General features: G+C 71.2%; 53 protein-coding genes and 1 pseudogene (2 of these 54 cut by a window edge). 29 read left to right on the top strand and 25 right to left on the bottom strand.

All coding sequences use genetic code 11. The annotated features are described in order from the left end of the window. On the bottom strand, window positions 1-926 hold the 5' portion of the coding sequence (locus tag M4V62_RS23840; RefSeq protein WP_425575132.1) for a TolB-like translocation protein. It extends 67 nt beyond the left edge of the window; only the first 926 of its 993 coding nucleotides appear in the window; the start codon lies at window positions 924-926; its stop codon lies beyond the left edge, outside the window. A 117-nt stretch (window positions 927-1043) separates the two neighbouring features. On the opposite strand from M4V62_RS23840, the gene M4V62_RS23835 reads away from it, so the two are divergent. Next, a complete protein-coding gene (locus M4V62_RS23835) occupies window positions 1044-1787 on the top strand; it encodes a GDSL-type esterase/lipase family protein (protein ID WP_249589258.1) in 744 nt (247 codons plus the stop codon). 89 nt (window positions 1788-1876) lie between these two features. Next, on the top strand, window positions 1877-3166 hold the full coding sequence (locus M4V62_RS23830; protein WP_249589257.1) for a DUF418 domain-containing protein: 1290 nt from the start codon (window positions 1877-1879) through the stop codon (window positions 3164-3166). Here M4V62_RS23830 and M4V62_RS23825 read toward each other — a convergent pair. Both M4V62_RS23825 and M4V62_RS23820 read right to left on the bottom strand, forming a co-directional pair. Beyond that, window positions 3150-3647, bottom strand: coding sequence for a triphosphoribosyl-dephospho-CoA synthase (locus M4V62_RS23825; protein WP_344646342.1), 498 nt, complete (start codon window positions 3645-3647; stop codon window positions 3150-3152). The two genes, M4V62_RS23830 and M4V62_RS23825, sit on opposite strands and share 17 nt — an antisense overlap. A gap of 134 nt (window positions 3648-3781) precedes the next feature. Continuing rightward, window positions 3782-4288, bottom strand: coding sequence for a carboxymuconolactone decarboxylase family protein (locus tag M4V62_RS23820; RefSeq protein WP_249589256.1), 507 nt, complete (start codon window positions 4286-4288; stop codon window positions 3782-3784). Window positions 4289-4303: 15 nt separating this feature from the next. Here M4V62_RS23820 and M4V62_RS23815 point away from each other — a divergent pair, with 15 nt between their 5' ends. The 3 genes from M4V62_RS23815 (at window position 4304) to M4V62_RS23805 (ending at window position 6587) form a co-directional block, all read left to right on the top strand. Next, on the top strand, window positions 4304-4858 hold the full coding sequence (locus tag M4V62_RS23815; protein WP_249589255.1) for a MarR family winged helix-turn-helix transcriptional regulator: 555 nt from the start codon (window positions 4304-4306) through the stop codon (window positions 4856-4858). Window positions 4859-4930: 72 nt separating this feature from the next. Beyond that, the gene (locus M4V62_RS23810; protein WP_249589254.1) at window positions 4931-5536 is read left to right on the top strand and encodes a Uma2 family endonuclease; all 606 of its coding nucleotides are present in this window, start codon (window positions 4931-4933) and stop codon (window positions 5534-5536) included. Between the two features lie 58 nt (window positions 5537-5594). After that, a complete protein-coding gene (locus tag M4V62_RS23805) occupies window positions 5595-6587 on the top strand; it encodes an aldo/keto reductase (RefSeq protein WP_249589253.1) in 993 nt (330 codons plus the stop codon). A gap of 132 nt (window positions 6588-6719) precedes the next feature. Here M4V62_RS23805 and thpR read toward each other — a convergent pair whose 3' ends face one another. After that, the gene (gene thpR, locus M4V62_RS23800; protein WP_249589252.1) at window positions 6720-7289 is read right to left on the bottom strand and encodes an RNA 2',3'-cyclic phosphodiesterase; all 570 of its coding nucleotides are present in this window, start codon (window positions 7287-7289) and stop codon (window positions 6720-6722) included. A gap of 111 nt (window positions 7290-7400) precedes the next feature. Here thpR and M4V62_RS23795 point away from each other — a divergent pair, with 111 nt between their 5' ends. Further along, entirely contained in the window at window positions 7401-7907 is a 507-nt protein-coding gene (locus M4V62_RS23795) for a GNAT family N-acetyltransferase (RefSeq protein WP_249589251.1), read from the top strand. Between the two features lie 12 nt (window positions 7908-7919). Here M4V62_RS23795 and M4V62_RS23790 read toward each other — a convergent pair whose 3' ends face one another. Both M4V62_RS23790 and M4V62_RS23785 read right to left on the bottom strand, forming a co-directional pair. Continuing rightward, entirely contained in the window at window positions 7920-9260 is a 1341-nt protein-coding gene (locus tag M4V62_RS23790; RefSeq protein ID WP_249589250.1) for an MFS transporter, read from the bottom strand. 105 nt (window positions 9261-9365) lie between these two features. After that, entirely contained in the window at window positions 9366-9803 is a 438-nt protein-coding gene (locus M4V62_RS23785) for a MarR family winged helix-turn-helix transcriptional regulator (protein WP_249589249.1), read from the bottom strand. Window positions 9804-9946: 143 nt separating this feature from the next. On the opposite strand from M4V62_RS23785, the gene M4V62_RS23780 reads away from it, so the two are divergent. After that, window positions 9947-10129, top strand: coding sequence for a BrnA antitoxin family protein (locus tag M4V62_RS23780; protein WP_249589248.1), 183 nt, complete (start codon window positions 9947-9949; stop codon window positions 10127-10129). A gap of 36 nt (window positions 10130-10165) precedes the next feature. Here M4V62_RS23780 and M4V62_RS23775 read toward each other — a convergent pair whose 3' ends face one another. Beyond that, the gene (locus tag M4V62_RS23775; RefSeq protein WP_249589247.1) at window positions 10166-11608 is read right to left on the bottom strand and encodes an NCS2 family permease; all 1443 of its coding nucleotides are present in this window, start codon (window positions 11606-11608) and stop codon (window positions 10166-10168) included. A gap of 211 nt (window positions 11609-11819) precedes the next feature. Here M4V62_RS23775 and M4V62_RS23770 point away from each other — a divergent pair, with 211 nt between their 5' ends. Together M4V62_RS23770 and M4V62_RS23765 are read left to right on the top strand one after the other, a co-directional pair. Then, window positions 11820-12089, top strand: a complete 270-nt coding sequence (locus tag M4V62_RS23770; protein ID WP_249589246.1) for a DUF2530 domain-containing protein — start codon at window positions 11820-11822, stop codon at window positions 12087-12089. A 114-nt stretch (window positions 12090-12203) separates the two neighbouring features. Beyond that, entirely contained in the window at window positions 12204-14606 is a 2403-nt protein-coding gene (locus M4V62_RS23765; protein WP_249589245.1) for an HAD-IC family P-type ATPase, read from the top strand. Window positions 14607-14612: 6 nt separating this feature from the next. On the opposite strand, the gene M4V62_RS23760 is transcribed toward M4V62_RS23765, so the two are convergent. The 3 genes from M4V62_RS23760 to M4V62_RS23750 form a co-directional block, all read right to left on the bottom strand. Continuing rightward, entirely contained in the window at window positions 14613-15446 is an 834-nt protein-coding gene (locus M4V62_RS23760; RefSeq protein WP_249589244.1) for a DUF5707 domain-containing protein, read from the bottom strand. Between the two features lie 313 nt (window positions 15447-15759). After that, window positions 15760-18915, bottom strand: a complete 3156-nt coding sequence (locus M4V62_RS23755) for a sacsin N-terminal ATP-binding-like domain-containing protein (RefSeq protein WP_249589243.1) — start codon at window positions 18913-18915, stop codon at window positions 15760-15762. A 76-nt stretch (window positions 18916-18991) separates the two neighbouring features. Further along, entirely contained in the window at window positions 18992-19930 is a 939-nt protein-coding gene (locus tag M4V62_RS23750) for a DUF3027 domain-containing protein (RefSeq protein ID WP_249589242.1), read from the bottom strand. Window positions 19931-20389: 459 nt separating this feature from the next. Between M4V62_RS23750 and M4V62_RS23745 the strand changes: the two genes are divergently transcribed. The 4 genes from M4V62_RS23745 (at window position 20390) to M4V62_RS23730 (ending at window position 23917) form a co-directional block, all read left to right on the top strand. Further along, a complete protein-coding gene (locus M4V62_RS23745) occupies window positions 20390-21757 on the top strand; it encodes an MFS transporter (RefSeq protein WP_249592956.1) in 1368 nt (455 codons plus the stop codon). A 78-nt stretch (window positions 21758-21835) separates the two neighbouring features. Next, window positions 21836-22345, top strand: a complete 510-nt coding sequence (locus M4V62_RS23740; protein WP_249589241.1) for a DUF2771 domain-containing protein — start codon at window positions 21836-21838, stop codon at window positions 22343-22345. A gap of 8 nt (window positions 22346-22353) precedes the next feature. Continuing rightward, the gene (locus tag M4V62_RS23735) at window positions 22354-23004 is read left to right on the top strand and encodes a futalosine hydrolase (protein ID WP_425575131.1); all 651 of its coding nucleotides are present in this window, start codon (window positions 22354-22356) and stop codon (window positions 23002-23004) included. Further along, window positions 22997-23917, top strand: a complete 921-nt coding sequence (locus M4V62_RS23730) for a 1,4-dihydroxy-6-naphtoate synthase (protein ID WP_249589239.1) — start codon at window positions 22997-22999, stop codon at window positions 23915-23917. Before M4V62_RS23735 ends, M4V62_RS23730 begins: the two co-directional genes overlap by 8 nt. Window positions 23918-23928: 11 nt before the next feature. On the opposite strand, the gene M4V62_RS43600 is transcribed toward M4V62_RS23730, so the two are convergent. Next, window positions 23929-24312, bottom strand: coding sequence for a cold-shock protein (locus M4V62_RS43600; RefSeq protein ID WP_055701393.1), 384 nt, complete (start codon window positions 24310-24312; stop codon window positions 23929-23931). Window positions 24313-24483: 171 nt separating this feature from the next. Between M4V62_RS43600 and M4V62_RS23720 the strand changes: the two genes are divergently transcribed. After that, window positions 24484-24735 (top strand): hypothetical protein, encoded by a 252-nt coding sequence (locus tag M4V62_RS23720; protein WP_249589238.1) that lies wholly within the window; start codon window positions 24484-24486, stop codon window positions 24733-24735. Window positions 24736-24742: 7 nt separating this feature from the next. Here the strand turns inward: M4V62_RS23720 and M4V62_RS23715 are convergent, their stop codons facing one another. Next, window positions 24743-25369 (bottom strand): HAD family hydrolase, encoded by a 627-nt coding sequence (locus tag M4V62_RS23715; RefSeq protein ID WP_249589237.1) that lies wholly within the window; start codon window positions 25367-25369, stop codon window positions 24743-24745. 133 nt (window positions 25370-25502) lie between these two features. Here M4V62_RS23715 and M4V62_RS23710 point away from each other — a divergent pair, with 133 nt between their 5' ends. From M4V62_RS23710 to M4V62_RS23695, 4 genes are all read left to right on the top strand, one after another. Beyond that, window positions 25503-26501, top strand: coding sequence for a FecCD family ABC transporter permease (locus M4V62_RS23710; RefSeq protein ID WP_249589236.1), 999 nt, complete (start codon window positions 25503-25505; stop codon window positions 26499-26501). Window positions 26502-26590: 89 nt separating this feature from the next. Then, window positions 26591-27613 (top strand): FecCD family ABC transporter permease, encoded by a 1023-nt coding sequence (locus M4V62_RS23705; protein WP_430626881.1) that lies wholly within the window; start codon window positions 26591-26593, stop codon window positions 27611-27613. Continuing rightward, window positions 27610-28470 (top strand): ABC transporter ATP-binding protein, encoded by an 861-nt coding sequence (locus M4V62_RS23700; protein WP_249589235.1) that lies wholly within the window; start codon window positions 27610-27612, stop codon window positions 28468-28470. Before M4V62_RS23705 ends, M4V62_RS23700 begins: the two co-directional genes overlap by 4 nt. 41 nt (window positions 28471-28511) lie before the next feature. Further along, window positions 28512-29522 (top strand): ABC transporter substrate-binding protein, encoded by a 1011-nt coding sequence (locus M4V62_RS23695; protein ID WP_249592954.1) that lies wholly within the window; start codon window positions 28512-28514, stop codon window positions 29520-29522. Window positions 29523-29621: 99 nt separating this feature from the next. On the opposite strand, the gene M4V62_RS23690 is transcribed toward M4V62_RS23695, so the two are convergent. The 3 genes from M4V62_RS23690 to M4V62_RS23680 are packed head-to-tail and all read right to left on the bottom strand — an operon-like array spanning window position 29622 to window position 32125. Next, complete coding sequence (locus tag M4V62_RS23690) at window positions 29622-30407, bottom strand: ABC transporter permease (RefSeq protein WP_249589234.1); 786 nt, start codon at window positions 30405-30407, stop codon at window positions 29622-29624. Further along, window positions 30404-31396, bottom strand: coding sequence for an ATP-binding cassette domain-containing protein (locus M4V62_RS23685; protein ID WP_249589233.1), 993 nt, complete (start codon window positions 31394-31396; stop codon window positions 30404-30406). Before M4V62_RS23685 ends, M4V62_RS23690 begins: the two co-directional genes overlap by 4 nt. 54 nt (window positions 31397-31450) lie before the next feature. Continuing rightward, on the bottom strand, window positions 31451-32125 hold the full coding sequence (locus M4V62_RS23680; protein WP_249589232.1) for a DUF4097 family beta strand repeat-containing protein: 675 nt from the start codon (window positions 32123-32125) through the stop codon (window positions 31451-31453). A gap of 230 nt (window positions 32126-32355) precedes the next feature. Between M4V62_RS23680 and M4V62_RS23675 the strand changes: the two genes are divergently transcribed. Continuing rightward, a complete protein-coding gene (locus M4V62_RS23675) occupies window positions 32356-33096 on the top strand; it encodes a GbsR/MarR family transcriptional regulator (protein WP_249589231.1) in 741 nt (246 codons plus the stop codon). A gap of 1 nt (window position 33097) precedes the next feature. On the opposite strand, the gene M4V62_RS23670 is transcribed toward M4V62_RS23675, so the two are convergent. Then, complete coding sequence (locus M4V62_RS23670) at window positions 33098-34153, bottom strand: hypothetical protein (RefSeq protein ID WP_249589230.1); 1056 nt, start codon at window positions 34151-34153, stop codon at window positions 33098-33100. A 527-nt stretch (window positions 34154-34680) separates the two neighbouring features. Between M4V62_RS23670 and M4V62_RS23665 the strand changes: the two genes are divergently transcribed. Further along, complete coding sequence (locus M4V62_RS23665; RefSeq protein WP_249589229.1) at window positions 34681-37314, top strand: helicase-associated domain-containing protein; 2634 nt, start codon at window positions 34681-34683, stop codon at window positions 37312-37314. Window positions 37315-37391: 77 nt separating this feature from the next. Further along, window positions 37392-39035, top strand: coding sequence for a DNA repair helicase XPB (locus tag M4V62_RS23660; RefSeq protein ID WP_249589228.1), 1644 nt, complete (start codon window positions 37392-37394; stop codon window positions 39033-39035). Here M4V62_RS23660 and M4V62_RS23655 read toward each other — a convergent pair. Beyond that, window positions 38941-40146 (bottom strand): annotated as a pseudogene (locus M4V62_RS23655) (glycosyltransferase 87 family protein); the annotation flags it as partial. The gene M4V62_RS23660 and the pseudogene M4V62_RS23655 sit on opposite strands and share 95 nt — an antisense overlap. A gap of 630 nt (window positions 40147-40776) precedes the next feature. Between M4V62_RS23655 and M4V62_RS23650 the strand changes: the two are divergent. Continuing rightward, on the top strand, window positions 40777-42924 hold the full coding sequence (locus M4V62_RS23650) for a HelD family protein (protein WP_425575280.1): 2148 nt from the start codon (window positions 40777-40779) through the stop codon (window positions 42922-42924). 16 nt (window positions 42925-42940) lie between these two features. On the opposite strand, the gene M4V62_RS23645 is transcribed toward M4V62_RS23650, so the two are convergent. The 4 genes from M4V62_RS23645 to M4V62_RS23630 all read right to left on the bottom strand — a co-directional run bounded on the left by M4V62_RS23645 (window position 42941) and on the right by M4V62_RS23630 (window position 47020). Further along, window positions 42941-43507 carry a DUF2165 domain-containing protein gene (locus M4V62_RS23645; RefSeq protein ID WP_425575279.1) on the bottom strand — a complete coding sequence of 189 codons (567 nt, stop codon included), beginning with the start codon at window positions 43505-43507 and terminating at the stop codon, window positions 42941-42943. 73 nt (window positions 43508-43580) lie between these two features. After that, window positions 43581-44270, bottom strand: a complete 690-nt coding sequence (locus tag M4V62_RS23640) for a copper homeostasis protein CutC (RefSeq protein WP_249589226.1) — start codon at window positions 44268-44270, stop codon at window positions 43581-43583. A 193-nt stretch (window positions 44271-44463) separates the two neighbouring features. Further along, window positions 44464-46746, bottom strand: a complete 2283-nt coding sequence (locus M4V62_RS23635; protein ID WP_249589225.1) for a heavy metal translocating P-type ATPase — start codon at window positions 46744-46746, stop codon at window positions 44464-44466. Between the two features lie 52 nt (window positions 46747-46798). Further along, on the bottom strand, window positions 46799-47020 hold the full coding sequence (locus M4V62_RS23630; RefSeq protein WP_249589224.1) for a heavy-metal-associated domain-containing protein: 222 nt from the start codon (window positions 47018-47020) through the stop codon (window positions 46799-46801). A 213-nt stretch (window positions 47021-47233) separates the two neighbouring features. Here M4V62_RS23630 and M4V62_RS23625 point away from each other — a divergent pair, with 213 nt between their 5' ends. Next, window positions 47234-48220 carry a hypothetical protein gene (locus tag M4V62_RS23625; protein ID WP_249589223.1) on the top strand — a complete coding sequence of 329 codons (987 nt, stop codon included), beginning with the start codon at window positions 47234-47236 and terminating at the stop codon, window positions 48218-48220. A gap of 64 nt (window positions 48221-48284) precedes the next feature. Here M4V62_RS23625 and M4V62_RS23620 read toward each other — a convergent pair whose 3' ends face one another. Then, the gene (locus M4V62_RS23620) at window positions 48285-48959 is read right to left on the bottom strand and encodes a maleylpyruvate isomerase family mycothiol-dependent enzyme (RefSeq protein ID WP_249589222.1); all 675 of its coding nucleotides are present in this window, start codon (window positions 48957-48959) and stop codon (window positions 48285-48287) included. A gap of 90 nt (window positions 48960-49049) precedes the next feature. Here M4V62_RS23620 and M4V62_RS23615 point away from each other — a divergent pair, with 90 nt between their 5' ends. The 3 genes from M4V62_RS23615 (at window position 49050) to M4V62_RS23605 (ending at window position 52409) form a co-directional block, all read left to right on the top strand. After that, on the top strand, window positions 49050-49709 hold the full coding sequence (locus tag M4V62_RS23615) for an HD domain-containing protein (protein WP_249589221.1): 660 nt from the start codon (window positions 49050-49052) through the stop codon (window positions 49707-49709). Between the two features lie 29 nt (window positions 49710-49738). Continuing rightward, window positions 49739-50803 (top strand): GNAT family N-acetyltransferase, encoded by a 1065-nt coding sequence (locus M4V62_RS23610; protein ID WP_425575282.1) that lies wholly within the window; start codon window positions 49739-49741, stop codon window positions 50801-50803. A 391-nt stretch (window positions 50804-51194) separates the two neighbouring features. Next, a complete protein-coding gene (locus M4V62_RS23605) occupies window positions 51195-52409 on the top strand; it encodes a Cmx/CmrA family chloramphenicol efflux MFS transporter (RefSeq protein WP_249589219.1) in 1215 nt (404 codons plus the stop codon). Here M4V62_RS23605 and M4V62_RS23600 read toward each other — a convergent pair. From M4V62_RS23600 to M4V62_RS23590, 3 genes are read right to left on the bottom strand one after another with little or no spacing between them, the layout of a single operon-like run. Continuing rightward, a complete protein-coding gene (locus M4V62_RS23600) occupies window positions 52392-52694 on the bottom strand; it encodes an NIPSNAP family protein (protein WP_249589218.1) in 303 nt (100 codons plus the stop codon). The two genes, M4V62_RS23605 and M4V62_RS23600, sit on opposite strands and share 18 nt — an antisense overlap. A gap of 26 nt (window positions 52695-52720) precedes the next feature. After that, complete coding sequence (locus M4V62_RS23595) at window positions 52721-52987, bottom strand: DUF4031 domain-containing protein (protein ID WP_249589217.1); 267 nt, start codon at window positions 52985-52987, stop codon at window positions 52721-52723. Next, complete coding sequence (locus tag M4V62_RS23590; protein WP_249589216.1) at window positions 52984-53340, bottom strand: hypothetical protein; 357 nt, start codon at window positions 53338-53340, stop codon at window positions 52984-52986. The genes M4V62_RS23595 and M4V62_RS23590 overlap by 4 nt, the downstream gene beginning before the upstream one ends. 101 nt (window positions 53341-53441) lie before the next feature. Here M4V62_RS23590 and M4V62_RS23585 point away from each other — a divergent pair, with 101 nt between their 5' ends. The 3 genes from M4V62_RS23585 to M4V62_RS23575 form a co-directional block, all read left to right on the top strand. Further along, window positions 53442-54365: a MurR/RpiR family transcriptional regulator gene (locus M4V62_RS23585; RefSeq protein ID WP_249589215.1), complete on the top strand. Its 924-nt coding sequence runs from the start codon at window positions 53442-53444 to the stop codon at window positions 54363-54365. A gap of 70 nt (window positions 54366-54435) precedes the next feature. After that, window positions 54436-55449, top strand: coding sequence for an N-acetylmuramic acid 6-phosphate etherase (gene murQ, locus M4V62_RS23580; protein ID WP_249589214.1), 1014 nt, complete (start codon window positions 54436-54438; stop codon window positions 55447-55449). A 57-nt stretch (window positions 55450-55506) separates the two neighbouring features. Then, window positions 55507-55602 carry the start of a PTS transporter subunit EIIC gene (locus tag M4V62_RS23575; protein WP_249589213.1) on the top strand. 1440 nt of this gene lie beyond the right edge of the window, so 96 of the gene's 1536 nt are visible here — the first part of the coding sequence; the start codon lies at window positions 55507-55509; its stop codon lies off the right edge, out of view.

Here is a 55602-nt window from a genome sequence, read left to right as displayed (position 1 = left end):
AACTTGACGCCACCGCCGACCCCGGAGTCCCCTCCGGCCCCCGCCTCACCGGAACTGCCGCCGCTTGAGCCCGAGTCGGAGCCGCCGCCCGCTCCCTCCACCTCGACGGGCTCGACGTCGCTCTGCCCGCCCTCGGTGCCGTACATGAGGGTCGTCCCGTCCAGGGTGTACGTCACGGACTCGCCCTGCCGCTGGAGCGGAACGCTCAGCCGTCCCTCGCGCTCGGGCTTCTTCCCCTCGCCCTTCCACGTGTACGAGACTCCGCCGAGGTAGCCGCGCAGTGCGAGCTGCTTGCCGTCGGGCGAGAAGGCGCCGTCCGTGGTCCAGAGCCCGGTGTCGCCGAGACGCTTGAAGACGTTCACCCCGGAGGCGGACATCTGCGCGGGCCCTTCGTAGAGCCCGCCGCCCTCCTCCTTCTTGTCGGCGATGTAGATCCGCCCGGTCTTGGGGTGCACCATCAGGGCCTCGGCGTCGCGCGCCCCGTCCTCGTACTTCACCGTGTACTGGGTGGCGCGGACGGTCTGGTCGCCCAGCTTCTTCGGCTCGGGCAGCTTGTAGATCCACACGTGGGACCAGGTGCCGCCGAGGTTGTCGCCGATGTCGCCGACGTAGATGTTGCCGTCGCCGCCGACCGAGACGGCCTCCACGTCGCGGGGCGTGCCGACACCGGTCATGGTGACGGTGGCGACGGTCTTGCCCGTCTTGCCGTCCACCGCGTAGAGCAGCGCACCGTTCTTGTCCTGGTCGTTGTGCGTCCAGTAGACGCCCGGGTGGGCGCGGGACGCGGCCAGACCGCTGGACTCGATGATGCGGGGGTCCTTGATGACGAACCCGTCGTGGCTGTCGTCGCCGTCGGCGGCGGCAGGGCCGGTGGCGCCGGCGAGGACGAGCAGGGCTCCGGCACCGACGACACTCATGGCACCCATCGAAGAACGCAGTGAACGCATGGGCCAAGCCTGCCACCCCGGCGGCGAGGGGCGGACGTTCGGCGGGTGGTCAGCCTCACATCGCAGGCCGGGGCCTTGATCCTGGATGATGAGCGGATGCTCAGGTTCATGTTCGTCGGTGACTCGATGACGATCGGCAGCGCGGGGGAACACACCTGGCGCCACCGGATGTGGCAGCACTTGCTTGCCACGCTCGGCGACACGGATTTCGCCGTGGTCGGCCCGCGCAGGGCGCTGCACGACAAGGTCTCCGGCGAACCGGTCTCGTACGACTACGCCTGCACGGACCCGGCCTTCCCGCGCCACCACTTCGCGGGCTGGGGCGAGGGCTGGCTGCACATGGCGCCGCAGATCGCGGACGCGGTGCGGCGGGACGGCGCCGACGTCCTGCTGGTCTCGCTCGGCCTGATCGACCTCGGCTTCTACACGAACGCGGAACAGACGGCGCAGAACATGCGCGCCTTCGTGACTCAGGCCCGCTCGGCGAACCCCCGCATCCGCCTTGTCCTGCTCCCGGTGATCCCGAACATCCGGGCCCGGACGGACGCCCCGTTCGCGGCGGAGGTGGCGCGCTTCAACGTGCTTCTCGCCAAGGCGGTGGCGGACCTGGACACGGGCGCGTCCCCGCTGCTCCTGGCGTCGGCGCCGCCGTCGTACGACATCGACGTCGACACGTACGACGGGACGCACCCGGGCGAGAGCGGCGAGCACAAGCTGGCGGCGGCGTTCGCGGACGCGATGCACCAGGCTTGGGGGCTCGGCGCGCCGTACGCGCCGACGCCCCTGCCCCTGACCGTGCCCGTGCCCGTGCCCGTGAACGAGCTGTCGACTACCGGCTAGGTCGACCTTCAGGGCCCCTATCCCTTCGGCAGCCGCCGCTAGCCGGAAGACTGATGTCCCGTGCGTGGTCGCCTTCCTAGCGTTCAGGCATGACGGTCGAGAGCACTGAAGAGGCGGACGAGGCCACACCCCGGGCCCGGACCGTACGGACCGCGCCCCGGCGCGCAGGCGTACTTCCCGGCGAGCGGGCCCTCGCGCCCGATCTCGCGCGTGGGCTCATGCTGCTGTTCATCGTCCTGTCCAACACCGCGTTCCACCTGAGCGCGGCCCGGCACGGACCGTCCGGGTGGCAGCCGGTGGACGGCGGGTGGGTCGATCACGCCGTGCAGTTCACCATGATCACCGTCCTTGACCTGCGCATCTATCCGCTCTTCGCGTTCCTCTTCGGGTACGGGATGATGCAGCTCTTCCTGCGGCAGACGGCTGCCGGGACCTCGGAACGCGAAGCCGTACGGCTGCTGCGCCGGCGCAGTCTCTGCCTGGTCGTCATCGGGCTTCTGCACGCCACACTCCTGATGGCCGGGGACATCGTCGGCTTCTACGGGATCATCAGCCTCGCCCTGGGCTGGCTCTTCCTGCGGCGCAGCGACCGCGCGCTGAAGTGGTGGATCCTGATCGCCACCGCCCAGCTCCTGCTGCTCGCCGCCGAGCCCGTCGTGTCCGCCCTGCTGTCGGGCGAGTTGGGCACGATGGGCGATGCGGGCGCGGAGCCGGGGGCGGACGCGTTCGCGGCGGGCGAGGGGAACTGGCTGACGGCGGCGGGGACCCGCTTCACGACCGGCCTGTTCGTCACCTTCGCGGCGGCTCCGCTGTCGCTGGTGGGCGGCGTGTACGTGATCTTCCTGCTCGGCTTCTGGGCGGCGCGCAAGGGCGTACTGGAAGAGCCTGGGCGCCATCTGCCCCTGCTGCGTCGGACCGCCGCGATCGGCATCACGGTGGGGTGGCTGGGCGCGCTGCCCGCGGCGCTGGCCCACGTCGGGGCGATCACCGTCCCTGACGACGCGCAGAGCGAGGGCGGGGTGCTGACCCTGCTGCGGGACGTCACGGGGAACGCGGCGGGCCTCGGATACGTGGCGGCTGTGGCGTTGTTCGTCCACTGGTGGACGCGGCGGGAGTCCCGCAGGGGATCGAAAGCGGTCACGGCGATCTCCGCCGTCGGCAAGCGCTCCCTCTCCTGCTACCTCGCCCACTCCCTGATCTTCGCCCCGATCCTCGCCGCCTGGGGCCTCGGCCTCGGCGCCCATCTGACGAGCGCGACCATGGCGCTGTTCGCGGTGGGGGTGTGGCTGGTGACGGTGGCCGGGGCGTACGCGATGGAGCGGGCGGGGCGGCGGGGTCCTGTGGAGGTGGCGCTGCGGCGGGTCATGTACCGGAGGTGAGAGCCCGGCCGCCGGACCCTCCCGAGCCCGAACTCGCCATTGTGGCCCGCTCTTTGGCAGGCCACGTCGACGCCACGTCGTCGAGGAAGCTGCCGCACGCCAGCAGCGCGGCGCTGCCTCGCAGGCGGAGGTTCCCTCGGTGAAGTTCGGCGTCGAGTGACGTGAGGGCGGCGGCGCCTTCGGGGGTCGTCGTGCCGCCCGCGTCGAGGATCGCCCGCGCCCCGGCCTGGACCGCGCGCAGTCCGTGCGGTCCCGCCGCGTACAGGATCCCGGTGTCCTGAAGCGTGCTCATGAGGGAGACGAGGACATCCGGTCGGCCCGCCCCTCCGCGCAGAGCCGCCAACGCCTGCCGCACATGCGGGAATCCGGCCCGCGCCTCACCCCGCGCCCCGTACCGCGCGGAGACCGCCGAGCAGGGAGAGGGAAGGCGCGGCGCCGAGCGGTCCCGAAGCGTGGCAAGGCGTTGGGCGGTGTCGGTCAACTCGCCTATGGGAGCCGCGGGTTGCCGCAGCGCCGTCGCGGCCACACGGCCGCGACGCCAGGCCCGGTTCCGGTGCGTTCCCTCGGGGCGCGCTGTGATCCGCCTGTGCCTCACACTCGCCCCCCCAGGGCACCTCACGTGGCGCGCGTCAGCCGGTTCGCCAGCGTCGACATCGTGTACGTACCGATGCCCATCACGACCTCCAGGGCATTGCGCTCCGTGTGACCCGCCGCAAGGAACCTCTTCAGCTCCTCGTCACCGACGCCACCCGCACGCGCGAGCACCTCCAGCGTGAACTGCCGTACCGCCTCCAGCCGTTCATCGCCCAGCGCCCGCCCCTCACGCAACGCGGTGATCACCTCGGCCTCCGCACCCAGCTTCCGCAGCTTGGCGGTGTGCATGGTCACGCAGATGTGGCAGTCGTTGCGTACGGCCACGGTCATGATGACGACCTCGCGGGCCACCGGCTCCAGCGTCGTCCGCTCGAAGGACGCGCTCAACTCCAGGAAGCCGTTGAGCAGTTCGGGCGACTCCGCGAGCCGCGCCACCGCACTCGGCGTCTTCCCGAAGGCGGCGGCCGTGCGCTCCATCGCGGCGCGGGACTCCGCGGGCGCGGTTTCCACGGTGTGCTCGGCGAACAAGACGTACCCCCTACGATGGACAACGTGGTTGACGAAAAAAAGGTAAACCAGGTTGTCGATTCCCGCAAGGGTGAGCCGCCGGAGAAGGGTGCGCCGCCGGAGAGCGACGACGCGCGCGGCTACGAGCTGCCGCTCCTCCTCTTCGCCGGGTTCCGCACGCTGATCGACCGGCTGCACGCCGAGCTGGCCCGCCAGGGCCACCCCGACGCACGCCCGGCCCACGGCTTCGCGATGCAGGCGATCGGCGTACGGGGCGCGAGCGCCAGCGACGTAGGCCGCCGTCTCGGCGTCTCCAAGCAGGCCGCGGGGAAGACGATCGACCGCCTCATCGCCCTCGGCTACGCGGAACGCACCGACGACCCGGCCGACGCCCGCCGCAAGCTGGTCCGCCTCACCCCGCACGGCATCGACATGCTGCGCCGCTCGGCGGCGATCTTCGAGGAGCTGCGGACGGAGTGGGCCTCCGCCCTGGGCGCGCGGCGCCTCCGAGCCCTGGAGTCCGACCTGCGCACGGTCGTGCCGCCGGACGCGTTCCGCCTCGACGCGGCGGGGTGGCTGGGCGGGTCGTGACCTTGCCTCCGTGCGTATCGTTGTACTGCGCGGCTGTACTCGACCGAGAGGCAGCCGGGGAGGAGCGCCACGATGACCGTCGTAGACACCGACAGGATCGAGATGGCTGAGAACGGCGACAGGAACGCCCTGGACGTGATGTTCAAGGCGCTCGGGCGAGACCACTTCCTCGAAGGCTACCGAGTCGAGATCGTCGGGGGAGCCGTCTTCATGACGCCGCAACGGAGCACGCACTGGCAGATTATTCGCCGAATCGTCCGAGCCCTGGAGGACAGATTCGGCATGGAAGTGATGGTGCTCTCCGACGTGCGCATCGATTTTCCCGGAGGCCAGAACGGTTTCTGCCCGGACGTGGCGAAGCTGCGGGACGAAGCAAACTGGTCCCATGAGCGCGGTTGGCTCTACGAGGACGTCGAATTTGTCGCCGAGGTCATCTCCAAGGGAACTGCCGAGAACGACTACTACGCCAAGAAGTACGCATACGCGGCAGCCGGAATCCCTGCCTATCTGATCGTGGATCCTTACGAAGGGCAGTGCCACCTCTACACCCAGCCCAAGGAGAGCGACAACGGCATCGACTACGCCAGCGAACTCCCGTTCTCCTTCGGCTACGAAGTCGACCTGACCTGCACGCCGGCCGACCTCATCCTCAAGACCGACGATTTTCCCCGCGACTGACCAAAGCCACCCCGACCCCCTTGCCTGGAGCCCACTCCAAGCCGTTGGCTGAGTACCCATGAAGTACACGCAGCTGGGACGCACAGGACTCAAGGTCAGCCGACTCGCGCTCGGGACCATGAACTTCGGGCCGCTGACGAACGAGCCTGACAGCCACACGATCATGGACGCCGCACTCGACGCGGGCATCAACTACTTCGACACTGCCAATGTCTACGGGTGGGACGAGAACAAGGGCCGCACCGAAGAGATCATCGGCACCTGGTTCACGCAGGGCGGCGAGCGGCGCGACAAGACCGTGCTCGCCACCAAGATGTACGGGAACATGGCCCTCGACGGGAAGCCGGCCTGGCCCAACCACGATCTGCTCTCGGCGGTCAACATCCGCCGCTCCGTGGAGGCTTCGCTCAAGCGGCTGCAGACCGACTACATCGACATCTACCAGTTCCACCACATCGACCGCCGCACTCCCTTCGAGGAGATCTGGCAGGCGATCGACGTCCTCATCGGCCAGGGAAAAATCCTCTACGCGGGTTCATCAAACTTCCCGGGATACAAGATCGCCCAGGCCAACGAGATCGCCAAGCGCCGCGGCAGCTACGGCCTCGTCAGCGAGCAGTGCCTCTACAACCTCGCCGAGCGCAGCGCCGAGATGGAGGTGATCCCGGCCGCCCAGGACTACGGCCTCGGTGTCATCCCGTGGTCGCCGCTGCACAGCGGACTGCTCGGCGGCGTGCTCAAGAAGGAGGGCGAGGGCTCGCGGCGCACCAGCGGCCGGGCCGCATCCGAGCTCGCCAAGCCCGAGGTGCGCGCGCAGGTCCAGGCGTACGAGGACCTGCTCGACAAGCACGGCCTGGAGCCCGGCGAAGTGGCGCTCGCCTGGCTGCTCACCCGGCCCGGCATCACCGGGCCGATCGTCGGTCCGCGCACGTCGGAGCAGCTCACCAGCGCTCTGCGCGCGGTCGAGCTCGACCTCTCGGACGAGCTGCTCGGCGCCCTGGACGAGATCTTCCCGGGGCCGGGCCCTTCGCCGGAGTCCTTCGCCTGGTAGGAGCTCTACGCGGCCGCGGTCATCGCCTCACCTCACTGGCCGACCGCGGCCGCCACGGCCACCACGACGAACATCACTACGAGCACACCGGCCATGATCCGGTTCCTGGTTTTCGGGTCCACGTAGTCGAGGTTAACCGGCTCCGCCCAGTGGCCATCGACCGACCACCTCATAGCGGGGCCGCTCCCCCGGCACCCCGCTCCTGGGCAGATTGCTCCGTACGAGGCTCAGCTCGGCCACGGTCCACTCCTCGCCCGCGAAGTCCGCGAGGGCGTCGACGTACGGGCGCAGGGGCGGCTCGCCGTGGCCGCGGGCCAGCGTCAGGTGCGGGCGGTAGTGGCGGTGCTCCTCCATGGTGATGCCGGACTTGCGGGCCGCGGCGTCCGCCCGCTGGGCGAGGAGGCGGAGGGTGTCCACGTCGCCCGCCGCCCCGGCCCACAGGGCTCGGTCGCCGAAGTGGCCCGAGCCCTGGAGGGAGAGGGGGAAGGGGGCTGTGCGGTGCGCGGCGCGCTCCAGGCGGGTGGAGAGCTCCGGCAGCGTCTCGTCCGGTACCTCGGACATGAAGGCGAGCGTGAAGTGCCAGCTCTCGCGGAGCGTCCAGCGGAGGTCTTCGGTGCCCGGCAGGGGCTTCAACTTGGCTGCCGCCTCGGCCAGTTCGTCCGCCGCCGCCGGTGGCGGCAGCACCGCCGCGAAGAGTCTCATGGGGTGAGTCTCGCCTCCGGCGGGGGTTTTCCCCAACCCGTCGTCACCGGCTCCGCCGAGTTCGTCCTCAAACGCCGGACCGGCTGAAAGACCCTGAGCGAGGATGGCCGCATGGATCACATAACCATCCGCCCCGCAGGACCCGACGACATCCCCACCGTCCTCGCCCTCTTCGACGACGCCGTTGCCTGGCTCGTCTCGCAGGGGCGCACCGGGCAGTGGGGCGACCAGCCCTGGTCGACGCGCCCCAAGACCATCGCCCTGGTCGAGAAGTACCTGACCACGGGCTCCGCCTGGATCGCGGAGACCGGCGGGGAGCCGGTCGGCACGCTCACCCTGACCGACGGGCCGGGGTCGTACATCGCGCCGGTGGACGAGCCCGAGCGGTACATCCATCTGCTGACCGCCAAGCACGGCTCCGGCGCGGGCTCCGCCCTGCTCGCGCACGCGGCAGCGGAAACCCGGAGTCAGGGGATCTCCCTGCTCCGGGTCGACTGCTACGCGGGCGGTGACGGCAAGCTCGTCGCGTACTACGAGCGCAACGGCTTCACGCGGACCGAGGCCTTCGTCGAGCAGGACGGCACCTGGCCGGGCCAGATCCTGGCCCGGCGGGTGTAGCCGAACAGGGGCTCACGCCGCCGTCGCCAGCTGCTCGCGCGGCACGAACTGCACGTGCTGCTGCCCGCGCCGCAGATCCACCTTCAGCCGCAGGTTCGCGGCGCGGGCCAGCATCAGGCCGACGCCGACCGCGGCCACGGCGCAGATGAGGCCACCGGCGGCCATGCTCAGGCGCACTCCGTACGCGTCGGCGAGCCAGCCGAAGAGCGGTCCGCCAAGCGGCGTACCGCCGGTGAAGACCATCATGAAGAGGGACATGACGCGGCCGCGCATCTCCGGGTCCGTGGCCATCTGGACCGAGGAGTTGGCGGTGACGTTCACCGTCAGGCCCAGGATGCCCATCGGGACGATCAGGGCGACGAACATCCACAGGTCGGGTGCGAACGCGGCCACGATCTGCAGCACGCCGAAGGCGATCGCGGCCGCGGCGAGCAGCCGCAGGCGCGAGGTGCCGCGGCGCGCGGCGAGCAGCGCTCCGGCCAGGGAGCCGATCGCCATCAGGGTGTTGAAGAGCCCGTACATCCCCACTCCGCCGTGGAAGATGTCGTCCGCGAAGGCGCTCAGCCAGATCGGGAAGTTGAACCCGAACGTGCCGATGAAGCCGACGAGGACGATCGGCCAGATCAGCTCGGGGTGCTTGGAGACGTAGTTCAGGCCTTCCCTCAGCTGCCCCTTGCCGCGCGGCTTGCGCGGGGTGTGGTGCAGCTCGCTCGTGCGCATCAGCATCAGGCCCGTGAGCGGCGCGAGGAAGGACAGGCCGTTGGCGAGGAACGCCCAGCCGGGGCCGACGGCCGCGGTGAGACCACTGGCCACGGCGGGGCCGATGAGGCGCGCGGACTGGAAGTTCGCCGAGTTCAGCGAGACGGCGTTGCGGACCTGGTCGGGTCCCACCATCTCGGACACGAAGGACTGCCGGGTCGGGTTGTCGACGACCGTGACGAGGCCCGTGAAGAAGGCCGCGAGGTAGACGTGCCAGACCTGGACGTGGCCGCTCAGGGTGAGCGTGGCGAGGAACAGGCCGCTGATGCTCATCGCGCCCTGGGTGCAGAAGAGCAGCTTGCGCTTGGCGAAGCGGTCGGCGATGACGCCGCCGTACAGGCCGAACAGGAGCATCGGCAGGAACTGCATCGCGGTGGTGATGCCGACCGCGGCCGAGGATCCCGTGAGGCTCAGGACCAGCCAGTCCTGGGTGATGCGCGCCATCCATGTGCCGGTGTTGGAGACAACGGCGCCGGAGGCGAAGAGCCGGTAGTTGCGGATCTTCAGCGAGCTGAACATCGACGACTTGGCGGCGGGAGACTTGTCGAGGGCGGTTGGTGCGGGGGCGGAGTCTGCTCCGGATCCCGTACTCAAAGTGGGTTCGCCTCCTTGGCGTCGGGTGGCACGGCGGCGGCCGGGGCCTGCCTCGTGCGCTCTCTACAGATGGGTGAGCGCTGTCTACAGATGGACGTGCACTGTCTACAGATGGGCGAGCTTCTCCAGGACGGGGGCGGCGGCGCGCAGTCGCGCCCACTCGTCCTCGTCGAGGTGCTCGGCCAGGCCGGCCAGCCAGGCGTTCCGCTTGCGGCGGCTCTCCTCGAGCATGGCCTCGGCCGTCTCCGTCTGGGTCACCACCTTCTGGCGGCGGTCCTCGGGGTGCGGCTCTAGCCGGACGAGACCCTTGGCTTCGAGCAGCGCGACGATGCGGGTCATCGACGGCGGCTGCACGTGTTCCTTGCGGGCCAGCTCACCGGGGGTGGCGTGGCCGCAGCGGGCGAGGGTGCCGAGCACCGACATTTCGGTGGGGCTCAGCGATTCGTCGACCCGCTGGTGCTTGAGTCGACGGGACAGGCGCATCACGGCGGAGCGCAGGGAGTTCACGGCGGCGGCGTCGTCACCATGGGAGAGGTCCGGCATGTTCGTTAGAGTAACTCATTACTCTAACTAAAGACCACTCGATTCCCTCATCCCGCGCCACAGAACCCTTTCGTCACCCATATGAGTGAGGTGGCTTCGGAAAGTGAGACGCGGGCCGCCGAGCGGCAGGGACCCTGGCACGCATGGGATCGACAGTGCTCAGCCTGCGAATAGACGGGGAGCTCCTGGACCGGCTCCGGCAGCACGCCGCCAAACGGGGAATGAGCGTCCAGGACTACGTGGTCGGGACGCTCATCAGGGACGACTTCGACGAGCGCTTCCAGAGCGCCGTCGAGGAGACGGAAAAATTCTACGGGGCGGCCTGACGGCCGCCCCGTATGTACGCACGCAGGACCGGAGGGTTACGTGAGACCCAGCGCCGGCATCAGGTAGTAGAAGCCGAAGACGGCCGCCACGACGTACATCGCGGCCGGCACCTCTCGGCCGCGGCCCGCGGCGAGGCGCAGCACGGTGAAGCTGATGAAGCCGATGCCGATGCCGTTCGTGATCGAGTACGTGAACGGCATCATCAGCATCGTCAGGAACGCCGGGATCGCGACGGTGAAGTCGGTCCAGTCGATCTGGGTGATCGAACCGGACAGGATCAGGAAGCCGACCGCGAGCAGCGCGGGCGTGGCCGCCTGGGACGGGACCATCGTCGCGATGGGCGTGAGGAACAGCGCCACGGCGAAGAGACCGCCGGTGACGATGTTGGCGAAGCCCGTACGGGCGCCTTCGCCGACGCCCGCCGTGGACTCCACGAAGCAGGTGGTGGCCGACGAGGACGAGGCGCCGCCGGCGGCGACCGCGATGCCGTCGACGAACAGGACCTTGTTCATGCCGGGCATGTTGCCGCTCGCGTCGGTCAGCTTGGCCTCGTCGCCGATGCCCATGATCGTGCCCATGGCGTCGAAGAAGCACGACAGGAGCACGGTGAAGACGAAGAGGATGCCGGTGAGGAGGCCGACCTTGTCGAAGCCGCCGAACAGGCTGACCTGACCGACGAGGCCGAAGTCCGGTGTCGCGACCGGATTGCCGGGCCACTCGGGCGTCGTCAGGCCCCAGGAGGGCACCGTCGCGACCGCGTTGATGACCATCGCGACGATCGTCATGACGACGATGCTGATGAGGATCGCGCCGGGCACCTTGCGCACGAGCAGGCAGAGCGTGAGCAGCGCACCGAGGACGAAGACGAGGACGGGCCAGCCGTTGAGGTGTCCGTCGCCGCCCAGCTGGAGCGGCACCGTGGTGTGCGCGGCGTCCGGGATGCGCGAGACGAAGCCGGAGTCGACGAGGCCGATCAGCATGATGAAGAGGCCGATGCCGATCGCGATGCCCTTGCGCAGGCTCAGCGGCACGGCGTTCATCACGCGCTCCCGCAGGCCGGTCGCCACGAGCAGCATCACGACGAAGCCCGCGAGGACGACCATGCCCATCGCGTCGGGCCACGACATGCGCGGCGCGAGCTGGAGGGCGACCACGGTGTTCACGCCGAGACCGGCGGCGAGGGCGATCGGGACGTTGCCGATGACGCCCATGAGCAGCGTGGTGAAGGCGGCGACCAGGGCGGTCGCGGTCACCAGCTGGCCGTTGTCGAGCTGGTGCCCGTACATGTCCTTCGCGCTGCCCAGGATGATCGGGTTCAGCACGATGATGTAGGCCATCGCGAAGAAGGTGGCGAAGCCGCCGCGGACCTCTCGGACGAGGGTCGAACCCCGCTCTGTGATCTTGAAGAAACCGTCGATGCCGCCCTGCGGGGGCGTCGGCGGTTTGGCGTCGACCGGGGCTGTGGCCGAGGAAGGCATGCGGGACCTCGTGGACTCAGAGAAGGGGAAGATCGTTAAGTGGCGAGTGTTGATCGATTTGTTTGTTCTTACGAAAACAACCAGCCATTAACGAGCCGTTTCAGTATGAATACATGAGAGGGAATTCGCTATCTCCGCGCGTAGACCCTTGTGGCGCCTGGCCGTACAAGCCCCCGCGGGACCCCGCCCCGCGTACTCGTAAGCTGTGCGCATGGAGAAGTGGACCCCAAAGCACGACGCGCCGGAGCCCCTGGAGGGCCCCGTCGTCGCCACCATCACGGGCGGCACGATCCTCTGGTTCGTCCTCTTCCTGGTGCAGCTGCCGTTCTACGGCTGGTTCGACGACCGCGACGCCACCTGGTGGGTGTGGACCTGCCTCGCCGGAGCCGGCCTCGGCCTGATCGGCATCTGGTACGTGCGGGGCCGCGACGCCGCGATCAAGCGGGACGCGCAGAGCAAGGCCGCGGCCGCCTCCGAGTAGCACCTGCCGCGGTAAGCCTCCGGTACGACCACGGGACGGTCCGTGTCCTACCGTGGTCGGATCTTTGGGCCACTCAAGGGGTGAACCCCCCATCCCGCCCGTACCGTCGATGCCATGACGCATATCGACGCGGGCGCCGAGCTCGACCCGGTCCACCCGGTGGCGCCACCCACCGGACGCGCGACGGGGCTGAGTGCCGCCGAGGTCGCCGAGCGGGTCGCACGCGGCGAGGTCAACGACGTACCCATCCGCAGTTCACGGTCCACCACCGAGATCGTCCGGGCGAACGTCTTCACCCGTTTCAACGCGATCATCGGCGTGCTCTGGGTGATCATGCTCTTCGTCGCGCCGATCCAGGACAGCCTCTTCGGCTTCGTGATCATCGCCAACACGGGCATCGGCATCATCCAGGAGCTGCGCGCCAAGAAGACCCTGGACGGACTCGCGGTCATCGGCGAGGCCAAGCCCACCGTGCGGCGCGACGGAGTGGCAGCGGAGATCTCCACCTCCGAGATCGTCCTCGGCGACCTGGTGGAGCTGGGGCCCGGCGACAAGATCGTCGTCGACGGCGAGGCGGTCGAGACCGACAGCCTGGAGGTCGACGAGTCGCTCCTGACCGGTGAGGCCGACCCCGTCATCAAGAAGCCCGGCGACAGGATGATGTCGGGCTCGTTCGTGGTCGCGGGCGGCGGCGCCTTCACCGCCACGAAGGTCGGCCGCGAGGCGTACGCGGCGCAGCTCGCCGAGGAGGCGAGCCGCTTCACGCTCGTCCACTCCGAGCTGCGCAGCGGCATCTCCACGATCCTCAAGTACGTGACGTGGCTGATGATCCCGACCTCGATCGGCCTCATCATCAGCCAGCTCGTCGTCAAGGACGACAACTTCAAGGAGTCCATCGCCTACACCGTCGGCGGGATCGTCCCCATGATCCCGGAGGGGCTCGTGCTCCTCACCTCGGTCGCCTTCGCGATCGGCGTGATCCGTCTGGGCCGCCAGCAGTGCCTGGTCCAGGAGCTCCCCGCGATCGAGGGCCTCGCCCGCGTCGACACGGTCTGCCTCGACAAGACCGGCACCCTCACCGAGGGCGGCATGGACGTCACCGAGCTGCGTCCGCTGAACGGCACGGACGAGACGTACGTACGCAGGGTCCTCGGCGCCCTCGGCGAGTCCGACCCGCGGCCGAACGCGTCGCTCCAGGCGATCATCGACGCCTACCCCGACAGCGAGGAGTGGCGCTGCACGGAGTCGCTGCCCTTCTCCTCGGCCCGCAAGTACAGCGGCGCCTCCTTCAGCGAGGGCGACGGCAACAGCTCGACGTGGCTGCTCGGCGCCCCCGATGTGCTGCTGCCCGACGGCGACCCGTCCCTCGCCGAGATCGAGGACCTCAACCAGCAGGGCCTGCGCGTGCTGCTCCTGGCCCGCGCCGCCGGTGAACTGGACGACCCGGACGTGGCCGCCGGAGCCCGCGCCACCGCCCTGGTCGTCCTGGAGCAGCGGCTTCGCCCCGACGCCGCGGACACCCTGCGGTACTTCGAGGAGCAGGACGTCAGCGCCAAGGTCATCTCCGGCGACAACGCGGTCTCGGTGAGCGCGGTCGCGGGGAAGCTGGGCCTGCCGGGCGCTCAGAACACCGTGGACGCCCGCAGACTGCCCACGGAACAGGGCGAGATGGCCGAGGCCCTGGACGCCAACTCCGTCTTCGGGCGCGTCACCCCGCAGCAGAAGCGCGACATGGTGGGCGCCCTCCAGTCACGCGGCCACACGGTCGCGATGACGGGCGACGGCGTGAACGACGTGCTCGCCCTGAAGGACGCCGACATCGGCGTCTCGATGGGCTCGGGCTCGGAGGCGACACGGGCGGTCGCCCAGATCGTGCTCCTGAACAACAGCTTCGCGACGCTGCCCTCGGTGGTCGCGGAGGGCCGCCGGGTCATCGGCAACATCACGCGCGTGGCGACGCTGTTCCTGGTGAAGACCGTCTACTCGGTCGTCATCGCACTGCTCGTGGTCTGCTCGCAGGTGGAGTACCTGTTCCTGCCGCGCCACTTGACGCTCCTGTCGACCCTGACGATCGGCGTCCCGGCCTTCTTCCTCGCCCTCGCGCCCAACAAGGAGCGGGCCAAGCCCCACTTCGTACGAAGGGTCATGCGGTACGCGATCCCGGGCGGTGTCGTCGCGGGCGTCGCCACCTTCTGTACGTACCTCCTGGCGCGCCACCACTACGCGGGCGCGGGAGCACGGGAAGCCGAGACCAGCGCGGCCACCCTTGCGCTGTTTCTGATCGCCATGTGGGTGCTCGCGATCATCGCCCGCCCCTACACGTGGTGGCGGATCGGGCTGATCGGAACGATGGGTCTCGGCTTCCTGCTGGTGCTCACCGTGCCGTGGCTTCAGGACTTCTTCCAGCTGAAGCTGGTCGGCACGACGATGCCGTGGGCGGCGGTCGCGATCGCGGCGGTGGCCTCACTGGTCATCGAGGTCATCTTCCGCTGGGTCGGCCGCCGCTTTCCGGCGTAGCCGGTACTAGTTGACGTCCACGAAGTCGGCGGTCGACGTGACGGCCGGGGTCGTGGACGTACCGGCGAAGACGTAGCGGTAGTAACCGTCCGCGGAGGCGGTCACGGTCGTCTTCAGCGCGCCGCTGGAGCCGGACGTGATCGTCTTGAGGGTGGTGTAGGAGGTCGCGCCCTTCTTCTTGTACTGGAGCTTCACGGACTGGCTGGTGTAGCCCGCGTACTTCGAGGTCTCCCAGTTGGCGCGGGTCAGGGCGCCGGTGACCGTGAGGGTCTTGCCCTTCTTCACCGGCTCGGGGGAGGCGTTGGTGGTGAGGCGGGCGTTGCGCTGGATGCTGGCGTAGCCGACCGTGTCCTTGATGACGTAGTCGCCGTCGTTGCCGATCGCGTTCGCCGACACCTTCCACTTGCCGGCCAGGATGTTGCTGTAGAGGTCGAGCTTCGGGTCGACCGTGACGTTGACCGTGCAGGTGGAGGTGGTCGCGTTGACGACCTTGCAGGTGGCCCCGGCCTCATCGGAGAGGAGCAGGCCGTCGATGTCGCTCTCGATGTCCGAGCCGTGCCACAGGAGGGCATCGGCGTCGTAGATGCCCTCGGGGTCGGTCGCCGTGATGGCGACGGTGAACTTCTTCTTCTCGGTGGTGCCGACCACGATGTTCTTGCCACCGTTGACGGCGACCTTCGTGATCTTCGTGTCGCCGACGACCTCGTCGACGGGCGCGTTGGCGGCGAAGGGCGCGAACTTCGGGACGTTCGGCTCGTCGGCGGCCTGGGCGGCCGGGACGACGAGAGCGGACAGAGCCAGGGTGCCGGTCAGTGCGGCCACGGTGGCACGGATGCGCATGTGTTTCCCCAGGTGGGAAGGGGGCGCCGCGGTGTATGGGGGTTGTCACGCGGAGCCCAGTGATCTAGGAGTCTGTTGACTCGGAAGATCAGACCCGCGAACGGGACTTGTGGTTGTACGGGAAGTGAAGATTGTGTGACCGGGTTCTGGAGGACAGGATTCCACCCCAACGGCCCGGACCCCGAAGGAGGCGCGGGGAACTGCGCAACCAGCCACGACACAGCCGCACCCAGGAGCCAACCAATCAGCAGGCCCGGGCCCCGAAAGGGGCGCGGGGAACTGCGCGGTCAGCCCCCGCGAGCCCGCAGACGGGTCAGTCGAACCAGCGGTCCCGCTCCAGCTCGTCCGTACGCGAGGGATCCTCCAGGAGCGCCGCGACCTCGAAGCGGCGCGGCCACTGGCCCGCAGCCCAGGCGAGCCCGGCGGCGACACCCTCCAGCGTGGCGGCGTGAATCGTGCCGTCCGGCGTCCGGCGCCAGTCGAGCTCGACGCCGCCCGCGATGAGTTCCTCGTGCTCGATGTACGTCTCCGGGGTGGCCGCCCCGAGCAGGATCCGCACCGAGTCCGGCACCGGATGCTCGGCCCCCTCCCCCGCGGGCTCCACGGCCGCCGTCTCGCTCAGCCTGCGCACCTGGAACAGCTCGGCCAGGTCACGCGCCTTGCGGGGCGCCACGGGCAGCAGGGCCACGCCCTCGGTCAGCGGGAGCAGGTCGGGGGCGTCGGCGACGACCGCGTCCGCCACGTCGACGACCACGACCTCGCCGTCCACGACGGCCCGCACCTCGTCCGGCAGCGTCACCTGCTCCGGGTCCAGATCGGCCAGGGCGCCGTACAGCGCGTGCAGTTGGGCCGCCGAAACGGTCCTCTCCGGGTCCGCGAGCCGGTCGAGCAGTTCGGCGGCGCCGCCGGGCTCCTCCAGGAGGGCGGCGACCGACGTGCGGACACCGAGTGCGCGCAGCACCTGCTCGTCGTCGAACCCGGAGGCGTCGGCAGCGTCGTAGAGACCTTCGAGCAGCGGGTCACTGCCCGAGGCCCGAAGACCGGCGGGACGCCGGCCGCCGAGGACGGGATTGCCGCGCAGCCACCACGCCGTGTACGAGCGGACGGTCTCCGTCGTGCCGTCCGGCAGCAGGATCCGCAGCGGCTGCGTCAGCGCGTCCCGCAGCGGCGGGCGCGAGAGCATCGCCAGGGCCTGCGGCCAGCAGTCCTCGTCGACCAGATCCAGGTCCCGTACGGCGATGATCTCGGTCGCGACCGGCGGCACGGGCGTCTCCGGAAGCCGGTCGAGCACGTCCTCGCACCACACGTCGACCGCGTCGAGCAGACCGGCGTCGTCGGGCTCGGCGAAGTCGCCGTCGCGCGGCTCCAGTTCGTCCGGGTCGAGCACGATGTCCGTGGCGCGGACCAGCGCGAACGTGGCGAGCACACCGCACGCGGCCAGCGGCTGCTCGCCCCAGCGCTCGGCGAGATCGGCGTCCACCGTGGCGAGTTCGTCCTCGCTCATGATCTGGGCGAACGGGCTGCCGGGGAAGACGAGTTCCCCGGCGGGAGCGAGGTCGCCGTCCTCGTCGTCAGGGAGGGCGAGCGCGCCGAGCCAGGGCTCGTCGCCGGGCGCGAGGTTCGCGTCGCGGACGAGCGAGAGCACGATGTCCGCCAGCTCCTCGGCGTCCACGGCGTCCTCGTCCCACGTGTCGTCGTCGAGTGACGCGGCGACGGCGGCGCGGACCTGAGGAGTCGTCAGGACGGCGCGGGGCGTGGCGGGCAGGGCGCCGAGCTTCTCCAGGAGGGGATGCACGGCGTCGGGGTGCGCGACCTTCAGGCCGAGCCGGACGAGGGCGGCGGGGTCGCTGTCGTCGCCGGTGACGGGCAGGAGGACCTGGCGGGGCCCGATGGTCGTGCGCCCGTCGGCGAGCGGGACGGGAAGCCCGGTCAGGCGGTCGGGGTCGACGCCGGCGAGGGTGTCGTAGAGCCGCCGCCACCAGCCCGGCTCCCGCTCCAGACCCGCGAGGCGGTCGATCGCCTCGGTCAGCGCGACGCGGGCGACACCGAGGGTGCGCAGCTCGGCCCGCCGCTCAAGTCCCGCCGGGAGCAGGCTCGGCAGCACATCGGCGAGCACGCGTACGGTGTCGGCGCCCGCGCCCTCCACGACCTCCGCGTCACGCGGCCGCAGCGCGACGGGGACCTCCCACTCGGGTACGTCGGGGTCCTGTTGCGGGACGGCCTCCACCGCGGGAGGCAGGAAAGCCGTGCGGGGCAGCCGGTCCAGGATGGCCTGGCGCAGCGCGCCGTCGAGCTCGCTCTTGCCGAGCGGGCCGGGGACGAGGCTGATGATGCCTTCCCCGACGGGCCGCCAGTCGGCGAGGAGTTCGGCGTACGCGTCGGCGGCGCGCTGCACGAGGAAGTCGGTGAGGGGTCCGGGCGCCGCGTGCCGCCGGGTGGTGTCGAGCGGGAACGAGGCGATGAGCAGGGCGGGCACCCCGAGCGGCTCGTCGCTGGGGGTCGGCGCGTGCAGGACGGGGGCGCTGCGGGGCGGCTTCGGGGCGCCTTCGCGGTCGGTGGGCACGGCCCAGGTGACGGACCAGTGGGGCCGCAGCCGCTCTTCGACGGGCCGGTCGGCGAGGAGGTCCGGCTCCAGGGAGCCTTGCCTGCTGACGATGCGCCAGCGAGTGCCACCGTCACCATCACCGACATCGTCACGGCTGTCGAAGACGTCCACGTAGCCGGGCTCGGCGGTGCGGCGAAGGGTGCGGGGAGCCTGGTCCCCGACCTGGACGACGACTTCTTCGAGCCCGGGAAGGGCAAGGAGGAGAGCGTCATCGATGCCGTCGAGCAGCCGCACGACGAGATCTTCGGCAGCGGCGTCGCGCAGGGGCAGGATGACGACGGTGTCGTACCCGTCCGGGGCGCTCCCCTCGGCGGCGAAGGGCAGCCGCAGCAGCGGCACGTGCCCGTCACGCCTGCGGACCTCGTCCCCGAGCCCCGGGCTGAACCGGGCCGTGTCGGCGGCGAGTTCACGGGCCTCGCTCAGGGACCAGCGGACGCCGCCGGTACGTCCGACGAGGGCGGGCTCGTCGGAGACGGCGAGCACGGCGGCGAAGCCGACGCCGAACCGCCCGACGGCGCCGTTGTTCTGCTCCTCGCGCTTGGCGGAGGCGCGCAGGGTGGAGAGGGACTCGACGCCGGTGGCGTCGAGGGGGGTGCCGTTGTTGGCGGCGGCGAGCACTCCGTCCCGGAGGGTGAGGGCAAGGCGTCCCGGGGCACCGGCGCGGGCCGCGGCGTCGGCGGCGTTCTGGGCGAGCTCGACGATCAGCCGGTCCCGGTAGCCGCCGAGGGCGAGGTCCTCCTCGGCGTTGGCGTCCTCCCGGAACCGGGCAGGACTGGCCGCCCAGGCGTCGAGGACCCCCCGCCGGAGCCGTGCCGTGCCGAACGGGTCATTACCCTCGGCCGCCGGCCGCACGGTCTTGCTCACGGTGTCGTCTCCCTCGCTTGGTTCGCGGGGCGAACGGTACCGCGTCCTGGGGTTTCCCCCAGCGGGAGCCCAGAGCTCAGCTGTGGCCGAGTTCCTCCGCCGCCCCCTCCAACGGCACCGACCCCGAGTCGGGCGCGGGCCGCAGCGGCAGGACGTCCACCCGGGTCTCGTCGAGGACGGGCGCGGCAGGCCGCGACGGCTTCGGCATCACGGCAGCCTCCGAGTGGCCCCCGCAGCCGTACGCGAGGGACACGACATGCCCGTCCGCCGGACCGAACTCATTCGCGCACACACCGAACGCCTGCCCGAGCGATCCGCCGATCGGGGCAAGGAAGCCACAGCTGACGCAGGACGCGGGCGCCGCCTGCGCCATCGCCGTCTTCGCGCCGTGCGACTCCTCCCAGCGGTCGGCCGCGGCATGCAGGCCGTACCGGGACAGGACGCGCGCCCTGCGCATGCCCAGCTCGTCGGCGATCGCGGCGATCGAGCCGCGCGCGGGCGCCGACGGCACCTCGGCGGACGGCTCCGCGGTGATCTCGGCGTCCTCCGCCTCGACCAGCTCCGCCATCTCCTCCGAGAACACGGAGTTCGGCGGCGGCTCCTCCTCGCCCGAGTAACCGGGCTCCAGGCGCAGATCCTCCGCGTCCGTGGGCAGCAGGTCCCCCGGGCCCATGTCACCGGGGCGCAGCCGCTCACTCCACGGCACCCACTCGGGGGCCAGCAAGGCGTCGGGACCGGGCAGCAGCACCGTCTCGTCGAGCGTGACGACCTTGGCGCGCGAGGCGCGGGCCACCGTCACGGCCCAGCGCCAGCCCCGGTAGCCGAAGTCCTTGCACTCGAACAGGTGCGTGACGACGCGGTCGCCCTCGACCACGGCCTCGACGTGCTCGCCGACCACACCGGGCGCGGCGGCTTCTTCGGCCGCGTCCCGGGCCAGTCCCACCGCCTCGGCGCACAGGCGGTCGGGAGTACGCGGGGTACGCGGGGTACGGCTTCGCGTTGTCGCTGCGCTCACAGGTATCGCTTCTCCATTACGCCGTCTCACGAGTGCGCCACCCATACGCGGGAGTGCGGACGGAGCGGACCGGAGGGCCGCGTCGACGTCCGCGCCCGAACGTCCTCGGGCGCACCTACGTCATCCATTCTGCGGGATGACCGAGAGGCGCGCGGCCAAGAACAACCGCCGCAGGCGCGCTACGCACGCTACCTTCTCCTGGCCCCTGGGCCTACACCGGCGTGCCCGCCCCCTCTGCCCGGGGCCCCCTCTGATGCCGCTTCGCGGCGGATTTCCCGCCCACCCACCCGTTTACCCCGCATCAGATTTCGCGCCCCCGCCCGATTGCCCCGCATCAGTTTTCGCGCCCCCGCCCGATTGCCCCGCAGCGTATGCGCCATAGTGCCCCCCTTTAAGGGGCACTATGGCGGAGTGGCTGCCGCAAGGTCGTCGTCCCACGGAGTCAGCGGACAGGGCCCGGTGCTGAACCGGGCCGCCCGCTGGATCGGCCGCGCCCTGCACCTCCCCTTCACCGGCACGGCCCGCGGCATCCGCAAGGCCACGCACGCGCACGGCGCGGGCGAGTCGGGGCTCGGCAAGCTCATCGAGCTGCACGCCGTGAACGGCGCGGGCGACGTCATGATCACCATCGCGCTCGCGTCGACCGTGTTCTTCTCCGTACCGACGGACGAGGCCCGCGGCCGCGTCGCCCTCTATCTCGCCATCACCATGGCGCCCTTCACTCTCCTCGCCCCCGTCATCGGCCCCCTCCTGGACCGCCTCCCGCACGGCCGCCGCTATGCGATGGCCGCCGCGATGCTGGCGCGCGCCCTGCTCGCCCTGCTGCTGTCCGAGGCGGTGATCACGGGGAGCCTGGAGCTCTATCCCGCCGCCCTCGGCGTCCTGGTCGCCTCCAAGGCCTACGGGGTCGTACGCAGCGCCGTGGTGCCCAGACTCCTGCCCAAGGGCTTCTCCCTGGTCAAGGCCAACTCCAGAGTCACGCTCGGCGGGCTCCTGGCGACCGGCATCGCCGCTCCCGTCGGCGCGGGGCTACAGGCGCTCGGGCCGCGCTGGCCGCTCTACGGCGCCTTTGTGATCTTCATTGTCGGGATGCTCCTCTCCCTCTCGCTGCCGCCCAAGGTGGACTCGGCGAAGGGCGAGCACAAGGCGCTCCTCGCGGCCGACGAGGAGCATCTGCACCTGCACGCGCGCGCCGAAGCCGCGACGGACACGTCCAAGAAGCGGCGCCTCGGACTGCGTACGGTCGGGCCCGCCGTCACCCACGCCCTCACCGCCAACGCCTCGCTGCGCTGTCTCTCCGGGTTCCTCATCTTCTTCCTCGCCTTCCTGCTGCGCGAGGAGCCCCTCGGCGGCCAGAGCGCCGCGGTGTCCCTGGGGATAGTGGGTGTCGCGGCGGGCGTCGGGAACGCGCTCGGCACGGCCGTCGGCGCCGGGCTGAAGTCACGGGCGCCGGAGGTCATCATCGTGACCGTCGTCGCCGTCGTCCTCGGCGTGGCCATCACCGCGGCGGTGTTCTTCGGGGCGGTGGGCGTCGCCTGCCTCGGCGCGGTGGCGGGCTTCGCGCAGGCCATGTCGAAGCTGTCCCTGGACGCGCTGATCCAGCGTGACGTGCCGGAAGAGGTGCGCACCTCCGCCTTCGCCCGCTCGGAGACCATCCTTCAGGTGGCGTGGGTGGTGGGCGGCGGAATCGGCATGGCCCTGCCGCTGATCGGGTCACTGGGGCTCTCGGTGGCCGCCGGGATCGTCGCGCTCGGCTGGCTGACGACCGCGCGGGGCCTGCTCGCGGCGGCCCGGCACGGCGGGAAGCGGCGCCCGCGGGTGGCGTGAGCCCGACAAATCCATGGGTGCGGCACGCCGCGACCCCCACGTGGCGAGACGGCACGGGGTGCCCGATAGCCTTCGCCCATGACCTCCCTGCTCCGCGGCGGAGCCGCACTCGTTCACAGCTCGGCGCGCCGTCGCCGTTCCGTGGCCGCCCTTGGCGCTGTCTCCGCCGGACTCCTCGTCCTGTCGGCCTGCGACAAGCCGACGCCGCTCGCCACCATCACGGTGGGCAGCAACTCGGTGAACTCCGAGGCCTCCTGCTACAACGACGGCAAGGAGCTCAAGCCGTCCCAGTTGCAGGGCTGCCTCAAGGACACGGACGTGAAGTCCATCAAGGTCGACCCCGACGAGAAGGTCCGCTTCGGCGTCGACCCCGAGGTCGCCGAGAAGGGCTGGACGCTCCTGATGAACGGTCAGCCGCTCACCGAGGCCAGCAAGAAGACGTACGTCGTCATCCCCGGCAGCGTCTTCTTCAACCAGCAGTACGGCGGCGGCACGAACTCCACCACCGTCAGCCTGCTCGAGGGCGGCAAGGGCTCCACCGCCAAGGCGACCGGCCTGTGGTCGTTCAAGCTCAAGAAGGACGCCTGACCGCTCCCTTGCAGTCTCCCCTCCGCCTGCTGGTAGCCACCGCGGTCCCCGCCGAACGGGACGCGGTGGCTGACCTGCTGCCCCCGCACGCCGACGCCGTCGCTGTCGGCGTCGGGCCCGCGGCCGCCGCGGCGCACACGGCGGCCGCCCTCGCGCGCGCCCCGTACGACCTGGTGGTCTCCGCCGGAATCGGCGGCGGTTTCCAGCCCGACGCACCCATCGGCTCCCTCGTCGTCGCCGACGAGATCACCGCGGCCGATCTGGGCGCGGAGACACCCGACGGCTTCCTGCCCGTCACCGAGCTCGGGTTCGGCGCCGTCACCCACCGGCCGCCGCCGTCCCTCGTACGGGACCTGGCCGCCGCCTGCGGCGCCCGCACCGGCACCGTCCTGACCGTCTCCACCGTGACCGGCTCCGCCGCGCGCGCCGCCGAGCTGCGGCGCCGCCATCCGCGTGCGCTCGCCGAGGCGATGGAGGGGTTCGGGGTCGCCGAGGCCGCCGCCGCGTACGCACTGCCCGTCCTGGAGATACGCGCGGTCTCCAACGCCGTCGGGCCGCGGGACCGCGGAGCCTGGCGGATCGGCGAGGCACTCGGCGCGCTCGGGGACGCGTTCGGGAAATTCGCGCCCGTACTGGAGAGTTGGAACCGGCATGACTGAATCGCCCGCATCGCCCGCATCGCCCGCAGCCCTGGCAGCCCCCGCATCCCCCGCGCAGGGCGCGAACGCCCTGAAGATCGCTTACTCCCCCTGCCCGAACGACACGTTCGTCTTCGACGCCTGGGCCCACGGCCGGGTGCCCGGCGCGCCCGCGCTCGACGTCACGTTCGCGGACATCGACATCACGAACGGCATGGCCGAGCGCGGCTCGTGCGCATTCGACGTACTGAAGGTGTCGTACGCCGTGCTGCCCTACGTCCTCGACGAGTACGCGCTGCTGCCCTGCGGCGGTGCGCTCGGGCGCGGCTGCGGGCCGCTGGTCCTGACCCGGGAGGCCGGGGTCGACCTCACGGGCAAGACGGTCGCGGTGCCGAGCGAGAAGTCGACGGCGTACCTGCTGTTCCGGCTCTGGGCCGCGGACACCCTGGCCGACGGCGTGGGCGAGATCGTCGTGCTGCCCTTCGACCAGATCATGCCCGCGGTGCGGGACGGCAAGGTCGACGCGGGCCTCGTCATCCACGAGGCGCGCTTCACGTACCAGAACTACGGCCTCAACTGCCTCGCCGACATGGGCGAGCACTGGGAGAACACGACGGGCCTGCCCATCCCGCTGGGCGCGATCATCGCCAAGCGGTCGCTTGGAGCGGAGCGCCTGCGGCAGCTCGCGGACGCCGTCCGCACCTCCGTGCGCATGGCCTGGGACGACCCCGAGGCCTCGCGCCCCTACGTCCTGGAGCACGCGCAGGAGATGGATCCGGCCGTCGCCGATCAGCACATCGGCCTGTACGTGAACGAGTTCACGGCCGACCTGGGCGAGAACGGCTACGCGGCGATCCGCGGACTGCTCACGCGAGCGGCGGCGGAGGGGCTCGTACCGCCCCTCGCGCCGGATGCGCTCACCTACGACCGGTAGCTGACCGGCGACTACACGTCCAGCTGGTCCGCCACCGCACGCAGCAGACCCGCGATCTTCGCGCCCGACGCCTTGTCGGGGTAGCGCCCCTTCTCCAGCATCGGCGTGATGTTCTCCAGGAGTGTCGTCAAGTCCTGGACGATGGACGCCAGTTCATCGGGCTTGCGCCGCTGGGCCGCCGCCACGGACGGCGTCGGGTCGAGGATCGTCACCGAGAGAGCCTGGTCACCGCGCTGGCCCGCGACGACGCCGAATTCGACGCGCTGGCCGGGCTTGAGTGTGTCGACACCTGCGGGCAGTACGGAGGAGTGCACGAAGACGTCGCCGCCGTCATCGCGGGAGAGAAAGCCGAAGCCCTTCTCGCTGTTGAACCACTTGACCTTGCCGGTAGGCACCTGAAGTCCTCGTCCTCGTACTTGTCGTCGTACGCGTCTATGCCGCGGAAAACGGCTCTGGATAGCACTACAGCGGGTCGCCCGACCCGCCAGCACCAAGACTATTGGTCCGGGAGCCGGTGACAAGACGTCCCCGGATTCTTCCTTCGCGCTGGGAACTACCCTGGTGGGGTGCGTGACAAAACCCAAGCGAATTCCGTAGGACCGGGCGATGGCCTGGTCCGGACCGGAGCAATCGTTTTCTTCGTCGGAGCCGTGGCCACTCTGGTCACGGTGGCCCCGCTGTTTCTCGGCACCGACCCCTTCCCGTCCATCGCCTACGCGGTGTGCATGCTGATGGGCGTCGGATTCCTCATCGCCGGGGCAGGAGTGCTGCGGGGTATCGCCGTTCAGCGCCGCCAGGCGAAATCCGCGGCTACCTAGCGGCCACTCAGGCGGCGCCGCCCGCGACGTACGCGTCGAGCCAGGCGGGGAACTGCGTCAGGTCGGCGAGCACGACGTCCGCGCCCGCCGCGCGCAGTTCCGCTGCGTCGCACGGCCCGGTCGCCACCGCGACGGAGAGCGCGCCCGCCGTACGCGCGCCGCGTACATCACCGGTGTGGTCACCGACGTACACCGCCGCGTCGTGCTCGCGCAGCGCCTCCGCCTTCGCCTCGGCCCACAGCCAGCCGATCACCGCGTCCGCCTCGATGCCCAGGTGCGCCAGGTGGAGCTTCGCGTTCGGCTCGTGCTTGGCGGTCACCACGATCGCCCGGCCGCCGTGGGCGCGCACGGCCGCGACCGCCTCGGGGGCGCCGGGCATCGCGAGCGTGGGGGCGATGGCGTACGTGGGATAGATCTCGCGGTAGCGGTCGCCCATCTCCTGGATCCGGTCCTCGGGGAACCAGTTGCGCAGCTCCTCCTCCAGCGGAGGGCCGAGCCGGGTGATCGCGAGATCGGCGTCTATGTACGTTCCCGTCTCGGCGGACAGGGCCAGGTAGGCCTCCCTGATGCCGGGCCGGGAGTCGATCAGGGTCATGTCGAGGTCGAAGCCGACCGTCAGAGCGCGTGCAGTCATGGGGCCATTGTGCAGAGGTCCGACGCCCTGGTGGCGGGCATTAAGGTCGCCCTTACGCTTAGCCAAGCCTTACCAAGCTTCCCGTTCAGCCCCCATCCCCCATCTCCCCACCGAACCGAAACGAGCTCAGCCGATGCGTGTGCCAGCCAGACGCGCTGTCGCGATGACGGCGGCCGTCGTGGCCCTGCTGCTCGCGGTCCTGCTCAGCCTCTCCGTCGGCGCCCGCGCGATCGCCCCGTCCGCCGTCTTCGACGCCCTGCTGCACGGCGGGCACACCGACGCCGCCGAGGTCGTCCGCGAGATGCGGGTGCCGCGCACGCTCATCGGCCTGATGGTCGGCGCCGCGCTCGCCCTGGCCGGCACGGTCCTTCAGGGCATCACCCGCAACCCCATCGCCGACCCCGGCATCCTCGGCGTCAGCCAGGGCGCGTCGGTGGGTGTCGTCATGGCGATCGCCTTCGCGGGCGTGCACACCCTCACCGGATACGTCTGGTACGCCTTCGTCGGCGCGGGCATCGCCTCCGTCGCGGTGTACGCGATCGCCGCGAGCGGCAGGGGCGGTGCGACCCCCGTGAAGCTCGCGCTCGGCGGCGCCGCGATCAATGCCCTCCTTGTGTCCGTGACCACCGGGATCCTCACCACCAAGGCCTCCGCCCTGGACGAGTTCCGCTTCTGGCAGGTGGGCTCGCTCTCCGGGCGCGACTCCGAGATCGTCGGCCAGATCTGGCCCTTCCTGCTCGTGGGGCTCGTGCTGGTGCTGTCCGTGGCGCGCGGGCTCGACGCCCTTGCCCTGGGCGAGGACGTGGCCAAGGGGCTCGGGCAGAAGGTCGCGACCGTGCGGATCGTCGGGGGGCTCGGGGCGACCGTGCTCACCGGCGCGGGCGTGGCAGCGGCCGGTCCCATCGCGTTCATCGGCCTCGCGGTCCCGCACATCGCCCGCGCGATCGTGGGCAGCGGGCACCGCTGGGTGCTGCCGATGGCCGCGGTCCTGGGGCCGGTGATGCTGCTGGTCTCCGACACGGTGGGGCGCGTGATCTTCCCACCGAGTGAGGTGCCCGCCGGGGTGATGACCGCGCTCATCGGGGTGCCGTTCTTGGTGACCTTGGTGCGCCGGAAGGCGGTGGCAGCGTGACCTCGGTATCTCCTGAACCGCCGCTTCGCGGCGGGACTCTCCCACCCACCCACCCGATTACCCGCATCCGACCCGCCGGGTACGCAGTGGTGCGGTTCGGGAAGGCTGCCTTCCTGCTCCACCGCAGGGCAGCGGCAGCCGCAGTCATCCTCGCCCTGCTCCTCGCGGCGAGCTGCCTCGCGTACCTCTGCATCGGCGAGTCCTTCGTCGCACCCGGCGAGGTTCTGAAGGTCCTGACGGGGCAGCCGTCCCCCGACGAACTGGTCGTGGGAACGCTGCGCGAACCCCGCATGGTCGTGGGCCTCCTCGTCGGCGCCGCCTTCGGCGTCGCGGGCGGGCTCATCCAGACCGTCGCCCGCAACCCCCTGGCCAGCCCCGACATCATCGGCATCAGCCAGGGCGCCAGCGCCCTGACGGTGGGGGCGATGACCCTCGGGGTCACATCGGCCACCGTCCTGCCCTACCTCTCGGTGCTCGGCGGCATCGCGGCCGCCGCGCTCGTGTACGTCTTCGCCTGGCGCGGCGGCCTGCACGCGACGCGCTTCGTGCTCATCGGCATCGGCTTCGCGATCGCCCTGCGCTCCATCACCACGCTCTTCATGACCAAGGGCGACTATCTCGTCGCCCAGCAGGCGCAGATCTGGATGACGGGCTCGCTCAACGGCCGCGGCTGGACGGAGGCCACGCCACTGGCCTGGACCCTGCTCGTGCTGCTCCCGTTCGTCTTCTGGGCCGCCCGCGCCCAGCGCTCGGTCACCATGGACGACGACACGGCGACCGCACTCGGGGTGCGCCTCGGGCACGTACGCCTCGGTCTCGTCCTGCTCGGCGTCGTCCTCGCCTCCGTGGCGACCGGCGCCGCGGGGCCCGTCGACTTCGTGGCGCTGCTCGCCCCGCAGATCGCCCGCCGGATGACCCGCACCGCGCAGATCCCGCTGCTCTGCTCGGCGCTCATGGGCGCGCTGATCGTGGTCCTCGCCGACCTGCTCGCCCGGCGGCTCTTCTCGCCCACCGAGCTGCCGGTCGGCGTGCTCACGGCGGCCGTCGGAGCCCCGTACCTGATCTGGCTGATCGTTCGCAGTCGTTCCGTCCGCAATGGAGGCACCTCGTGACCGCCGCCCGCCTCAGCGCCCGCGAGCTGACCCTCGCCTACGAGGACCGCGAAGTCGTGCACGAGCTCGAACTCGCGGTCCCCGACGGCAAGGTCACGGTCATCGTCGGCCCCAACGCCTGCGGGAAGTCGACGACCCTGCGCGCGCTCGGCCGCCTGCTCAAGCCCAGGAGCGGCGCGGTGCTGCTCGACGGCGACGCGCTCGCCAAGCTGCCGACCAAGAAGATCGCCCAGCAGATCGGGCTGCTCCCGCAGACTCCGGTCGCGCCCGAGGCGATCACCGTCGCCGACCTCGTCGCGCGCGGACGCCAGCCCCACCAGCACTGGTGGCAGCAGTGGTCCGACGAGGACGAGCGGGCCGTGACGGAGGCGATGGAACGTACCGACGTCGCCGCGCTCGCCGAGCGGTCCGTGGACGAGCTGTCCGGCGGTCAGCGCCAGCGGGTGTGGATCGCGATGGCCATCGCGCAGGAGACGGACATCCTGCTCCTGGACGAGCCGACGACGTATCTCGACATCTCGCACCAGGTGGAAGTGCTCGACCTGGTGCGCCAGTTGGCCGCGGAGAGCCACGAGGGCGAGCGCGGCAGGACCGTGGTCGTGGTGCTGCACGACCTCAACCAGGCCGCCCGGTACGCCGATCACCTCGTCGCCATGAAGGCGGGCCGGATCGTCGCCGAGGGCACGCCCGCCGATGTCGTCACCGAGGATCTCGTGCGCGAGGTGTTCGGTCTGGAGTGTGTGGTGGTACCGGATCCGGTGACGGGGTCGCCCCTGGTCGTCCCCGGCGCTCCGTGGGCCGCCGAGCCGCGCCCGCAGCCCTCGCCCGCCGATCGAAAGGTGGCCCAGAAGCCATGACCGCCAAGACCGACAGGACCGCGATGACCGCGATGACCGTCATGCCCGCCGCACCCAGCTCCGCACACCGCCGCCGCCGTCGCCGTCACGCCGTCGCCGCCGGAGCCCTCGCCCTGAGCGGCGCACTCGCGCTGTCCGCCTGCGGCTCGTCGGACTCCGACTCCGGCTCTGAGGGTGACTCCGGCTCCGGCTCCGGCAAGACGCATGTCGTCAAGACCGCCATGGGTGAGGTGAAGGTCCCTGTCGCGCCCCAGCGGGTCGTCGTCCTCGACACGGCCGAGCTGGACTCGGCGATCACGCTGGGCGTGAAGCCGGTCGGCTCCACGCACGTCGAGGCGTCGTCGGGCTTCCCGGGCTATCTGCCCAAGGACAAGGTCAGCGGCATCAAGGACGTCGGCGAGATGCTGAACCCGAACATGGAGGCCATCGCGGCCCTCAAGCCGGACGTCATCCTCACCAGCAAGATCCGGCACGCCGCGAAGTACGACCAGCTCAAGCAGATCGCGCCGACCGTGATGACGGAGAACACCGGCTACCCCTGGAAGGAGAACTTCCAGGTGCACGGCGACGCGCTGGGCAAGAAGGCCGAGGCGAAGAAGGTCGTCGCCGACTACGACGCGCACGCCGAGAAGGTCACCACCGCCGTCGGCGGCCCGGCGAAGGCCAAGGCGACAAAGGTCAACGTCGTCCGCTTCGTGGAGGGCGCGGACATCCGCATCTACGGCGAGCAGACCTACATCGCCACGCTCCTCAAGGACGTGGGTCTCGGCCGCCCCGCCGTCGCGGCCAAGGCCAAGGACGGCTTCTCGTACGACGTGTCGCCCGAGAAGATCGACCTCGCCGACGCGGATGTCATCTTCCGCTCCACGTACGGCGATCCGAAGAAGTCCAAGCAGACGCAGACCGTCGGCAGCAGCCTGTGGAAGAACATGGACGCGGTGAAGAAGGGCAATGTCCACACCGTCGACGACGAGCTGTGGATCCAGGGCATCGGCTACACGGCGGCGAACAAGATCCTGGACGAGATGCAGGCGGACCTGACGAAGAAGTGACCGCGTACGAAAGAAGAGCGGCGTACGCCGACGCGATGTCGGAGTACGCCGCTCTGGGTGGGACGAGTGGCGGGGAAGTGCCCCGCGCTGTCACGGCGGTTACTTCGGGTCGTTGTTGAACTTGGCCTTCGACCAGAAGTAGCCGAGCACGGTCAGTCCCAGGCACCAGGCGATGGCGATCCAGCCGTTGTTGCCGATCTCGCTGCCGAGCAGCAGGCCGCGCAGGGTCTCGATGGCGGGCGTGAAGGGCTGGTACTCGGCGATCGGCCGGAACCAGCCCGGCATCGTGTCGACCGGGATGAAGGCGCTGGACAGGAGCGGCAGCAGGATCATCGGCATCGCGTTGTTGCCTGCCGCCTCGGCGTTCGGGCTGACCAGGCCCATGCCGACCGCGACCCAGGTGAGCGCCATGGCGAAGAAGACGAGCAGTCCGAAGGCGGCGAGCCACTCCAGGACCGTGGCGTCGGTGGAGCGGAAGCCGATGGCCACGCCGACCGCACCCACGAGGACCAGGCTCATCACGCACTGGATCACGCTGCCGACGACGTGCCCGACGAGCACGGATCCTCGGTGGATGGCCATGGTGCGGAAGCGGGCGATGATGCCCTCGGTCATGTCGGTGGAGACGGAGACCGCGGTGCCGATCGTGGTGCTGCCGATGGTCATCAGGAGGATGCCGGGGACGATGTAGGCGATGTAGTCGGCGCGGTCCGTGCCGCCGATGCCCGCGCTCATCACATCGCCGAAGATGTAGACGAAGAGCAGCAGCAACATGACCGGCGTGAGCAGCAGGTTGAGGGTGAGGGACGGGTAGCGCCGGGCGTGCAGGAGGTTGCGGCGCAGCATCGTGGACGAGTCGCGCACGGCGAGGGCGAGGGAGCTCATCGGACGTTCTCCTTGGTCTGGTTGGCCTGGTTGGTCTGGTTGGCCTGGTTGGCCTGGTTGGGGATGTCGGCCGGGCCGGTCAGGGCGAAGAAGACGTCGTCCAGGTCGGGGGTGTGCACGGTCAGTTCGTCCGCCTCGATGCCGGCGGAGTCCAACCGGTCGAGGATGGCGCGCAGTTCGCGCTGGCTGCCGCCGCTGAGGATCTGCAGCGCGAGGGCCTCGTCGTCCTTCGCGGCCTCGTCGAGCGCGAGGGCGGCGGACCGATAGGCGGCCGGGTCGGTGAAGCGGAGCCGGACGTGCCCGCCCAGGATGAGCCGCTTCAGCTCGTCGGCCGTGCCCTCGGCGGCGATCTTGCCGTCGTTCAACACTGCGATGCGGTCGGCGAGTTCGTCGGCCTCCTCCAGGTACTGGGTGGTGAGGAGGATGCTGACGCCGTCGGCGACGAGCTCGCGGATGATCTGCCACATGTTGTGTCGGGAGCGCGGGTCCAGGCCGGTGGTCGGCTCGTCGAGGAAGATGATCCGCGGGTTGCCGACCAGCGTCATGGCGATGTCCAGGCGGCGCTTCATGCCGCCGGAGTAGGTGGAGGCGGGCTTCTTCGCCGCCTCGGTCAGGTCGAAGCGCTCCAGCAACTCGGCTGCCACCCGCCGCCCTTCCTGCTTGGGGAGGTGGTGCAGGTCCGCCATGAGGAGCATGTTCTCCTCGCCGGTGATCAGGCCGTCGACCGCGGAGAACTGGCCGGTGACGCCGATCGCGGCCCGCACGGCCTGCGGTTCGGCGGCCAGGTCGTGGCCGCCGACGTGCAGTTCCCCGGCATCGGCGCTGATGAGGGTGGAGAGGATCTTCACGGCGGTGGTCTTGCCCGCGCCGTTCGGACCGAGGAGCGCGAAGACGGTTCCTTCGGGGACGGTCAGGTCGACGCCGTCGAGGACGACCTTGTCTCCGTACGACTTGCGCAGCCCGTTCGCCGCGATGGCCAAGCTGGTCATGGTGGATGCTCCTTGAGTGGCTGTCAGAGGCTGTCGGGCTGCGGGCGTCGACGGTCAGAGGCTGCGGGCGTCGATGTCGCCGTAGCCGGTGGTCGCGTGGATGGTGAGTTCGGCGGAGGCGCCTTCGGCGTTCTTGAGGGAGTTGTGGATCCGACCGTAGGAGGTGCCGGCGTCCAGGGACGCGGAGACGCCGCGGGCGGCGCCGACCGAGATCGCGCCGGACTCGGTGCGCAGCGCGACCTTGCCGTGCACGGCCTCGGCGACGGTGAGGTCGCCCTTCTGGGTGCTGATCTCCGCGGGTCCGCCCAGGCGGCCGACGAAGATGTCGCCGTCCTGGAGGGTGAGGTGGGCGCTCGCGGTCTCGTCGAGCTTGACCGTGCCCTGCGCGCCCTCGAACACGACGTCACCGAGCCGTCCGACGCCCCGGAGGTCGAAGCTGGCGGCCTTCGCGTCGACGCGGGAGCCGGCGGGCAGCTGGACGGTCACCTCGACCGACCCGGAGCCGCTGCCGAGGATCCGGTTCTTCGCCGGTGCGGCCTCGATCCGCAGGACGCCGTCGCCGTACTGGACCTCGATCTGCTCGGCAGCCTTCACGTCACGGCTGTTCGACTTGTCGGCGGGGAGGATCTCGACCGCGGTGTCGGCCCGGTCGGCGGCGATGAAGCGGATGTGGCCGGCGGGGATGTCGAGGACGGCGGCGATCGGGGCGGGGGTGTCGAAGTTCTGCATGGTGTGCTCCTTCGGGTTTCCGTTGCTGTGTTTCTGACATTGGAAAAGCTACGTTGCATTCACGATTCCAACAACTCCTTCGTTGCACAGAAACAACATCTACGCAGCTCAGAGCAGATAAATCGTTGCAACAGCCCAAAAGATAACGCAACGCCAACCACACTCACGTTGCAATGGATTGAAAGTGAACGCTATGGTGGGGGCACCCGAGGAGTACGAAGGAGACCGCGATGCCGGGCGGCAGACTCACCCAGCAGGAACGTCAGCAGATCGCGCTGGGCCTTGCCGAAGGCCACGCCTACGCGGAGATCGCCAGACGCCTCGAACGTCCGACCTCGACGATCACGCGCGAGGTGATGAGGAACGGCGGCCCCACCGCCTACCGCGCCGACCTGGCCCACCGCGCCACCGAACGCCGCAACCACCGCCGCAAGCAGGCCGCGCCCCGAGACGCTCAGGCGCTCCCGCAGGCCCACGGACGCGACGCCGAGGCCGTGCAGGAGTACGTGGAGACGCTCACCACCGTCTTCATGCAGTCGGGGATGACCAAGATGACGGCCCGGGTGCAAGCCTGCCTCTGCACCACCGACGAGGGCCGCCTCACCGCGTCCGAGCTCGTCCAGCGCCTTCAGGTCAGCCCGGCGTCCGTCTCCAAGGCGATCACGTTCCTGGAGAGCCAGGGGCTCATCCGCCGGGAACGGGACGAACGCCGCCGCGAGCGCTATGTCGTGGACGACGACGTCTGGTACCAGTCGATGATGGCCAGCGCCCGGTCCATCGCCCAGATAGTCGAGACCGCGCGGCAAGGCGTCGGCACCCTGGGCCCCAACACCCCGGCCGGCGCCCGCCTCGAGAACATCGCCCGCTTCCTCGACTACGTCAGCGAGAGCACGGCGCGCGCCGCGGACCAGGCCCGCGAGATCCTCCACACCAAGCCCGCGGCGACAACGCCAGGACCGGATCGCGGATGACTCAGGGCCGTTGCCGCTGCGATCTCCACAACAGGTAGAGCGCGGAGGCGACGGCCGCGCCGCGGACGACCCACGGCCAGGTGTCGGCCATCGCGTCGCTCATGTGGCCGTCGCGGATGGGATCGCCCCAGCGGCCTTCGTTCCTGCCCCACAGCCAGGTGATCCCGGCCGCCACGGAGAGGCCGGGAAGACCGATGACGGCCCACTTCGCCTCGGCGCGGCTCAGCCTGCGCGAGGCGTAGGCGAGGAGCCAGCCGCCGCCCAGGGCAAGCCAGTTGCCGAGGATGGCGCCGACGGTGAGGAGGGCTGCGGCGAGCAGGAGGAGGGGGTTGGTGAAGCGGGGGGCGGCAGAGGCGGTGACTGCGGATGCGGGGCGGCGGATGCGGAGGCGACGCCGCCGGGCGGCGGGCGCACCGGCTTCCTCCCACTCTTCCTCGTCACCTACATCGGCATCGACTTCATCCTCCTTTTCCTCCCGCTCCTCCTCTTCGAGGCGCTTCTTCGGCGGGGGCTTGAGGATTTCCGGGATCTCTACGCCGCCGGTGAAGCCCGGCACGCTGTCGGCGAGGCCGAAGGGGCTGCTGTCCACCCGCCACCAGTCGGGCTCGGAGCCGCTCTCGCCGAGCTCGTCCGTGCTCGCGAGGTGCGGCGGGGAGGGCCCGGGGTCCTCCTCGGGCAGCTCCGGTTCCTCCGCCGCCGGGCGGGGGCGGGGCACGATGCGGCGCAGGCGCTTGGGGCGTTCCTTCGGCTCCGGGGTGCGTTGGGTGGGGACGGCGGGGCGGGGAGTGGCCGTCTTCGGTACGTCACCGGGGCGGGCCCCTGCATCCCCACCTGTGCCTGCGGCTTCGACCAACTCCTCGGGGGTGCCGAGGCGGTCCAGGATGCGGCGTATCGCGGCCGGGCTGTCGCCCGTGGTCTTCGCCCGGCTCCGGTCGATCTCGTTCCGCAGGGCGGAGACCAGGCGCATGCGGGTGCCTGACGGCAGCTGGTGCTGCTGGGCCAGGTCGCCGACGCGGCTCAGATAGTCGAAGACGAGCTGATCGCTCTCGATCCCCACGAAGTCCCCTCCGGGGCGGCCCCGTTGACGAGCCGCCCGTTGTACCCGGTGAGTCGACGTTACCTTCTCCTGGCGGGGGCGCCCCACTCCTGCCCCTTGATCGCCCCCGCCAGCAAAGCCCCCGCCCAAGCCTTCCCACCCACCCGCCCGATCACCCCGCATCCGCCCCTCGCCGAACATGCTTTCCCGCCCACCCACCCGTTACCCGGTAGTCGGCGACGCTCGTGAGGGGACGTGCCGGTATGTCTGCCCGGAGCACGGTTCGCGGCGCTCCAGCAGCGAAGCAGCCCCGCGGCCACCGGACGATAGCGAGGACGGACATACCGGCACGGCCCCGCACCCACAGACGAAGCGGTTCCGCCCGCCCGCCCGTTACCCGGTAGTCGGGACCGCTCGCGAGGGGACGGACATACCGGCGCGGCCCCGCACCCAAGACAGACCCGCGTCGGCCCCCCGCACCCCACCCCACGCCCGGACCACCGCCAGGAACGCCCGGCACCGCACCCCAACCCGCTACCGTGGCCCTGATGAGCACCGACGAGCAGCCCCAGCGCCCAGCGGACACACCCCGGTCCCTCGCCGAGGCACTCCGGTCCCGCGACGACGCGTCCCTCGGTGCGCTGCTCCACGCCCGCCCCGACCTCCTCACCCCGGTCCCGAACGACCTCACCCAGCTCGCGACCCGCGCGGCCACCCGCGCCTCCGTCGTCCGCGCCCTGGAGCGGCTCGACCGGTTCGCCCAGCAGGTCGCCGAGGCGCTCGCCGTGGCCCCGGAACCGGCCACGTACGAAGAGCTGCACGCCCTCGTCGCCGGGGACGAGCAAGGAGTCGAGCAAGGGCGAGGCCGCGCCACCGTCGACGCCGCGCTCGGCCGCGCCCTCGCCACCCTCCGCGAGCAGGCCCTCACCTGGGGCGCCGAGGACCGCATCCGCCTGGTCCGCACCGCACGCGAACTCCTCGCCCCCGCCCCGCAGTACCCCTCCCCCACCGGCCTCGGCCCCACCGTCGCCGAAGCCACCGCGGGCATGTCGCCGAACCGCATGCAGGACATCGTGGCGGCGGCCGGGCTCCCCTCCACCCACGACGCGGTCTCGGCGGTCAAGTCCCTCACCGAGCTCTTCGCGGACCGCACCCGCATGTCCGCGCTGCTCGACGAGGCCCCCGCGGAGTCCGTCGAGGTGCTCTCACGGCTCGTCTGGGGCCCGCCCTACGGCCAGGTCACCGCCGACCCGGCCCGCCACCTGCGCTGGCTCCTCGACCGCGGGCTCCTGCTTCCCACCTCGCCCGGCACCGTCGTACTCCCCCGCGAAGCCGCTCTCCACCTGCGCGCGGGCCGCGCGCACCGGGTGCTCGAACCGGTACCCCCAGCCGTCGAGCCGCTGCGCGAACACCGTCCACAGGCTGTGGACGCCGCGGCGGCGAGCCAGGCGTACATGGCGCTCGACACGGTCGAGGAGCTCCTGAAGGACTGGGACGAGGGCGGCCCCACCGTGCTGCGCGCGGGCGGCCTCAGCGTGCGCGACCTGAAGCGCACGGCGGTGGCCCTCGACGTACCGGAGCCGGTGGCGGCGTTCTGGGTCGAACTGGCCTACGCTGCGGGCCTCGTGGCGCCGGACGGCGACGCGGACGAGCGGTACGCGGCGACACCCGCGTACGACGACTGGCAGGAACTGCCCGCCCCCGAGCGCTGGTCGGTCCTCGCCACGGCCTGGCTGACGGCGACCCGCACCGCGGGCCTGATCGGCGGCCGTGACGGCAAGGACCGCACGCTGTCGGCGCTCGGCCCGCACCTGGACCGCTCGTCGGCGCCGGAGATCAGGCACCGGGTGCTCACGCTCCTCACCACCCTGCCGGACGGCGCGAGCCCGACGCCCGAGTCGATCCTCGCGCGCCTGCGATGGGAGCGACCGCCGCGCGGCTCGGCCGGGGGCGGCGCGTCCGCCGGAGGCGTTTCCACCCACGCCCCGGCCGCCAACGCGCCCATGGAGCTGCGGGCCCGCATCGCCCAATGGACGCTGAACGAAGCGGAGTTGCTGGGGATCACGGGCCGCGGGGCGCTGTCCGCGCACGGCCGGGCGCTGCTCGGCTCCGAAAGCGAGGACGAGGGTCCCACCACACGAACAACAGCCACCCACGCCACCCACACCACCCCCGCCGCTCACACCGCTCACACCACCCACACCGCTCAGCCCACCCACGCCACACCCCCCTCCGCCGCCGAACTCGCCGTCTCCGGAGCGAGAGCCGCCCGCCTCCTCGCCCCCCTGCTCCCCGAGCCGCTCGACCACGTCCTGCTCCAGGCCGACCTCACGGCCGTGGCCCCCGGCCCCCTGGAGCGCCCGCTGGCCGAGACGCTCGCCGTGCTCGCCGACGTCGAGTCGAAGGGCGGGGCGACGGTGTACCGGTTCACACCCGGCTCCGTGCGGCGCGCGCTCGACGCGGGCAAGGCCGCCTCCGACCTGCACGCCTTCCTCGCCGCACACTCCCGTACGCCGGTTCCGCAGCCGCTCGCGTACCTCATCGACGACGTGGCCCGTAAACACGGCCACCTGCGGATCGGCGCCGCATCCGCGTACGTACGCTGCGACGACGAGGCCCTCCTGAACGAGATCCTCGCCGACAAGCGCTCCCAGAACCTGCGCCTGCGCCGCCTCGCGCCGACCGTGCTCGCCGCGCAGGCCGACCCCGGGGCCCTCCTCGAAGGCCTGCGCTCGATGGGCTTCGCGCCCGCGGCGGAGAGCGCCGAGGGCGACGTACTGATCACCCGGGCGCACGCCCACCGCTCGCCGCCCCGCACCGCGCCCGAGCCGGTCCACGACGGCCCCCCGCTGGCCGACGCCACGCTGATCGGTGCGGCCGTGCGCGCCATCCGCGCGGGCGACCTGGCCTCGACGGCGCCCCGCAAGGCAGCCCCGGAGACCGGCGACACGCTGCCCCGCACGACGGCGTCGGAGACCCTCGCCACGATGCAGGCCGCGGTCCTGACGGGCGAGGCGGTGTGGATCGGCTACGTCAACGCGGAGGGCTCGGCGAGCCAGCGCGTGATCGCCCCGATCCGCGTGGAGGGCGGCTTCGTCACGGCGTACGACCACACGGCGGACGAGGTCCGCACCTACCCCCTGCACCGGGTCACGGGGGTCGCGGAGCTGGCGGACGACTGAGCCCGCAGCCTGAGGCCGGAACGTATTCACGCGCCATGCGGCACACTGGACGTTTGGCTTACCGAAAGGGTGCGCGCGTGAATGGTCCCCTGATCGTCCAGTCGGACAAGACTCTCCTGCTCGAGGTCGACCACGAGCAGGCCGACGCCTGCCGCCGAGTCATCGCGCCCTTCGCGGAGCTGGAGCGTGCTCCCGAGCACATCCACACCTACCGCGTGACGCCGCTCGGCCTGTGGAACGCCCGTGCCGCCGGGCACGACGCGGAGCAGGTCGTGGACGCCCTGGTGGAGTTCTCCCGCTATCCCGTGCCGCACGCGCTGCTCGTGGACATCGCCGAGACGATGGCGCGCTACGGCAGGCTCACCCTCTCGAAGCACCCCACGCACGGCCTCGTCCTGACCACCACCGACCGTCCGGTCCTGGAGGAGATCCTCCGCTCCAAGAAGGTGCAGCCGCTCGTCGGTGAGCGGGTGGACGCGGACACCGTCGTCGTCCACCCCTCCGAGCGCGGGCAGGTCAAGCAGACCCTCCTGAAGCTGGGCTGGCCCGCCGAGGACCTCGCCGGGTACGTCGACGGCGAGGCGCACCGCATCGAGCTCGCGGAGGACGGCTGGGCGCTGCGGCCGTATCAGAAGCAGGCGGTCGAGGGGTTCTGGCACGGCGGCAGCGGTGTGGTCGTGCTGCCCTGTGGCGCCGGCAAGACGCTGGTGGGCGCCGGTGCGATGGCCGAGGCCAAGGCGACCACGCTGATCCTGGTGACCAACACGGTCTCCGCCAGGCAGTGGAAGCACGAGCTGATCAAGCGGACCTCGCTGACCGAGGAAGAGATCGGCGAGTACAGCGGGACCCGCAAGGAGATCCGGCCCGTCACCATCGCCACGTACCAGGTCCTGACGACGAAGCGGAAGGGTGTCTATCCGCACCTGGAGCTCTTCGACTCCCGGGACTGGGGCCTTGTCATCTACGACGAGGTGCACCTGCTCCCCGCCCCCGTCTTCAAGTTCACCGCCGACCTCCAGGCCAGGCGGCGGCTCGGCCTGACGGCGACGCTGGTGAGGGAGGACGGCCGGGAGTCCGACGTCTTCTCCCTCATCGGGCCCAAGCGGTTCGACGCTCCGTGGAAGGAGATCGAGGCGCAGGGGTACATCGCGCCCGCCGACTGCGTCGAGGTGCGGGTCAATCTGACGGACTCGGAGCGCCTCGCGTACGCGACGGCCGAGGCCGAGGAGAAGTACCGCTTCTGCGCCACGACCGCCACGAAGCGGAAGGTGACGGAGGCGCTGGTCAAGAAGCACGCGGGCGAACAGACCCTGGTCATCGGGCAGTACATCGACCAGCTGGACGAGCTGGGCGAGCACCTGGACGCGCCCGTCATCAAGGGCGAGACGACGAACGCGCAGCGCGAGAAGCTGTTCGGCGCGTTCCGGGAGGGCGAGATCTCCGTCCTCGTCGTCTCGAAGGTCGCGAACTTCTCGATCGACCTGCCCGAGGCTACGGTCGCGATCCAGGTGTCCGGGACGTTCGGCTCCCGGCAGGAGGAGGCACAGCGGCTCGGTCGTGTGCTGCGTCCGAAGGCCGACGGTCATGAGGCCCGCTTCTACTCCGTCGTGGCCCGGGACACCATCGACCAGGACTTCGCGGCGCATCGGCAGCGGTTCCTTGCGGAGCAGGGGTACGCGTACCGGATCGTGGACGCGGACGAGCTGCTTGCCGACAACTGAGTGCGGCCATGATCACGAGGGCCAGCAGGGTGTAGGGCGACGCCAAGGGCTGTTGCCAGTGAGGGAGTCGTAGGTCCAGGTCGCCCTGGTGCGGGACGAGCCACAGGGTGCGGGCCGTGAAGAGGGTCGCCACCGCCGCGGTCAGGCGGGGGCGGCCCTCTGCCATGAGCAGGGCCAGGAGCGGGACGCACCAGACCCAGTGGTGGGACCAGCTGATGGGCGAGACGAGGAGCGCGGTGGCGGCCGTCAGGAGGACGCCGCGGGCTTCGCTGGTGGTGCGGCGGCTTGCCAGCCACAGGCCTGCGGCGGCGGTGAGGGCGGCCGGGACGGCCCAGAGGAGCCCCGGGTGCGGGTCGTGGGCGAGGCGGGCGACGAGCCCTTGCAGCGACTGATTGTCGACGATCCACGCCTTGCCGACGCGGCCCGTCTCGAAGATCCGGTGGGTCCAGAAGTCGAGGCTGGCGGCGGGGAGCACGAGCGCGCCGAGCGCGAGGGTGCCGGTGAGGGCGGCGGTGGCGGTGAGCCCTTCGCGTACGCGCCGGGTGAGGAAGAGGTACGCGATGAAGACGGCCGGGGTGAGCTTGATCCCGGCGGCGACACCGATCGCGAAGCCCTTGCCGACGGCGCCGGGTGCTCTGGTGAGGTCCCAGAGGATCAGGCAGGCGAGGGCGAGGTTGATCTGCCCGAAGAGGAGGGTCTGGAAGACGGGCTCGAACCAGAGGGCGAGGGCGGTGAAGAGCGGGATGAGACGAGTGGGGAGATCGGCGAGGCGGCAGGAGAGGTGGACGAGGAGGGCGAGGAGGACGACGTTGCCGATGAGGAAGGTGAGCTTGAGGGCGGGGAGGGGGAGCCAGGTGGTGGGTACGAAGAGGATGGCGGCGAAGGGCGGGTAGGTGGCCGGGAGGTCCCACTCGGTGACGGTGAACCCGTAGAGATCGCTCCCACTGACGACGGCGGCGCCTTCGGCTCGGTAGACGAGGGTGTCGGCCATGGGGATGCGTTGGGCTACGCAGAGGGTGGCGAGGGCGGCGAGGGAGACTGCGAGCAGGGCGGCTGCTGGCGCGGGGGCCTTTGCGTAACGTGACCAGTTGCTCACAGTGGGTGCCTTCACGGCGGCGACCCTAGTAGATCTCACCCCGCGGAACGGCTCCGTCTGCGGGGGGGGCGGGGCCGCGCCGGTATGTCCGTCCTCGCTATCGTCCGGTGGCCGCGTAGCTACTTCGCCGCTGGAGCGCCGCGAACCGTGCTCCGGGCAGACATACCGGCACGCCCCCTCACGAGCGCCGCCGACTGCGGGTGCACTCGCACTGCGGGGCTGGTCCGTCTTGCGGGCGGGGCCGCGCCGGTATGTCCGTCCTCGCTATCGTCCGGTGGCCGCGTAGCTACTTCGCTACTGGAGCGCCGCGAACCGTGCTCCGGGCAGACATACCGGCACGCCCCCTCACGAGCGCCGCCGACTGCGGGTGCACTCGCACTGCGGGGCTGGTCCGTCTTGCGGGCGGGGCCGCGCCGGTATGTCCGTCCTCGCTATCGTCCGGTGGCCGCGCAGCTACTTCGCCGCTGGAGCGCCGCGAACCGTGCTCCGGGCAGACATACCGGCACGCCCCCTCACGAGCGTCGCCGACTACCGGGTAACGGGTGGGTGGGCGGGAAAGCATGTTCGGCGAGGGGCGGATGCGGGGTGACGGGTGGGTGGGTGGGAGAGGCCCGCCCCCCCCGGGGGGAATTCGGTGGCCCCGCCATGCAGGGGGGCATAAAATGCCCGGTCTGCCCGCGTGCAACGCGCCCGCGCCGACCGGACGGCAACCGGCCGGCCCCAGACCCCGCACCCCGCCGGAGGCACCCCGTGCACGCCCACCCCGACCCGCTCTCCCGAGAGCGGAACCACCTCTCCGCGTCCCGCTCGGCCCTGAGAGCCATGCGCGAGGACGCCGAGGCGCTCGACATCCGCGACGTCACCGCGAACTGGGTCAACGCCGCCGTCCTGCAGAGCCAGATCGACGACCGGATCAAGTCCCTCGCCGACCTGTCCCACACCCCCCTCTTCTTCGGGCGGCTCGACTATCTCCACGCCCCCGGCGCCGACCAGGCCGAAGGCGCCGAGGGAGAGCAGTTCTACATCGGGCGGCGGCACGTCCACGACGCCGACGGCGACCCCATGGTCATCGACTGGCGCGCCCCCGTCTCGCAGCCCTTCTACCGCGCCTCCAAGAAGGCCCCGATGGACATCGGCCTGCGGCGGCGGTTCGGATACACCGGCGGTGACCTCACCGCGTACGAGGACGAACACCTCAGCGACGCCGACGAGAAGGAGCAGACCAGCAAGCTGCTCCAGCAGGAGATCGAGCGGCCCCGCGTCGGACCCATGCGCGACATCGTCGCCACCATCCAGCCCGAGCAGGACGAGATCGTCCGGAGCGGGCTCGGGGGGTCCGTCTGCGTTCAGGGCGGGCCCGGCACCGGGAAGACCGCCGTCGGCCTACACCGTGTCGCCTATCTGCTCTACGCCCACCGCGAGCGCCTCGCCCGGACCGGGACCCTGGTCATCGGGCCCAACAAGTCCTTCCTGCACTACATCGAGCAAGTCCTGCCCGCTCTAGGTGAGTTGGAGGTCAAGCAGGCGACGGTCGACGACCTCGTCGCCCACGTCGACGTACGGGGGACGGACGACGCGCCCGCCGCCGTCATCAAGGGCGACGCCCGCATGGCCGACGTTCTGCGCAGAGCCCTGCGGTCCCATGTGAGCATGCCCGGCGAGCCCGTCGTAGTGGTGCGTGGGTCCCGGCGTTGGCGCGTTCCCGCCTACGAACTCGAAGAGATCGTCGGGGAGTTGCTCGCTCGCGACATTCGGTACGGCGCCGCCCGCGACGCCCTGCCCCAGCGCATCGCCCACGCCGTGCTCGTCCGCATGGAACAGGCCGGCGAGGCACCGGACGACCGCGTACAGGATGCCGTCGCCCGCAACCCCGCCGTGAAGGCCGCCGTCAAGGCCGTGTGGCCGCCCGTCGATCCCGCCAAGCTCGTGCTGCGGCTGCTCTCCGATGCCGAGTTCCTCGCCGTGCACGCGGAGGGGATCCTCGACGCCGACGAGCAGAAGCTCATCCTCTGGGCCAAGCCCGCGCGGAGCCTGAAGGCCGTCAAGTGGTCCGCCGCCGATGCCGTGTTGATCGACGAGGCCAGCGATCTCGTGGCCCGGACCCATTCGCTCGGGCATGTCGTCCTGGACGAGGCGCAGGATCTTTCCCCGATGCAGTACCGCGCCGTCGGGCGCCGCTGCACCACCGGATCCGCCACCGTCCTCGGCGACCTCGCGCAGGGCACCACCCCGTGGGCCACCCGCAGTTGGGAGCAGGCCCTCGACCATCTGGGGAAGGGCGATGCCGTGGTGGAGGAGCTCACCGCGGGGTTCCGTGTGCCCCGGGAAGTGATCGCGTTCGCCTCCCGGCTGCTTCCCTCCATCGCGCCCGGCCTCGCCGAGGTGAAGTCCGTGCGTGAGTCGGCGGGTTCACTCGTGGTGCGGCCCGTGGACGACCTCGACGCCGCTGCCCTCGAAGCCTGCGTCGAGTCGCTGCGGCAGGAGGGGTCCATCGGGCTCATCGCCGCCGACGCGCGCGTACCCGCGCTCGCCGAAGCACTGGACGCCGCCGGGATGACGTACCTCTCGCCCGGTGAGGAGACCACCCCCGACACCCGGCTCACCCTCGTGCCCGCCTCCCTCGCCAAGGGACTTGAGTACGACTATGTCGTACTCGACGAGCCTGCGGCCGTCGTGGACGGCGAGCCCGACGAGCGGACCGGGCTCAGGCGGCTGTACGTCGCCCTGACCCGTGCCGTCTCGGGGCTCACCGTCGTGCACTCGGCCGCGCTTCCCGAGCAGCTCGCCCGCTAGGCGAGAGCGGGGCGGTTCACTCGCTTCCCTTGGAGCCGTCCGCCGGGGCGCCGGCGGACGGCAGGTGCGTGACGACGAGCACGATGCCCGCGAGCGTCACGACCCGCGTGGCCGCGTCCAAGCCGTTCCAGTCCTCCGACTGCCACATGGCGAACCATTCGCCGCCGATCCCGATGAACCCCGCCCCGAACAGGACGAGGAGCATCAACAGGCCTATGGTGCCCGCCCGTTGGGCCCGGCGCAGTCCCTGGGGGCGGCGCAGGGCACCGGCCCACAGGGCTGTCGCCGTGAGGAGGACCAGCGCGGCCAGGGTCTCCCAGACGATGATCCCGACGTACGCGGCGTCCTGGAGCGCGGTGGATCTCACCGCGCGCCACATCAGGTCGTCGTCCTTGAAGGTGGTGTCCATCGCCAGGACATGGCGCACGAACTGTTGGTTGGAGTCGAAATCGGTGATGTTCCCGAACGCGACGAGCGTGATGTAGAGCGCCACCGTCCCGGTGAGCAGCGTCGCGGCCACGGGCAACGCCCCGGCCGCGAGCATCCGCTCGGCGGGACGCGCCTTGTCTGCTGGTGTCGGCATGAAGTTCTCTCCCCGTAGGCCCAGTTGTATCCCGTCCCGCGGAGAATACGATCAAGCGGCCCGCGGTATGGGATCAGGCGTCCACCGCTGCCCGCCACCGGGCGACGGCCTCGGCGCAGACCGGTGCCGTCCAGCCGTTGGGCCGCGAGGCCCCGCCGATGTGGAAGGCGTCGACCCCGGCGGCCAAGAGCTGCGGGAGGTGGTCGAGGCGCAGGCCGCCGCCGACCAGGATCTGCTGCTCGTAGCCCGGTTCGCCGGACCGTGCCGCCTCGGCGAGCAGCGTGGGCAGGCCCTCGTCCACGCCCGCCGCCGCGCCCGCGGTGAGGTAGGTGTCGAGTCCCGGCAGGTCCGCGAGCTGCTTGCGCAGGGCGTCGCGGTCGGGGGTCCGGTCGATGGCCCGGTGGAACGTCCAGCGGCAGCCGTCGAGCGCGCCCACCACCGCCTCGACCGCGGGCAGGTCGGGGCCGCCCGTCTCGTCGAGGAAGCCGAGTACGAACTCGTCGGCGCCCTCGCTCCTGAGCTCGCGCGCACGGCGTACGAGCTCGGCCACGTCGCCCGCCGCGAAACCGTCCGCCAGGCGCAGCATCACGCGCAGGGAGATGTCCACGGCGGCGCGGATCTCGGCGAAGGTCTCGCGGGACGGGGTCAGGCCGTCCGCGGCCATGTCGGTGACCAGCTCGAGGCGGTCCGCGCCTCCGGCCTGGGCGGCGACGGCGTCCTCGGCGTCGAGGGCGATCACCTCCAGGACTGCACGCTTGCTCATGGATGTCTTCCTTCGGGTCCGGGTCCGCGGGGGCGGGCATCGCAGAAGTCTCCGAAGCCGCCGCACATAGGTCTAGTCCAATTACCCAGCCTACGCGCAGATCACCCCGGCGCGACCCAAGCGCACCGGGGTGATCGTAGAGACATGTACACGCCGACCTTGCCGCAGGTTCGGGCAAGTGCCCCCTCGGCGTTCAGCTCAGCGGCTTGAACCCCCTCAGGCGCAGGCTGTTGCCGACCACGAAGACCGAGGAGAAGGCCATCGCGGCGCCCGCGATCATCGGGTTCAGGAGGCCCGCGGCGGCCAGTGGCAGTGCGCCCACGTTGTAGGCGAAGGCCCAGAACAGGTTCGACTTGATCGTGCCGAGGGTGCGGCGGGAGAGGCGGATGGCGTCCGCCGCGGCCCGCAGGTCTCCTCGTACGAGGGTCAGGTCGCCCGCCTCGATCGCAGCGTCCGTGCCCGTGCCCATCGCCAGACCCAGGTCGGCCTGGGCGAGGGCCGCCGCGTCGTTCACGCCGTCGCCGACCATGGCCACGCTGCGGCCCTCCGCCTGGAGGCGCTTGACGACGTCCACCTTGTCCTGCGGCATGACCTCCGCGATCACGTCCTGCGGAGCGATGCCGACCTCGGCGGCCACCGATGCCGCGACCGCCTTGTTGTCGCCGGTCAGGAGGATGGGCGTGAGGCCGAGAGCGCGGAGGCGGCGGATGGCTTCCGGGCTCGTGTCCTTGACCGCGTCCGCCACCTCCAGGACCGCGCGGGCCTCGCCGTCCCAGGCGACCGCGATCGCCGTACGCCCGGCCGCCTCGGCCTCGGCCTTCGCCCGCTCCAGCTCCACGGGGAGCCCGATCGCCCACTCCTTGAGCAGAGCCTCGCGGCCGACGAGCACCGCGTGGCCCTCGACGATGCCCTGCACACCCAGGCCCGCCACGTTCGCGAAGTCCTCGGGGACGGGCAGCGTGCCGACCTGTGCGGCCGCGCCGGTGGCCACCGCCTGGGCGATGGGGTGCTCCGAGGAGTGCTCCAACGCCCCTGCCAGGCGCAGGACTTCGTCCTCGGTGGTGCCGTCCGCGACGTGCGTGGCGAGCAGCGTCATCTTGCCGGTGGTGACGGTGCCGGTCTTGTCCAGGACGATCGTGTCGACCTTGCGGGTCGTCTCCAGGACCTCCGGGCCCTTGATCAGGATGCCGAGCTGGGCGCCGCGTCCGGTGCCGACCATGAGGGCGGTCGGTGTCGCGAGACCCAGGGCGCAGGGGCAGGCGATGATCAGCACGGCGACCGCGGCGGTGAAGGCCGCCGTCAGACCGGAGCCGTTACCGAGCCAGAAGCCGAGGGTGGCGACGGCCAGCGCGATGACGACCGGCACGAAGACGGCCGAGATCTTGTCGGCCAGGCGCTGGGCCGCCGCCTTGCCGTTCTGCGCGTCCTCGACGAGCTTGGCCATCCTGGCCAGTTGGGTGTCGGCGCCGACGCGGGTGGCTTCGACGACGAGGCGTCCGCCCACGTTCAGGGTGGCTCCGGTGACCGCGTCGCCCTTGGCGACCTCGACCGGCACGGACTCGCCGGTGAGCATGGAGGCGTCGACGGCGGACGCGCCCTCGACGACCTTGCCGTCGGTGGCGATCTTCTCGCCGGGGCGGACGAGGAAGCGGTCGCCGGTCTTCAAGTCGCTTACGGGGATGGTCTCTTCACGCCCACCGTCGCGCAGGACCGTGACGTCCTTGGCGCCCAGCTGGAGCAGCGCCTTCAGGGCGGCGCCCGCCTTGCGCTTGGAGCGGGCCTCGAAGTACCGCCCGGCCAGGATGAAGGCGGTGACGCCCGCCGCGGCCTCCAGGTAGATGTTCCCCGCGCCGTCCGAGCGGGAGATGGTCAGCTCGAAGGGGTGCGTCATGCCGGGCGTACCGGCCGTGCCGAAGAACAGCGCCCACAGCGACCAGATGAACGCGGCCGAAGTGCCGACCGAGATCAGCGTGTCCATCGTCGCCGCGCCGTGCCGCGCGTTCGTGAAAGCGGCCTTGTGGAAGGGCCAGGCCGCGTACGTCACGACCGGCGCCGCGAGGGTCAGCGAGAGCCACTGCCAGTACTCGAACTGGAGGGCCGGGATCATCGCCATCGCGACGACGGGCACGGAGAGCAGGACCGCCGTGATCAACCGCTCGCGCAGGGGCCGCAGTTCGTCGTCGGCCCGCCGCTCGTCGTCGCCCGGGTCCGACTCCTCGGTGCCGGCCGGGGCGGGCTCCTGCGCGGTGTAGCCGGTGGCCTCGACGGTGGCGATCAGGTCCTGTACGGCGATGTCCTGGCCGCGGTAGCTGACCTTGGCCTTCTCGGTGGCGTAGTTGACGGTCGCCTCGACGCCGTCCATGCGGTTGAGCTTCTTCTCGATGCGGGCGGCGCACGAGGCGCAGGTCATGCCACCGATGGCGAGCTCGACTTCGGCGGTGGACGCCACCTCGGGGGTGCCGGGTGTGGTGGACATGGCTGCGGGCTCCTCGTGTCGTGGGCGGGCTTGCGGAGGGGGTGCGGGCGGGTCAGACGCGGCCGGCGTAGTCGTATCCGGCGTCCTCGACGGTCTCCGCGATCCGTGCGTCGTCGGGCTCGGCGGCGCTGGTGACGGTGACGCGGCCGGTGCCGTCCGCGGGGATGTGCACGCCCGTCACTCCGTCGAGCGCACCGAGTACGTCGCTGACGACTCCCCTGCAGTGCGCGCTGTGGACGCCGTCGACCTTGTAGGTGGTGGTGTACGCGGACATGAGCGCCTCCTGGGGCCTTGGCCAGGTCGGATACCTGGGGTGGGTACCGCCTTCGAGATCCATATATACCCCTGGGGGGTACTGAACGCAAGAGGAATCCCGGGCTTGACTTCATACCCTAGGGGGGTATCTTCGGAGGCGTAAGGAGAGACCGCTCGCACCGGTCACCTCACTCGCCCCTTCGCCTCACCCCTTCGCCTCATGGGAGTCGTCATGAACACCGGACTGAAGATCACCGCCTTCGCCGCAGCCGTCGCCGCGACCTTCGGCACCGCGTACGGCGTGGGCCAGGGCGTCGACCCCGTGACCGCGGAGAAGAAGCCCGCGAGCGAGCACGGCGGGCACACGGGCGAGAAGGAGGAGCCAGGGGGCGGCGGTACGGACGCCGGCGCGGGCCACGCGGATGCCGTGCCCGGCGGCCTGCAGATCTCCGAGCGCGGCTACACGCTCGACCTGAAGACCTCACGCGTCGACGCCGACAAGCGCGAGGAGCTGCGGTTCGCGGTGGTCAAGGACGGCGCGGGCAAGGACGGCCGGGGCAAGAACGTCACGGCGTACGAGACGGAACACGACAAGGAGCTGCACCTCATCGTCGCCTCACGCGACCTGACGACCTACCGCCACCTGCACCCGACCCGCGCGGCGGACGGCACCTGGTCGACGCCGGTCGAGCTCCCGGAGGCGGGCGGCTACCGCGTCTTCGCCGACTTCAAGCCCGAGGGCGCGAAGGAGGGCCTGACGCTGGGCGCGGACCTCGCGGTGGCGGGGAAGTACGAGCCGAAGGGCCTTCCCGAGCACAACACGAAGGCTTCGGTCGACGGCTACGAGGTGAGCCTCGACGGCGAGCTGAAGCCGGGGAAGTCCGCCGACCTGACCCTGAACGTGGCGAAGAACGGCAAGCCGGTCACCGACCTCCAGCCCTACCTCGGCTCGTACGGCCACCTGGTGGCCCTGCGCTCCGGCGACCTGGCCTACCTCCACGTGCACCCCACCGGCGAACCGGGCGACGGCAGGACCAAGCCGGGCCCCGGAGTCTCCTTCGCGGCGACGGCCCCGAGCCCCGGTTCGTACCGCCTGTTCCTGGACTTCAAGCACGAGGGCAAGGTGCGAACGGCGGCGTTCACCGTGACGGCGGGCAGCGCGGGCGAAGCCGCGTCGGAGCACGACGGCGCCTCCGAGTCCGGCGAGCACGGGCACTAGGCCTCGGCGGGGGCGGATCGGGCCCCCGCCCAGGATGCTCAGGCTCAGCTCAGCTCAACTCAACTCAACTGAAGATCGTGGACAGTTCGCTCTCCCTCGCGCCCGCCAGTTCATAGCGTGTCCCCGTCAGCGGGCGTCCCGTGTAGAGACGTATCAGGGTCGGGGCGTCGCCGATGTAGCGGGCCGGGGGGCTGGTGCCGTCGTGCGTGCCCAGGAGCAGCGGTTCGTCGCGGCCGTCGATGTCCGCGTGCAGCGGCACCGCCTTCACCACCCTGCTGCGCTCCGAGAGCAGCCGCAACGCATCAGGAAGCCCCGCACCCCCATAGGCCCCCGGCTTCCCCCACGCCGCGCGGACATCCCCCGCGTGCACCCACTCGCCGAGCGCGATCCCGTCCATGCGCCCCTTCGCGCGGGCCATGATCGCGCCCGCCTCCGTCATCCCCCGCTCCAGCTCGTCCACCACACGGGAGTTGGACCAGTCGGCACGCTCGGCGATGTCGCGGTCGTTGGACTCCGGCGAGTACACACCCTCCTCGAAGCGGTTCTCGACCACCCGCATCAGCGCGGAGCCGCAGTGCGCGAGCACATGCCGCACCGTCCAGCCGGGACAACAGGTCCTGATGTCGTACGCGGAGTCGTCGGCTTCCCTCAACAGCGGTATCAGGGCGTCGCGTTCGGTGCGCAGGAGGCGCCCCGGGCGCTCGGGGTCGTGCGTCTCGTCAGTCCTCGTGGTCGTCATGTCGGCAGCCAATCGTGCCGCCGCCCTCATGGCAACGGGGCGCCACGACCGAACACCCCCAGGGGGTATATGAGCCCTTAGAGTCCCCCCATGGCCGACAACCACAACGACAACGACGACGACAAGGAACTCCGCGCCCGCTGGCACGCGACCCTGCTCCGCGCGAGCGACGGCGCCCCCGACCCCGCGCCCTACGCGGACAACCTGCTCGCACGCTGGGCCGAGCCGCAGCGGCGGTACCACACCACCGCCCACCTGGCGGCGGTCCTCGACCACATCGACGTACTGGAGGAGCACGCGGACGACGCCGATCTCGTGCGGCTCGCGGCCTGGTTCCACGACGCGGTGTACGCGCCGGACCGCTCCGAGAACGAGGAGCGCAGCGCCCGTCTCGCCGAACGCGCCCTCCACGAGGCCGGGTTGACGCCCGAGGCCACGGCCGAGGTGGCCCGCCTGGTCCGTCTCACCCTCACCCACGACCCCGCCGACGGAGACCACAACGGCGAGGCCCTGTGCGACGCCGACCTGGCGATCCTGGCCGCGGCCCCGGACGCGTACGCCGCGTACGCCGCCGCCGTCCGCGAGGAGTACGCCTTCGTGCCGGACGAGGACTTCCGCGCGGGCCGGGCGGCGGTGCTCCGCCAACTCCTCGCGCTGCCGAAGCTGTTCCGCACCCCGCATGGCGCGGCCGAGTGGGAGGGCCCCGCGCGCGCGAACCTGGCGACGGAAATGGACCTGCTCAGCGCCTGACGCTCCCGTACGCTCGGCCCATGCTTTCCATGGGTGGGGACCAGCTCGACGAGGCCGTGGCACACGCGGCGAAGGTGCTGCGTACGGCGGCGGGGCTCGACTGGAGCGCCAAGGCGGGCGGTCTCGACTGGAGCTGCCTGGAGACGGCCGAGCACATCGCGTGCGATCTCGTCTCGTACGCCGGGCAGTTGACGGGACGGGCGACGGACGGCTGGGTCCCCTTCGAGATCTCCTTCGACGAGGGCTCGGGCCCCAAGGACGCGATCAGCGTCATCGAGTCGACCGGCGGCCTGCTCTCGGCGGTGCTGCGGACCACTCCGTCCGGGGTCAGGGGCTACCACCCCTACCCCTCCGGCAGCGCGGACGCGGTGGGCTTCGCGGCGATGGGCGTCGCGGAGGTGCTGCTCCACACGTACGACATCGCGCAGGCGCTCGGCGTCGACGCACAGCCGCCTGCCGCGCTCTGCGAGGCGGTGCTCGCCTGGATCTTCCCCGAGGTCACGCCCGCGCGGGCGCCCGGGGAGCAGTGGGCGACGCTGCTCTGGGCCACGGGCCGCGGCACGCTGGCGGGGCGCCCGAAGCTGGAGGGCTGGCGCTGGCACAACTCCCTGGAGATTCCGGCGGGGCGGATCGTCCTGCGGGAGGTGTCCCCCGCCGCGGCGGCCGATCTCGCCGCGGGCGGCACGGGTGGTCTGACGTGGATCGAGGGCGGGCCCTTCGACGGGACGCGGACGGCCGCGGAGATGGTGACGAAGGCGTACGCGTCCGGGGTGCACCGGCCCGAGTGGGGGATGTTCGCGCTGGTCCGCGCGGAGGACGAGGTCGCCGTCGGCGGGATGGGGTTCCATGGGCCGCCGGACGAGGAGGGGGTGGCGGAGGTCGGCTATGACCTGGCGGTCGGCGCGCGGGGGTACGGCTATGCCTCGGAGGCGCTGGATTCCCTCTCCGCCGTGGCTCTGGCCCGTCCCGGGGTGAGGTCCCTCCTGGCCGTCGTCGAGCCCGAGAACACGGCCTCCCAGCAGGTGGCCCTCCGGGCGGGTTACGTCCGCGCCTCGGACCGCGAAAACCTCCAGGCGTACCTCCGCCGAGCCTGAACCGCCGCCCCCCCTTGCCGAACAGGCCTTTCCCACCCACCCGCCCGATTGCCCCGCATCCGACCCTGGACGAACCTGCTTTCCCGCCCGCCCCCCGTGACCCCGCAGTCGGCGACGCTCGGGAGGGGACGTGCCGGTATGTCCGCCCGGAGCACGGCTCGCGGCGCTCCCCCACCGAAGCAACCCCACGGCCACCGGACGATAGCGAGGACGGACATACCGGCTCGGCCCCGCACCCACAGACGGACCCGCACCGCACCCGGCACCCCCGCACCACCGGACCAGGAATGCCACCCCCACCCCCAACGTTCACCACGTTATGCCGACACCTGACCCAAAGGCCCCTGACCCAAAGGCCCCTACCCCCAAGGCCCCCAGGCCACGGACCCGCATGCCCGTAGCCGTCTACATCCTCGGCCTCGCCGTCTTCGCCCTCGGCACGAGCGAGTTCATGCTCTCGGGGCTCCTGCCCCCCATCGCGGACGACATGGACGTCTCCATCCCCCGCGCCGGCCTCCTCATCTCCGCCTTCGCCATCGGCATGGTCGTCGGCGCCCCCCTCCTCGCCGTGGCGACCCTCCGCCTCCCCCGCCGCACGACCCTCATCACCCTCATCACCGTCTTCGGCCTGGGCCAGGTCGCCGGTGCCCTCGCGCCCACCTACGAGATCCTCTTCGCGTCCCGCGTCATCAGCGCGTTCGCCTGCGCCGGGTTCTGGGCCGTCGGCGCGGCCGTCGCCATCGCGATGGTGCCGGTCAACCAGCGCGCCCGCGCCATGGCCGTGATGATCGGCGGACTCTCCATCGCAAACGTCCTCGGCGTACCCGCAGGCGCGTTCCTCGGCGACAACTTCGGCTGGCGGTCCGCCTTCTGGGCGGTCGGTGCCGCCTCCGCCATCGCCCTCGTCGGCGTACTCACCCTCATCCCCCGCATCCCCCTCCCCGCCGAGAAGCCCCGCCTGAAGCAAGAGCTCGCCATCTACCGCGACCGCCAGGTCTGGCTCTCCATCGCGATCACCGCGCTCGCCGCGGGCGGCGTCTTCTGCGCGTTCTCGTACCTCTCCCCGCTCCTGACGGACGTCGCGGGCCTCGACAAGGGCTGGGTCCCGACCGTCCTCGGCCTCTTCGGCGCGGGCGCGCTCCTCGGCACGGCGATCGGCGGCCGCATCGCGGACGCGCACCTCTTCGGCGTCCTGCTGAGCGGCATCGTGGCCTCGACGGTCTTCCTCGTCGCCCTCGCCCTCTTCTCCGGCACGGCGGCCGTGGCGATCTCCCTCTCGTTCCTCCTCGGCGTCTCCGCCTTCTACACCGCCCCGGCCCTCAACGCCCGCATGTTCAACGTCGCGGGCGCCGCCCCCACCCTCGCGGGCGCGACCACGACGGCCGCGTTCAACCTGGGCAACACCGGCGGCCCCTGGCTCGGCGGCACGGTGATCGACCTCAAGCTGGGCTACGCCTCCACGGCATGGGCGGGCGCGGCCATGACGGCGATCGCGATCGCGGCGGTCACCGTCTCCCTGCGCCTGCACCGCAGGACACCGAGCCGCGTGGTCACGACCTCTTCAGCCGAAGCCACGCGCCAGGAGCCTTCACTCCAGGGGCCGTAGGAACCGCCGCTCGTAGCGCCGGATGCACCCCGTCCGGCGCGCGAGGTCGAAGGCCTCCTGGCACTCGGGGTCGGTCGCGCTGTCGGTGCGGTACTGCTCGTACGCGGCGAAGCTCGGGAAGGAGAAGAGGGCGTACGCGATGTCGCTGTCGCCCTCGCTGGGCAGGAAGTAGCCGTGGTGGTCGCCGCCGAAGCGGTTGACGAGGACGACCCAGCGGCGGCCGTACTCCTCGAAGTCGTCGATGCGGTCGGGATCGATCTCGTACTTCAGGTGAACCGTGATCATGCGGGCCACCCTAGGCTCGACTCGCCCTAGGCGGGCCTGCCCTTGGGCCTCCGCAGCCCCGCGTCCGTCAGCCTGCGCACCAGCTCCTTGGAGCCGATCTCGACCGCGCCCGCGCGCACCGCGTCGTCGTAGCGGTGCGAGGGCAGGTCGTAGTGGTCGCGCTCGAAGGCACGCGCCGGGGCGCCGATGCCCGCGGCGAACGCGTGCAGTTCCTCGTACGAGACGTCGCTGACCAGATGCGACCACATGCGGCCGTGGCCCGGCCAGGTCGGCGGGTCAATGAAGACTGTCACGTCAGGCCGCCCACCGGCGCCACGACCACGCCCGCCTTGCCGCACACCCAGTGCGGGTCGGGGCCCAACTCCGGCTCCACGTCCAGGGCATGCGGATCACCCGTGCCGCAGACCGGGCACAGCGGCCAGCGGCCGTAGCGCTCCAGGAGCGCGTCCTGGACATCCTGGGCGACGAGACCCGCGACGTACTCGACGCCCTCGGGCCACTGCTCGACCCACCAGCGGCGGTGCGCCACCGACTCCTCGACCAGCGAGACGACCTCGGCCTGGGCGACCTCGCGGGTCACCAGGTCGGCGAGGACAAGTGCACGAGCGGCGTGCAGCGCCTGCTCCAAGGGGTCGATCGCGTCCATGCAGCCATTGTCCACCCCACGCGCAACCCACTCGAAGATCCATCCGAGATCGGGACCAAAGCACTCTTGACCCATCCCGCGTCCGAAAATATCTTTCAAGCGTGACCAACAACGTGAAGGAAATTTTCGCAGGCGCGGCGCCCCCCGCCCCCGCCGCCCTCGCGGCCAAGGTGCGGACCCTCGCGCCGTCCATGACCCGCTCCATGCAGCTCGTCGCCGAAGCCGTCGCCGGCGACCCCGCGGGCTGCGCCGCCCTCACGGTCACCGGCCTCGCCGAGCTCACCGGCACCAGCGAGGCCACGGTGGTCCGCACCGCCCGCCTCCTCGGCTACCCCGGCTACCGCGACCTGCGGCTCGCCCTCGCCGGACTCGCCGCCCAGCAGCAGTCGGGCCGCGCGCCCGCCGTCACCGCCGACATCGCCGTCGACGACCCGATCGCGGACGTCGTGGCGAAGCTCGCGTACGACGAGCAGCAGACCCTCGCCGACACCGCGGGCGGCCTCGACACCGTCCAGCTCGGCGCCGCCGTCGCCGCGCTCGCCGTCGCACCCCGCGCCGAGATCTACGGCGTGGCCGCGTCCGGCCTGGTCGCCCAGGACCTCGCGCAGAAGCTGCTTCGCATCGGCCACATCGCCTTCGCCCACTCCGACCCGCACCTGGCGGTCACGAACGCCGTCACCCTGCAGTCCAAGGACGTGGCCATCGCGATCACGCACTCCGGGTCGACCGGCGACGTCATCGAGCCGCTGCGGGTCGCCTTCGAACGCGGGGCGACGACCATCGCGATCACCGGGCGCCCCGGCAGCCCCGTCTCGCAGTACGCGGATCACATACTGACCACCTCCACCGCCCGCGAGAGCGAGCTCAGGCCCGCCGCGATGTCGTCGCGCACGAGCCAGCTGCTCGTCGTGGACTGCCTGTTCGTGGGCGTCGCCCAGCGGACGTACGAGACCGCGGCGCCCGCACTCGCCGCCTCGTACGAAGCACTCGCGCACCGGCACAGCCCGCGCGGCGGCAGCCGCTGACCTCCGCCCCTCCCAAGGGCGCACCGCAACCCCCCGCCACCCCCCGCCGCACACGAAAGAGCCGCACCTCATGACCTCCACGACCGACGCCACCCCCTCCCCCGCCCCCGGAAGCGAATCCGGGTCCGGGTCCGGGCCCGGGTCCGGTGACACGTACGGCGAACTCCGCGCCCAGCTGGACACCCTCACCACCGAGGCGTTCCGGCCCGAGCTCTCCGAGATCGACCGGCAGCCCACGCTGGAGATCGCGAAGATCATGAACGGCGAGGACGCCACCGTGTCCGCGGCCGTCGCCGAGCAGCTCCCGGCGATCGCCGCGGCCATCGACGGCACCGCCGCGCGCATGGCCCGCGGCGGCCGGCTCATCTACGCGGGCGCGGGCACGGCGGGACGCCTCGGAGTGCTCGACGCCTCCGAGTGCCCGCCCACCTTCAACACCGACCCGGCCGAGGTCGTCGGCCTCATCGCGGGCGGCCCGAGCGCCATGGTCACGGCGGTCGAGGGCGCGGAGGACAGCAAGGAGTTCGCGGCCGAGGACCTGGACGGGCTGCGCCTCACCGCGGACGACGTCGTCGTCGGGATCTCCGCGTCCGGCCGCACCCCGTACGCGATCGGCGCGGTGGAGCACGCACGCCGCAAGGGCGCGCTCACCATCGGCCTCTCCTGCAACGCGGACAGCGGTCTCGCGGCGGCCGCCGACCACGGCATCGAGGTCGTCGTCGGCCCCGAACTCCTCACCGGTTCCACCCGCCTGAAGGCGGGCACGGCCCAGAAGCTCGTCCTCAACATGCTGTCGACGATCACCATGATCCGCCTCGGCAAGACCTACGGAAACCTGATGGTGGACGTACGCGCCTCGAACGAGAAGCTGCGCGCCCGCTCACGACGGATCGTCTCGCTGGCCACCGGTGCCTCCGACGAGGAGATCGAGACGGCCCTCGCAGCCACCGACGGGGAGGTGAAGAACGCCATCCTCGCCATCCTCGGCGAAGTGGACGGCCCCACGGCCGCAGACCTCCTCTCCTCCTCGGACGGCCACCTCAGGGCCGCCCTCGACACCTCGCGCACGACCCGCACCACCTGACCCCGAGCCGCTGGAAGAACAGCGCCACCCCGCACGCACAGCAAGGCACCCCGCACCATGGCAACTGACAAGAACCGCGCCACAGCCGCCGCGATCCTTCCCCTCGTCGGCGGAGCCCAGAACGTCACCTCCATCGCCCACTGCATGACGCGC

It is taken from the genome of Streptomyces durmitorensis, assembly GCF_023498005.1.
In the GTDB taxonomy this organism is placed as follows: domain Bacteria; phylum Actinomycetota; class Actinomycetes; order Streptomycetales; family Streptomycetaceae; genus Streptomyces; species Streptomyces durmitorensis.
This window is presented reverse-complemented; position numbering and strand designations above follow the sequence as displayed.

What these genes read in the sequence shown, in the direction of transcription:
- M4V62_RS23835 (WP_249589258.1), top strand. Translation starts at nt 1,044, where the DNA reads ATGCTCAGGTTCATGTTCGTCGGTGACTCGATGACGATCGGCAGCGCG.
- M4V62_RS23830 (WP_249589257.1), top strand. Translation starts at nt 1,877, where the DNA reads ATGACGGTCGAGAGCACTGAAGAGGCGGACGAGGCCACACCCCGGGCC.
- M4V62_RS23815 (WP_249589255.1), top strand. Translation starts at nt 4,304, where the DNA reads ATGGACAACGTGGTTGACGAAAAAAAGGTAAACCAGGTTGTCGATTCC.
- M4V62_RS23810 (WP_249589254.1), top strand. Translation starts at nt 4,931, where the DNA reads ATGACCGTCGTAGACACCGACAGGATCGAGATGGCTGAGAACGGCGAC.
- M4V62_RS23805 (WP_249589253.1), top strand. Translation starts at nt 5,595, where the DNA reads ATGAAGTACACGCAGCTGGGACGCACAGGACTCAAGGTCAGCCGACTC.
- thpR (WP_249589252.1), bottom strand. Translation starts at nt 7,289, where the DNA reads ATGAGACTCTTCGCGGCGGTGCTGCCGCCACCGGCGGCGGCGGACGAA.
- M4V62_RS23795 (WP_249589251.1), top strand. Translation starts at nt 7,401, where the DNA reads ATGGATCACATAACCATCCGCCCCGCAGGACCCGACGACATCCCCACC.
- M4V62_RS23785 (WP_249589249.1), bottom strand. Translation starts at nt 9,803, where the DNA reads ATGCCGGACCTCTCCCATGGTGACGACGCCGCCGCCGTGAACTCCCTG.
- M4V62_RS23780 (WP_249589248.1), top strand. Translation starts at nt 9,947, where the DNA reads ATGGGATCGACAGTGCTCAGCCTGCGAATAGACGGGGAGCTCCTGGAC.
- M4V62_RS23775 (WP_249589247.1), bottom strand. Translation starts at nt 11,608, where the DNA reads ATGCCTTCCTCGGCCACAGCCCCGGTCGACGCCAAACCGCCGACGCCC.
- M4V62_RS23770 (WP_249589246.1), top strand. Translation starts at nt 11,820, where the DNA reads ATGGAGAAGTGGACCCCAAAGCACGACGCGCCGGAGCCCCTGGAGGGC.
- M4V62_RS23765 (WP_249589245.1), top strand. Translation starts at nt 12,204, where the DNA reads ATGACGCATATCGACGCGGGCGCCGAGCTCGACCCGGTCCACCCGGTG.
- M4V62_RS23760 (WP_249589244.1), bottom strand. Translation starts at nt 15,446, where the DNA reads ATGCGCATCCGTGCCACCGTGGCCGCACTGACCGGCACCCTGGCTCTG.
- M4V62_RS23740 (WP_249589241.1), top strand. Translation starts at nt 21,836, where the DNA reads ATGACCTCCCTGCTCCGCGGCGGAGCCGCACTCGTTCACAGCTCGGCG.
- M4V62_RS23730 (WP_249589239.1), top strand. Translation starts at nt 22,997, where the DNA reads ATGACTGAATCGCCCGCATCGCCCGCATCGCCCGCAGCCCTGGCAGCC.
- M4V62_RS23715 (WP_249589237.1), bottom strand. Translation starts at nt 25,369, where the DNA reads ATGACTGCACGCGCTCTGACGGTCGGCTTCGACCTCGACATGACCCTG.
- M4V62_RS23710 (WP_249589236.1), top strand. Translation starts at nt 25,503, where the DNA reads ATGCGTGTGCCAGCCAGACGCGCTGTCGCGATGACGGCGGCCGTCGTG.
- M4V62_RS23695 (WP_249592954.1), top strand. Translation starts at nt 28,512, where the DNA reads ATGCCCGCCGCACCCAGCTCCGCACACCGCCGCCGCCGTCGCCGTCAC.
- M4V62_RS23690 (WP_249589234.1), bottom strand. Translation starts at nt 30,407, where the DNA reads ATGAGCTCCCTCGCCCTCGCCGTGCGCGACTCGTCCACGATGCTGCGC.
- M4V62_RS23685 (WP_249589233.1), bottom strand. Translation starts at nt 31,396, where the DNA reads ATGACCAGCTTGGCCATCGCGGCGAACGGGCTGCGCAAGTCGTACGGA.
- M4V62_RS23680 (WP_249589232.1), bottom strand. Translation starts at nt 32,125, where the DNA reads ATGCAGAACTTCGACACCCCCGCCCCGATCGCCGCCGTCCTCGACATC.
- M4V62_RS23675 (WP_249589231.1), top strand. Translation starts at nt 32,356, where the DNA reads ATGCCGGGCGGCAGACTCACCCAGCAGGAACGTCAGCAGATCGCGCTG.
- M4V62_RS23665 (WP_249589229.1), top strand. Translation starts at nt 34,681, where the DNA reads ATGAGCACCGACGAGCAGCCCCAGCGCCCAGCGGACACACCCCGGTCC.
- M4V62_RS23650 (WP_425575280.1), top strand. Translation starts at nt 40,777, where the DNA reads ATGCAGGGGGGCATAAAATGCCCGGTCTGCCCGCGTGCAACGCGCCCG.
- M4V62_RS23645 (WP_425575279.1), bottom strand. Translation starts at nt 43,507, where the DNA reads ATGCCGACACCAGCAGACAAGGCGCGTCCCGCCGAGCGGATGCTCGCG.
- M4V62_RS23640 (WP_249589226.1), bottom strand. Translation starts at nt 44,270, where the DNA reads ATGAGCAAGCGTGCAGTCCTGGAGGTGATCGCCCTCGACGCCGAGGAC.
- M4V62_RS23635 (WP_249589225.1), bottom strand. Translation starts at nt 46,746, where the DNA reads ATGTCCACCACACCCGGCACCCCCGAGGTGGCGTCCACCGCCGAAGTC.
- M4V62_RS23630 (WP_249589224.1), bottom strand. Translation starts at nt 47,020, where the DNA reads ATGTCCGCGTACACCACCACCTACAAGGTCGACGGCGTCCACAGCGCG.
- M4V62_RS23625 (WP_249589223.1), top strand. Translation starts at nt 47,234, where the DNA reads ATGAACACCGGACTGAAGATCACCGCCTTCGCCGCAGCCGTCGCCGCG.
- M4V62_RS23620 (WP_249589222.1), bottom strand. Translation starts at nt 48,959, where the DNA reads ATGACGACCACGAGGACTGACGAGACGCACGACCCCGAGCGCCCGGGG.
- M4V62_RS23615 (WP_249589221.1), top strand. Translation starts at nt 49,050, where the DNA reads ATGGCCGACAACCACAACGACAACGACGACGACAAGGAACTCCGCGCC.
- M4V62_RS23610 (WP_425575282.1), top strand. Translation starts at nt 49,739, where the DNA reads ATGGGTGGGGACCAGCTCGACGAGGCCGTGGCACACGCGGCGAAGGTG.
- M4V62_RS23605 (WP_249589219.1), top strand. Translation starts at nt 51,195, where the DNA reads ATGCCCGTAGCCGTCTACATCCTCGGCCTCGCCGTCTTCGCCCTCGGC.
- M4V62_RS23600 (WP_249589218.1), bottom strand. Translation starts at nt 52,694, where the DNA reads ATGATCACGGTTCACCTGAAGTACGAGATCGATCCCGACCGCATCGAC.
- M4V62_RS23590 (WP_249589216.1), bottom strand. Translation starts at nt 53,340, where the DNA reads ATGGACGCGATCGACCCCTTGGAGCAGGCGCTGCACGCCGCTCGTGCA.
- murQ (WP_249589214.1), top strand. Translation starts at nt 54,436, where the DNA reads ATGACCTCCACGACCGACGCCACCCCCTCCCCCGCCCCCGGAAGCGAA.